This window comes from uncultured Methanobrevibacter sp. (genome assembly GCF_902771435.1).
In the GTDB taxonomy this organism is placed as follows: domain Archaea; phylum Methanobacteriota; class Methanobacteria; order Methanobacteriales; family Methanobacteriaceae; genus Methanocatella.
Genome location: NZ_CACXXB010000003.1, coordinates 1 through 57,671 on the forward strand (window position 1 = coordinate 1; position 57,671 = coordinate 57,671).

58 protein-coding genes, 2 tRNA genes and 1 pseudogene (1 of these 61 running past the window's edge) are annotated in these 57,671 nt (G+C 36.2%); 45 read left to right on the forward strand and 16 right to left on the reverse strand.

The genetic code is table 11. From position 1 onward, the window contains the following. Window positions 1-250: GMC oxidoreductase (locus QZU83_RS01035; protein WP_295609101.1), on the forward strand; the 250-nt coding region annotated here is incomplete at its 5' end. 5 nt (window positions 251-255) lie between these two features. Here the strand turns inward: QZU83_RS01035 and pyrI are convergent. The 5 genes from pyrI to hisA are packed head-to-tail and all read right to left on the reverse strand — an operon-like array spanning window position 256 to window position 3,495. Further along, window positions 256-735 carry an aspartate carbamoyltransferase regulatory subunit gene (gene pyrI, locus QZU83_RS01040; protein ID WP_295609102.1) on the reverse strand — a complete coding sequence of 160 codons (480 nt, stop codon included), beginning with the start codon at window positions 733-735 and terminating at the stop codon, window positions 256-258. Window positions 736-746: 11 nt separating this feature from the next. Next, window positions 747-1,235: a flavodoxin gene (locus QZU83_RS01045; protein ID WP_295609103.1), complete on the reverse strand. Its 489-nt coding sequence runs from the start codon at window positions 1,233-1,235 to the stop codon at window positions 747-749. Window positions 1,236-1,253: 18 nt separating this feature from the next. After that, the gene (gene argC / locus QZU83_RS01050; RefSeq protein ID WP_295609104.1) at window positions 1,254-2,276 is read right to left on the reverse strand and encodes an N-acetyl-gamma-glutamyl-phosphate reductase; all 1,023 of its coding nucleotides are present in this window, start codon (window positions 2,274-2,276) and stop codon (window positions 1,254-1,256) included. Between the two features lie 12 nt (window positions 2,277-2,288). Next, complete coding sequence (locus tag QZU83_RS01055) at window positions 2,289-2,753, reverse strand: FAD synthase (protein WP_295609105.1); 465 nt, start codon at window positions 2,751-2,753, stop codon at window positions 2,289-2,291. 4 nt (window positions 2,754-2,757) lie between these two features. Beyond that, window positions 2,758-3,495, reverse strand: a complete 738-nt coding sequence (hisA, locus tag QZU83_RS01060; protein WP_295609106.1) for a 1-(5-phosphoribosyl)-5-[(5-phosphoribosylamino)methylideneamino]imidazole-4-carboxamide isomerase — start codon at window positions 3,493-3,495, stop codon at window positions 2,758-2,760. A 328-nt stretch (window positions 3,496-3,823) separates the two neighbouring features. Here hisA and QZU83_RS01065 point away from each other — a divergent pair, with 328 nt between their 5' ends. The 5 genes from QZU83_RS01065 to QZU83_RS01085 all read left to right on the forward strand — a co-directional run bounded on the left by QZU83_RS01065 (window position 3,824) and on the right by QZU83_RS01085 (window position 10,939). Beyond that, entirely contained in the window at window positions 3,824-4,441 is a 618-nt protein-coding gene (locus QZU83_RS01065) for an ATP-binding cassette domain-containing protein (RefSeq protein WP_295609107.1), read from the forward strand. Between the two features lie 171 nt (window positions 4,442-4,612). Next, complete coding sequence (locus QZU83_RS01070; protein ID WP_295609108.1) at window positions 4,613-5,317, forward strand: ABC transporter ATP-binding protein; 705 nt, start codon at window positions 4,613-4,615, stop codon at window positions 5,315-5,317. A gap of 4 nt (window positions 5,318-5,321) precedes the next feature. After that, window positions 5,322-7,592, forward strand: a complete 2,271-nt coding sequence (locus QZU83_RS01075) for an ABC transporter permease (protein WP_295609109.1) — start codon at window positions 5,322-5,324, stop codon at window positions 7,590-7,592. A gap of 307 nt (window positions 7,593-7,899) precedes the next feature. Continuing rightward, window positions 7,900-10,158, forward strand: coding sequence for an ABC transporter permease (locus QZU83_RS01080; RefSeq protein WP_295609110.1), 2,259 nt, complete (start codon window positions 7,900-7,902; stop codon window positions 10,156-10,158). A 58-nt stretch (window positions 10,159-10,216) separates the two neighbouring features. Continuing rightward, window positions 10,217-10,939 carry a nitroreductase family protein gene (locus QZU83_RS01085; RefSeq protein ID WP_295609111.1) on the forward strand — a complete coding sequence of 241 codons (723 nt, stop codon included), beginning with the start codon at window positions 10,217-10,219 and terminating at the stop codon, window positions 10,937-10,939. A 107-nt stretch (window positions 10,940-11,046) separates the two neighbouring features. Here QZU83_RS01085 and QZU83_RS01090 read toward each other — a convergent pair whose 3' ends face one another. Further along, window positions 11,047-11,763, reverse strand: a complete 717-nt coding sequence (locus QZU83_RS01090; RefSeq protein ID WP_295609112.1) for a DUF4012 domain-containing protein — start codon at window positions 11,761-11,763, stop codon at window positions 11,047-11,049. Window positions 11,764-11,955: 192 nt separating this feature from the next. Here QZU83_RS01090 and QZU83_RS01095 point away from each other — a divergent pair, with 192 nt between their 5' ends. From QZU83_RS01095 to QZU83_RS01135, 9 genes are all read left to right on the forward strand, one after another. Then, entirely contained in the window at window positions 11,956-12,420 is a 465-nt protein-coding gene (locus QZU83_RS01095) for a DUF2124 domain-containing protein (protein WP_295609113.1), read from the forward strand. A 105-nt stretch (window positions 12,421-12,525) separates the two neighbouring features. Then, complete coding sequence (locus tag QZU83_RS01100; RefSeq protein WP_295609114.1) at window positions 12,526-12,900, forward strand: helix-turn-helix transcriptional regulator; 375 nt, start codon at window positions 12,526-12,528, stop codon at window positions 12,898-12,900. Between the two features lie 18 nt (window positions 12,901-12,918). Beyond that, window positions 12,919-15,435, forward strand: a complete 2,517-nt coding sequence (locus tag QZU83_RS01105; protein WP_295609115.1) for a cation-translocating P-type ATPase — start codon at window positions 12,919-12,921, stop codon at window positions 15,433-15,435. A gap of 242 nt (window positions 15,436-15,677) precedes the next feature. Next, the gene (locus QZU83_RS01110) at window positions 15,678-17,297 is read left to right on the forward strand and encodes an ABC transporter substrate-binding protein (RefSeq protein WP_295609116.1); all 1,620 of its coding nucleotides are present in this window, start codon (window positions 15,678-15,680) and stop codon (window positions 17,295-17,297) included. 70 nt (window positions 17,298-17,367) lie between these two features. Next, complete coding sequence (locus tag QZU83_RS01115; protein ID WP_295609117.1) at window positions 17,368-18,363, forward strand: ABC transporter permease; 996 nt, start codon at window positions 17,368-17,370, stop codon at window positions 18,361-18,363. Continuing rightward, window positions 18,353-19,207, forward strand: coding sequence for an ABC transporter permease (locus QZU83_RS01120; RefSeq protein ID WP_295609118.1), 855 nt, complete (start codon window positions 18,353-18,355; stop codon window positions 19,205-19,207). Before QZU83_RS01115 ends, QZU83_RS01120 begins: the two co-directional genes overlap by 11 nt. Before the next feature lie 12 nt (window positions 19,208-19,219). Then, window positions 19,220-20,167 (forward strand): ABC transporter ATP-binding protein, encoded by a 948-nt coding sequence (locus QZU83_RS01125; protein WP_295609119.1) that lies wholly within the window; start codon window positions 19,220-19,222, stop codon window positions 20,165-20,167. Next, window positions 20,157-20,768, forward strand: a complete 612-nt coding sequence (locus QZU83_RS01130; RefSeq protein WP_295609120.1) for an ABC transporter ATP-binding protein — start codon at window positions 20,157-20,159, stop codon at window positions 20,766-20,768. The genes QZU83_RS01125 and QZU83_RS01130 overlap by 11 nt, the downstream gene beginning before the upstream one ends. 100 nt (window positions 20,769-20,868) lie before the next feature. Then, window positions 20,869-22,239, forward strand: a complete 1,371-nt coding sequence (locus QZU83_RS01135) for an MATE family efflux transporter (protein WP_295609121.1) — start codon at window positions 20,869-20,871, stop codon at window positions 22,237-22,239. Window positions 22,240-22,391: 152 nt separating this feature from the next. Here the strand turns inward: QZU83_RS01135 and QZU83_RS01140 are convergent, their stop codons facing one another. The 3 genes from QZU83_RS01140 to QZU83_RS01150 are packed head-to-tail and all read right to left on the reverse strand — an operon-like array spanning window position 22,392 to window position 24,811. Continuing rightward, window positions 22,392-23,213, reverse strand: coding sequence for a nicotianamine synthase family protein (locus QZU83_RS01140; protein ID WP_295609122.1), 822 nt, complete (start codon window positions 23,211-23,213; stop codon window positions 22,392-22,394). A gap of 34 nt (window positions 23,214-23,247) precedes the next feature. Further along, complete coding sequence (locus QZU83_RS01145; protein WP_295609123.1) at window positions 23,248-23,862, reverse strand: ABC transporter ATP-binding protein; 615 nt, start codon at window positions 23,860-23,862, stop codon at window positions 23,248-23,250. Further along, complete coding sequence (locus QZU83_RS01150; RefSeq protein WP_295609124.1) at window positions 23,852-24,811, reverse strand: ABC transporter ATP-binding protein; 960 nt, start codon at window positions 24,809-24,811, stop codon at window positions 23,852-23,854. Before QZU83_RS01150 ends, QZU83_RS01145 begins: the two co-directional genes overlap by 11 nt. 145 nt (window positions 24,812-24,956) lie before the next feature. On the opposite strand from QZU83_RS01150, the gene QZU83_RS01155 reads away from it, so the two are divergent. Then, entirely contained in the window at window positions 24,957-25,517 is a 561-nt protein-coding gene (locus tag QZU83_RS01155; protein WP_295609125.1) for a GNAT family N-acetyltransferase, read from the forward strand. On the opposite strand, the gene QZU83_RS01160 is transcribed toward QZU83_RS01155, so the two are convergent. Next, on the reverse strand, window positions 25,512-26,204 hold the full coding sequence (locus QZU83_RS01160; protein ID WP_295609126.1) for a 4Fe-4S double cluster binding domain-containing protein: 693 nt from the start codon (window positions 26,202-26,204) through the stop codon (window positions 25,512-25,514). The two genes, QZU83_RS01155 and QZU83_RS01160, sit on opposite strands and share 6 nt — an antisense overlap. A gap of 346 nt (window positions 26,205-26,550) precedes the next feature. Between QZU83_RS01160 and QZU83_RS01165 the strand changes: the two genes are divergently transcribed. From QZU83_RS01165 to QZU83_RS01200, 8 genes are all read left to right on the forward strand, one after another. Further along, a complete protein-coding gene (locus tag QZU83_RS01165) occupies window positions 26,551-28,173 on the forward strand; it encodes an ABC transporter substrate-binding protein (RefSeq protein WP_295609127.1) in 1,623 nt (540 codons plus the stop codon). Between the two features lie 115 nt (window positions 28,174-28,288). Then, on the forward strand, window positions 28,289-29,218 hold the full coding sequence (locus tag QZU83_RS01170) for an ABC transporter permease (RefSeq protein ID WP_295609226.1): 930 nt from the start codon (window positions 28,289-28,291) through the stop codon (window positions 29,216-29,218). Next, window positions 29,214-30,068: an ABC transporter permease gene (locus QZU83_RS01175; protein WP_295609227.1), complete on the forward strand. Its 855-nt coding sequence runs from the start codon at window positions 29,214-29,216 to the stop codon at window positions 30,066-30,068. The genes QZU83_RS01170 and QZU83_RS01175 overlap by 5 nt, the downstream gene beginning before the upstream one ends. Before the next feature lie 58 nt (window positions 30,069-30,126). Then, on the forward strand, window positions 30,127-30,630 hold the full coding sequence (locus tag QZU83_RS01180; protein WP_295609128.1) for a GNAT family N-acetyltransferase: 504 nt from the start codon (window positions 30,127-30,129) through the stop codon (window positions 30,628-30,630). 46 nt (window positions 30,631-30,676) lie between these two features. Further along, window positions 30,677-31,537 (forward strand): tRNA pseudouridine(38-40) synthase TruA, encoded by an 861-nt coding sequence (gene truA / locus QZU83_RS01185; protein ID WP_295609129.1) that lies wholly within the window; start codon window positions 30,677-30,679, stop codon window positions 31,535-31,537. Window positions 31,538-31,664: 127 nt separating this feature from the next. After that, window positions 31,665-32,987, forward strand: coding sequence for a non-hydrolyzing UDP-N-acetylglucosamine 2-epimerase (gene wecB / locus QZU83_RS01190; protein WP_295609130.1), 1,323 nt, complete (start codon window positions 31,665-31,667; stop codon window positions 32,985-32,987). After that, window positions 32,971-34,059: an ATP-grasp domain-containing protein gene (locus QZU83_RS01195; protein ID WP_295609131.1), complete on the forward strand. Its 1,089-nt coding sequence runs from the start codon at window positions 32,971-32,973 to the stop codon at window positions 34,057-34,059. The genes wecB and QZU83_RS01195 overlap by 17 nt, the downstream gene beginning before the upstream one ends. Before the next feature lies 1 nt (window position 34,060). After that, a complete protein-coding gene (locus QZU83_RS01200) occupies window positions 34,061-35,083 on the forward strand; it encodes a hydantoinase/oxoprolinase family protein (protein ID WP_295609132.1) in 1,023 nt (340 codons plus the stop codon). A gap of 39 nt (window positions 35,084-35,122) precedes the next feature. On the opposite strand, the gene QZU83_RS01205 is transcribed toward QZU83_RS01200, so the two are convergent. After that, complete coding sequence (locus QZU83_RS01205) at window positions 35,123-35,683, reverse strand: CDP-2,3-bis-(O-geranylgeranyl)-sn-glycerol synthase (RefSeq protein ID WP_295609133.1); 561 nt, start codon at window positions 35,681-35,683, stop codon at window positions 35,123-35,125. A 150-nt stretch (window positions 35,684-35,833) separates the two neighbouring features. Between QZU83_RS01205 and tes the strand changes: the two genes are divergently transcribed. The 7 genes and pseudogenes from tes to QZU83_RS01240 all read left to right on the forward strand — a co-directional run bounded on the left by tes (window position 35,834) and on the right by QZU83_RS01240 (window position 40,544). Next, on the forward strand, window positions 35,834-37,336 hold the full coding sequence (tes, locus tag QZU83_RS01210) for a tetraether lipid synthase Tes (protein ID WP_295609134.1): 1,503 nt from the start codon (window positions 35,834-35,836) through the stop codon (window positions 37,334-37,336). 98 nt (window positions 37,337-37,434) lie between these two features. After that, window positions 37,435-37,920: a homoaconitase small subunit gene (gene hacB, locus QZU83_RS01215; protein ID WP_295609135.1), complete on the forward strand. Its 486-nt coding sequence runs from the start codon at window positions 37,435-37,437 to the stop codon at window positions 37,918-37,920. Window positions 37,921-37,942: 22 nt separating this feature from the next. Then, the gene (locus QZU83_RS01220) at window positions 37,943-38,563 is read left to right on the forward strand and encodes an HVO_0476 family zinc finger protein (RefSeq protein WP_295609136.1); all 621 of its coding nucleotides are present in this window, start codon (window positions 37,943-37,945) and stop codon (window positions 38,561-38,563) included. 7 nt (window positions 38,564-38,570) lie between these two features. Then, window positions 38,571-39,845 carry a tRNA (N(6)-L-threonylcarbamoyladenosine(37)-C(2))-methylthiotransferase gene (locus QZU83_RS01225; protein WP_295609137.1) on the forward strand — a complete coding sequence of 425 codons (1,275 nt, stop codon included), beginning with the start codon at window positions 38,571-38,573 and terminating at the stop codon, window positions 39,843-39,845. A 205-nt stretch (window positions 39,846-40,050) separates the two neighbouring features. Continuing rightward, window positions 40,051-40,225: pseudogene (locus QZU83_RS01230) on the forward strand (histone family protein). A gap of 171 nt (window positions 40,226-40,396) precedes the next feature. Then, a tRNA-Val gene (locus QZU83_RS01235) sits at window positions 40,397-40,468 on the forward strand. A gap of 3 nt (window positions 40,469-40,471) precedes the next feature. Further along, a tRNA-Phe gene (locus QZU83_RS01240) sits at window positions 40,472-40,544 on the forward strand. Between the two features lie 111 nt (window positions 40,545-40,655). On the opposite strand, the gene deoC is transcribed toward QZU83_RS01240, so the two are convergent. Continuing rightward, complete coding sequence (deoC, locus tag QZU83_RS01245; RefSeq protein ID WP_295609138.1) at window positions 40,656-41,393, reverse strand: deoxyribose-phosphate aldolase; 738 nt, start codon at window positions 41,391-41,393, stop codon at window positions 40,656-40,658. A gap of 53 nt (window positions 41,394-41,446) precedes the next feature. Continuing rightward, window positions 41,447-43,111, reverse strand: coding sequence for a tRNA uridine(34) 5-carboxymethylaminomethyl modification radical SAM/GNAT enzyme Elp3 (locus QZU83_RS01250; protein WP_295609139.1), 1,665 nt, complete (start codon window positions 43,109-43,111; stop codon window positions 41,447-41,449). Between the two features lie 108 nt (window positions 43,112-43,219). On the opposite strand from QZU83_RS01250, the gene QZU83_RS01255 reads away from it, so the two are divergent. Together QZU83_RS01255 and QZU83_RS01260 are read left to right on the forward strand one after the other, a co-directional pair. After that, window positions 43,220-43,492 carry a PRC-barrel domain-containing protein gene (locus tag QZU83_RS01255; RefSeq protein ID WP_295609140.1) on the forward strand — a complete coding sequence of 91 codons (273 nt, stop codon included), beginning with the start codon at window positions 43,220-43,222 and terminating at the stop codon, window positions 43,490-43,492. A 17-nt stretch (window positions 43,493-43,509) separates the two neighbouring features. Next, window positions 43,510-43,809, forward strand: a complete 300-nt coding sequence (locus tag QZU83_RS01260; protein WP_295609141.1) for a DUF2098 domain-containing protein — start codon at window positions 43,510-43,512, stop codon at window positions 43,807-43,809. Window positions 43,810-43,833: 24 nt separating this feature from the next. Here QZU83_RS01260 and QZU83_RS01265 read toward each other — a convergent pair whose 3' ends face one another. Then, on the reverse strand, window positions 43,834-45,912 hold the full coding sequence (locus tag QZU83_RS01265) for a DEAD/DEAH box helicase (RefSeq protein ID WP_295609142.1): 2,079 nt from the start codon (window positions 45,910-45,912) through the stop codon (window positions 43,834-43,836). Window positions 45,913-46,030: 118 nt separating this feature from the next. Between QZU83_RS01265 and QZU83_RS01270 the strand changes: the two genes are divergently transcribed. Further along, complete coding sequence (locus QZU83_RS01270; RefSeq protein WP_295609143.1) at window positions 46,031-46,294, forward strand: thioredoxin family protein; 264 nt, start codon at window positions 46,031-46,033, stop codon at window positions 46,292-46,294. 27 nt (window positions 46,295-46,321) lie between these two features. Further along, window positions 46,322-47,398: a cobalt-precorrin-5B (C(1))-methyltransferase CbiD gene (gene cbiD, locus QZU83_RS01275; RefSeq protein ID WP_295609144.1), complete on the forward strand. Its 1,077-nt coding sequence runs from the start codon at window positions 46,322-46,324 to the stop codon at window positions 47,396-47,398. 34 nt (window positions 47,399-47,432) lie between these two features. On the opposite strand, the gene QZU83_RS01280 is transcribed toward cbiD, so the two are convergent. Beyond that, on the reverse strand, window positions 47,433-48,125 hold the full coding sequence (locus QZU83_RS01280; RefSeq protein WP_295609145.1) for a CPBP family intramembrane glutamic endopeptidase: 693 nt from the start codon (window positions 48,123-48,125) through the stop codon (window positions 47,433-47,435). Between the two features lies 1 nt (window position 48,126). On the opposite strand from QZU83_RS01280, the gene QZU83_RS01285 reads away from it, so the two are divergent. Beyond that, on the forward strand, window positions 48,127-48,258 hold the full coding sequence (locus QZU83_RS01285; RefSeq protein ID WP_295609146.1) for a hypothetical protein: 132 nt from the start codon (window positions 48,127-48,129) through the stop codon (window positions 48,256-48,258). A 31-nt stretch (window positions 48,259-48,289) separates the two neighbouring features. Here the strand turns inward: QZU83_RS01285 and QZU83_RS01290 are convergent, their stop codons facing one another. Continuing rightward, window positions 48,290-48,904 carry a TetR/AcrR family transcriptional regulator gene (locus tag QZU83_RS01290; protein WP_295609147.1) on the reverse strand — a complete coding sequence of 205 codons (615 nt, stop codon included), beginning with the start codon at window positions 48,902-48,904 and terminating at the stop codon, window positions 48,290-48,292. 282 nt (window positions 48,905-49,186) lie between these two features. Between QZU83_RS01290 and QZU83_RS01295 the strand changes: the two genes are divergently transcribed. The 9 genes from QZU83_RS01295 to QZU83_RS01335 all read left to right on the forward strand — a co-directional run. Beyond that, the gene (locus QZU83_RS01295; protein WP_295609148.1) at window positions 49,187-50,266 is read left to right on the forward strand and encodes a glycosyltransferase family 4 protein; all 1,080 of its coding nucleotides are present in this window, start codon (window positions 49,187-49,189) and stop codon (window positions 50,264-50,266) included. A 2-nt stretch (window positions 50,267-50,268) separates the two neighbouring features. Beyond that, a complete protein-coding gene (locus QZU83_RS01300) occupies window positions 50,269-51,135 on the forward strand; it encodes a shikimate kinase (protein WP_295609149.1) in 867 nt (288 codons plus the stop codon). A gap of 131 nt (window positions 51,136-51,266) precedes the next feature. Beyond that, on the forward strand, window positions 51,267-51,590 hold the full coding sequence (locus QZU83_RS01305) for a chorismate mutase (protein ID WP_295609150.1): 324 nt from the start codon (window positions 51,267-51,269) through the stop codon (window positions 51,588-51,590). Continuing rightward, window positions 51,577-51,774: a 30S ribosomal protein S17e gene (locus QZU83_RS01310; RefSeq protein WP_295609151.1), complete on the forward strand. Its 198-nt coding sequence runs from the start codon at window positions 51,577-51,579 to the stop codon at window positions 51,772-51,774. The genes QZU83_RS01305 and QZU83_RS01310 overlap by 14 nt, the downstream gene beginning before the upstream one ends. 214 nt (window positions 51,775-51,988) lie before the next feature. Next, entirely contained in the window at window positions 51,989-53,209 is a 1,221-nt protein-coding gene (locus QZU83_RS01315; RefSeq protein WP_295609152.1) for an aspartate kinase, read from the forward strand. Further along, entirely contained in the window at window positions 53,206-54,099 is an 894-nt protein-coding gene (gene dapA / locus QZU83_RS01320) for a 4-hydroxy-tetrahydrodipicolinate synthase (RefSeq protein WP_295609153.1), read from the forward strand. The genes QZU83_RS01315 and dapA overlap by 4 nt, the downstream gene beginning before the upstream one ends. A 12-nt stretch (window positions 54,100-54,111) precedes the next feature. Further along, complete coding sequence (dapB, locus tag QZU83_RS01325) at window positions 54,112-54,933, forward strand: 4-hydroxy-tetrahydrodipicolinate reductase (RefSeq protein WP_295609154.1); 822 nt, start codon at window positions 54,112-54,114, stop codon at window positions 54,931-54,933. Window positions 54,934-54,942: 9 nt separating this feature from the next. Continuing rightward, entirely contained in the window at window positions 54,943-55,992 is a 1,050-nt protein-coding gene (asd, locus tag QZU83_RS01330) for an aspartate-semialdehyde dehydrogenase (RefSeq protein WP_295609155.1), read from the forward strand. Between the two features lie 230 nt (window positions 55,993-56,222). Next, window positions 56,223-57,671, forward strand: partial view of a hypothetical protein gene (locus QZU83_RS01335; protein ID WP_295609156.1) — the 5' portion only. It continues 276 nt past the right edge of the window; 1,449 of the gene's 1,725 nt are visible here — the first part of the coding sequence; it begins with the start codon at window positions 56,223-56,225; the stop codon falls past the right edge of the window.

Sequence of the window (57,671 nt, forward strand, 5' to 3'; positions counted from 1 at the left end):
GGCAACTGCAGGATTTATTCTAGAAAAAGCAGGAGTTGACCCAAAAACAATAGGTTCAACTGTCTATAGGGGTGCACACCCTGGAGGAACCGCACCTATTGGAAAAGTGGTTGACAGCAACCTGGAAACTGAAATGTCTAATTTATATGTCTGTGATGCAAGCGTATTGCCTATATCTCCCGGAAAACCGCCGATATTAACAATACTTGCATTATCTAAAAGACTTGCAGATTATTTAAAAAATAAGTAAGAAGATTATTCGAATTGTTTTTCGATATCTTCTGTTTTTATTAATTTTTCACAGTAATGGCACCTTACTACAGGAGGGTATCCCTGAATAACATTGAATACTGGTGTTATAGGCTCATTTTCATAATTTGTAATGCACTTTGGATTTGTACATTTGAGAATTGATGTGATCTTTTCAGGAAGTGCAATTTTATACTTTTTGACGGGTTCATAATTCCTGATAATATTGATGGTTGCTTTTGGAGCTATTAAAGCAATCTGATTCAATTCCTGATAGCCCAGTTCCCTATTTTCGATTTTTAAAATATCCTTTCTTCCGATTTCACCTGATGAAACGTTCATAGCTATTGTAACGTTTTTGACATCATCATCCGGAAGGCCTAAAACTTTTAAGATGTGCAGTGATTTGTTTGCAGCAATGTGGTCAATTACAGTGCCGTTTTCAATGGCTTTGATTTTCAATTCGGATTTGTCCTTCATGTTCATTTAATCTACCTTCAATACATTCTCAAATCTTTCATTTCAATAATCACTTCTGTATCTTGCTCCAGTTTTTCAGGACTTTTTCCTTTGGTGGCAATAGTAAAGCTTTCAATGACTCTGGCTCCACGCATTTTAACTTTTTCTTCTAGTCTTTTAATATTTGAATCGCCACGGTTACCATCCATTGTAGCAAAGAGTATCACGTCTTTACCTCTTAAATTGCATCTGTCAATTATTGTCAGAATTGCAGGTGTTGGATTTCCAGACCATGTTGGTGTTCCAAAATAGATTGTATCATAAGGTGTCAAATCAACACTTGCCGGAATAATATCTGTTTTTGTTTCTCTGAATGCATTAATGGAAGATAACAGTTTATTTTTAAATCCTTCACGATTTTTCAAATCATGTATCTTCAGCAGGTCTGCTCTTAATTTTTTGGCCAGGGTTCTGGCTACCAGCTCTGTTGTTCCGCCCTGTGAATAAAAAATTATCAATGTCTTCATTGTTTTTCTCCTTTTTCATTAAGGATGGAGACCGAAGTGTGTTAAACCTAACTTCTCATCAATGCCAAGAATAATGTTCATGTTTTGTATGGCCTGACCGGATGCGCCTTTAACGAGATTGTCAATTGCTGAAAGCATTACCAATCTTCCGGTTTCATCTATTTCGAATCCACCGATGTGTACGAAGTTAGATCCTCTCACTGCACTTAAATGAGGTATTTCTCCATCGTCCATGAGTTTTATAAAGAACTCTTTACCGTATTCCTTTTCGTATAGTTTTCTGATTTCTTCAGGAGTAATATCTATATTTTCTTCATTTAAAAAGCTGTGGCTTGTAGTTTGAATTCCACGATTGACCGGAACCAGATGAGGTGTGAATGAAACTTTAACTCCTTCAAATCCTTTCAGTTCCTGTTGGATTTCGGACATGTGTCTGTGTGAAGATATCTTATATGGATTTACATTGTCTGCAATGTTTGGATAGTGTGTAGTTTTAGATGGATTTACTCCCGCACCGCTGACTCCTGTTTTGGAATCTATAACGATTCTTTCAACCAGGTCATTTTTAACCAGCGGATATGAAGATAGGATTGCACCTGTCGGGAAACACCCAGGGTTTGCCACAAGGTCTGCCTTTTTAATCTCGTCCCTGTACAGTTCAGGAAGTCCGAATGCTCCTTTATTTTCACTGTCGGTGTGTTCCATTCCATACCATTTTTCATACACTGCAGTGTCTCTGTATCTGTAGTCTCCACTTAAATCAACTACTTTTGTACCGGTTTCCAATATTTCCGGAACAATTTTCATTGACGCACCGTGAGGTGTTGCTGTAAATACAACATCCACATCAAGTTCTGACGGACTTTTGTTTTCAAAAACAAGTCCTGAATCTCTTATTTGTGGGTGGATTTTATGTGCTGGTATTCCATCGTACTGTCTTGAGTTGATGTTTGTCACTTCAACTTCAGGATGGTTTGAAAGCATTCTTAAAAGTTCTCCACCGGTATATCCACTTGCTCCTATAATTGCTACTTTAAACATTTCATTGCCTCCTTAATCGTCACAGTTATCTAATATTTTTCCTTCAAAGTTTGTTCTTCTAGCCTTTTTGATAATTTTGCAGCTGCTGTCAAGTTCACAATCGCGATATTTTTCAACTCGTATTGCTTTGGCCTTCAGGCCTCTTTTATCGATAGCAGCCTGTAATTTTGAAATATCATGGTTTTGGTCCGCACCTACGGTGATGATGTCCGGGTCAATTTCATAAACGATTTTAAATACATCACCATTAGGGTCGCCAAGATATGCTTCATCTACGGGTTTTAACATTTTGATTAATTCCAGACGCTGATCCTCTCCAACAATTGGAACTCTTTTTCTTCTCTCAACTGTTGAGTCACGCGCTACAACAACATAAAGTTTAGCATTTTCTCCACCAAGTTTCTTTGACTCTTCAAGATAAACGCCATGTCCTGGGTGGAGTATGTCGAATGTTCCGGTTGCCATTACTTTTTTCATTCAATTACCTCTTTTGGTATTTTAAAGCTTCAGTCAAATCAATTTTATTAGTGTAAAGTGCAGAACCGATTACAATTCCTTCCACACTGCTTTCGTTTAATTTTTTAATGTCATCTATTGTTGTGATTCCGCCTGAATATACAATAGGCAAATCAACAGATTTTTTAAGCTCTTCTACAGGTTCTGTGTAAAAACCGCCAAGAAGGCCTTCAACATCTACATTTGTAAATAAAATACTACCTGCCCCATGATCCTTAAACTCCTGTGAGATTTCAGAGGGGCTTTTGTCAATCTTTTCCTGCCATCCTTTGATTACAACTTTGTTGTCCTTGCTGTCAAGTGAAATCATGATTCTATCTGAGCCGTACTCGTCAGACAGTTCGGTTATGGTTTTTGGATTTTGTATTCCCATGGTCCCGATAATAAGCCTTTCAATGTCCAAATCCAATAATTGGCGTGCATATTCTGTGCTTCTTATTCCGCCTCCGAGCTGGATTGGAACGCTGACTTCTTTTAGAATCTTTTTGATAATATCGAAGCTAGCCACTCCATTTATTGTTCCGTCGAGGTCAATAACATGGATGTTTTTTGCTCCCAAGTCCTCCCAGTGTTTTGCAACAAGCTCAGGATTTTCTATTTCTACCATTTCACTTCCGGGTTCGCCTTGAACAAGTTGAACACACTTTCCATTCTTGATGTCAACAGCAGGCATCACTAACATTTCATCTTTTTTAAATGACATTTATATTTTTCCTGTAATATTTTATTATAATTTAACTATATGTTTTGAAATGTTTTATATGTATTGATTTCAATAGTAAACAGTCATCATAGCCGAACATAAATTATTCTTTTTAAGTGATGTTGTTGACAGGGTCATATTTCTTGAAAATGGCAAAATTACCAGGGAATGGTCCATTGAAGAATTTAAAAACATAGACCATAGAAGTTTCGGATTAAGGCAAATTGATCTTGATAATCTGACTTGCAAAAGAAAAGAATACTATTCCACACATAGTGAATTTTTAGAGCTAAGAAATTTCAAATTTCACTATGGAGATACTCAGGTATTGGACATTGATGATGTCAAAATACCGAAAAATGAAATAATTGCTATCATTGGAAAAAATGGGGCTGGAAAATCAACTTTTGCAAACTGCTTATGCGGTCTTAAAAAATCCTGCAAGGGTGAGCTTATTTTTGATGGAGAGCCGTTAAACAGGAAAGACCGTCTGAAAAAAACATATATGGTAATGCAGGATGTTAATCATCAGCTGTTCACTGAAAGCGTTCTTGATGAGGTGCTGCTGAGTATGGATGAGGAGGATGTTAGTCTGGCTGAAAACATTCTTGAGAATCTTAACCTGATTCATCTAAAGGATGCTCATCCTATGGCATTGTCTGGTGGTGAAAAGCAGAGGGTAGCTATTGCATCTGCCATTGCATCTAAAAAGGAGATATTGATTTTTGATGAGCCAACTAGAGGGCTTGATTTAAAAAACATGATGAGAGTTTCTGAAAACTTGAAATATCTTCAAAATTTAGGGATTACCTCATTCATCATAACTCTTGACTTTGAGTTGATTTGCGAGTCATGTTCTCATATCATACACTTGGATGATGGTAAGATAATAGGCAACTATAATGTTGATGATAAAAAATTAAGGGATTTCTTTTTGAATCAATAATTATTAAGGATATCTTCCATTATTTTTTTTTGCTTTTAATGTTAAAGCAGTTTTACAATACATTGCAATTTGACAAATCAAATGCAATTTCATAAAATTTAGGCAAACCTAAATTTTAAATAGTTTATTAACTATAAATTATAATAAATAAGATATAAGAAGGCAATATTAATGAGTACAATTATTGAATTTAAAAATGTGAATAAGGAATATAAATCTGGGGATCACATTTTAAAAGCTATGGATAATGTCAATTTTACAATTGACGAAGGTGAATTCGTTGTAATTTTAGGTCCGTCAGGTGCGGGTAAATCAACACTCCTGAACCTCCTTGGGGGCCTTGATACAGTTACCTCCGGTGAGATTGTCGTAAATAATTGTCATGTTGAAAACTTTGATGATAATCAGCTTACTTCTTACCGTGCTGAAAATGTAGGTTTTATTTTCCAGTTTTATAACTTGATTCCAAATTTAACAGCTCTGGAGAATGTTGAGCTAATGAAGGATATTGTAGATGTGGATATCAATGGTTTGAATGTTCTGGATTCCGTTGGACTTAAGGATCATGCCAATCAGTTTCCGGCACAATTGTCTGGAGGAGAACAGCAAAGGGTATCCATTGCAAGAGCGGTAGCTAAACAGCCTACAATGCTTTTATGTGATGAGCCGACAGGAGCATTGGACTCAAAAACCGGTGTTTTAATTCTAAATCTGCTTCAGGATATGAGCAATAACAGGGGAACTACTGTTGTTATTGTAACACACAACGCCATTTTGGCCGAAGCTGCAGATAAGGTAATCAGGATTAAAAACGGTCAGATAGAAAGTATTGTCGTCAATGAAAATCCTAAAAAGGTCGCCGAATTAGAATGGTGAGTTTATGCTTGCAAAAAAGATGTTTAGAGACATCCGCAGGCACAAAACCCAATTCATATCTATTTTTTTAATGGCATTTTTAGGGGTATTTGTGTTTGCCGGTGTTGGCGGCGAATCAGTAGGTCTTGAAGTTAATGTGAATGATTTTTATGAAGAAACCAACTTGGCTGATGGATGGATTTATTCGAATTACATCAACGACATGTTTTTAGACCAGGTTGATGTTTTGGGTCCGACCACTCAAATGGAAAGGCAGCTGGTTGTGGATTCGGTTGCGGATTTTGACAATGATCCCGATATCACACTTCACTTTGTGGAAAATAATACCATATCCAAGTTCTATTTAATTGACGGTGAAAAGTTGGATGTCAATGACAGTGATGGAGTATGGCTGGACAAAAGTTTTGCCGATGCCAAGGGCCTTAAAGTTGGAGACAACATCACCTTTGAATTTGGAAGCTATACCCTTGAAAAGGAAATTAAGGGAATAGGATATTCTCCGGAATATGTTTATCATGCATCCGCCTCTTCAGTAATACCTGACTTTAACAAAATAGGTTTTGCATATATGTCCTACAAGGCATTTCCCGAAAGCAACGTTCCATATAATGTTTTGAATGTTAAATTTGATGGGTCTCCTGAAACCTATGGGGATTTATTGTCATATCATATGGACGGTTACTACAATTCATTCGTTCCTCGCTCAGACCATACAAGCGTCAGCCAGTTTTCAGAAGAAATGGACCAGCACAAAATGATGGGGGATATTTTCCCGGTCGTGTTCATTCTGATTGCAATGCTGATTTTGCTTACAACCATGACAAGAATCATTGCACATCAAAGGACTCAAATAGGTATTCTAAAGGCTAGCGGATTTAAAAATTCATCCATAATCTTGCATTATATCTCATATGGTTTCTGGCTGGTTTTGATAGGTTCCATATTGGGTTTGATTTTAGGTCCGATGACATTGCCTCAGCTCTTCTATCCTTCAATGAGTGCAACATACAAGCTGCCGTCATGGGATCCTGCATGGAGCATGAACTTTGTATATGTTGCCGCTTTGATGGTCATAATGTCACTTGCGGTTTCATATTATTCTGTTAAAAGCATTTCCGATGAAAAACCTGCAGATACAATAAGGCCAAAGACACCAAAGATTTCATCTACAGGGTTTATTGAAAGGTTTGGACTCTGGAGGCATCTTTCATTCAATGTTCGCTGGAACTATAGGGATGCAAAAAGAAACAAGTTCCGTGCACTGATGACAATCATTGGAGTTATTGGATGCAGTGCACTGTTGGTTTGTGCATTTGGAATGTATGATGGAATGAATGACTTGAAGGAATGGGAATACAATCAGATTAATCATTATGATTCAAAACTGGTAATAGAGGAAAATGCAACAACCTCCCAAATTGATGATGTGGTTAAGGAGATAAACGGTGACAAACTGATGGAATCTGCCATTGAGATAGAATCGGACAATGTCAAGAAGTCAGGTTCGCTATTGGTTTTAAATGACACTGATTTGGTAACTCCGACAGATTATGATTGGAACAAGGTTGATATCAAGGATAATGAGGTGTCAATATCACAAAAGATGGCTGACATGCTTGATGTTAAAGTGGGCGACACCGTAAAGTGGCATATTATGGGTTCGGATAAATGGGTCAATACAAAAATTGATAAGATTCATGCAGACCCGATATCACAAGGATTCATAATGTCTGCCGATAAGCTCGAGGATTTGGATTTAAATTACACTCCGACAAGCGTTGTAACTGCCGAACATGTTAATAAGAGTTTTGATGGCGTAAAGGCTGCAAACTCAATGAAAGACATGACTTCCAGCTGGGATGAGCTGACAGAATCAATGTGGCTTTTAATCTACATACTGATATTCTTCGCTTCCCTTTTGGCGATAGTGGTATTGTATAACCTGGGATTATTGTCATTTACTGAAATTGAGCGTGAAATAGCTACATTAAAGGTTTTAGGGTTTAAAACAGGGGCTTTAAGAAAACTGCTGTTAACACAAAACCTCTGGTTTACAGCTATCGGATTCATATTGGGTCTGCCTGTCGGTTATATCATATTGAAGGTAATGTGGGAGTCATCCGGTGATTCATTTTACATATTGCCTTCAATAACAATCACAAACTTCCTTTTGACAGCTGTGATAACATTCGCATTATCAATTCTTGTAAATCTGATGTTTTCACGTAAAATCAAGAAATTGGACATGGTGGAATCACTTAAAAGCGGTGAATAATGTTGCAGCTATCAATTGAATAGTGATAAAATCATTAAAAGGGCAACTTCAACTGTTACTTGGTGATTGATGGTTGAAGTTGCTTCTACTTAAAATCAACATTAACGTCAGCTATTGTCCATTTGTTGTCAGATTTGATTCTTGGATATATATCACCATTTTCAATTTACTTCTTTTTTCCTAATCATTAATGTTAATGTTATTCTGCTTCCATATTCTTCAATCCTATTTGAATATTCTCTTTTTGGTGGAGGGTTCATTCAATTAAAAAATAGGTTTTTAATACATTGTTTTCAAATAGTATATTATGTCACTTGCTCGAAAAATGCTGAGGGATATAAAAATCAATAAAACGCAATTCATAGCAATATTCCTAATGGCATTTTTAGGTATCTTTGCTTACTGCGGGATATGTGGAGAGTATTATGGGCTTGTTCAAACTTCAGATGCATATTATGAACAGACAAATATGGCTGATGGTTGGATTTACAATTCTAGTTTTGATAATGTTTCAGTTGATAAGATAACTAAATTTGCAACTGAAACAGACAGGCAGGCTGTTGTTCAATCAGTTTGTGATTTGGAAAATAATCCTGATGTTAAGCTGCACTTTGTTGAGAAGGGAACGATATCTAAATTCTATTCAACGGAAGGTGAAGAATTCAACGCATCTGATGAGGATGGAGTATGGCTTGACTGTCGTTTTGCAGAAAAACGCAATCTTAAAGTGGGTGACAATGTCACTTTTGAATTCAATAATCAGACGATTACAAAGGAAATTAGGGGCCTGGGTTATTCTCCGGAATATGTTTATGAATCCTCGCCCAATTCTATAACTCCTGATTTTTCACAGATGGGATTCGCTTACCTTTCACATAATGTCTATCCGAATAATTTGGATTATGATACGTTACTTGTAAAGTATAACTCATCGGATGGTGATTTTAAAAAGAAACTTGATGATTCATTAAGCTATCTGTCATTCACTAAAAAGGATGACCATCTCAGCGTTTCTAAATTTGCCGATGAAATGACACAGCACAAAATGATGGGTGATGTCTTCCCGATAGTATTTATTTTAGTGACTTTTCTATCGCTTCTCACAACAATGACAAGAATAGTTACACTTCAGAGGACTCAAATCGGAATCCTGAAGGCTGTCGGGTATAGGGACAATACAATTATTCTGCATTACATTTGTTATGGATTTTTCCCGGTTTTGGCAGGGGCATTTCTAGGATTGGTTACAGGACCAGTGATAATTCCAAGGATGTTTTATCCGACAATGGCTGCAACGTATAGTATGCCGGTCTGGAATCCGGGTTTTGATATGAGTTTTATCTATATTGCTGCATTGATGGTCGTATCATCAGTTTTTGTGACATATCTGTCATGTCGAAGAATTTCAAAGGAAAATCCCGCAAACACATTAAGGCCAAAGGCTCCAAATACTTCTTCAAACAGTTTCATAGAAAGGTCAAATCTCTGGAGGCATTTAAGCTTTAATCTACGTTGGAACTGGCGTGATGCAAAAAGAAATAAATTCAGAGCACTGATGGCCATTGTAGGCGTAATGGGATGTGTCGGACTTCTGATTGCTGCATTTGGAATGAATGATTGCATGGGCGAGCTTAAAACATGGGAATATGATGATATCAGTCATTACGAATCAAAACTGCTTCTTTCAAGCAATGCCAATCCCATGGAACTGTATTACATATTGAATGATACCAACGGCAGCTTTATCATGCAGCAATCTATCGAAATCAAGACAAATGACATGGAAGACACGGTAACGCTTCTGGTTTCAAATAACACTGATCTTATATCATATACCAACAGCAATAGAGAACCGATTGAGATTAAGGAAGGAAATGTATCAATGTCAACCAAACTTGCCCAAAAGTTTAATTTAAGCATTGGCGATAGGATTCAGTGGCATATAGTTGGAAGCGATGATTGGGTAACTTCCAAAATAGGTCAAATTCATGCAGAACCCGTTTCACAAGGTCTGATTATGTCTCCTGACACCCTGGAGGATCAGGGATTGAATTTCACGCCAACAAATATTCTGACTCCTGAAAAATTCGGTGAAAAATTTGATTCAATCAAATCCGTTTCCAGCATTGACTCACTTGAAAAGAGTTGGGACCAGATAACAACCTCTGCAATGATGATGGTTTATGTGGTGATAGTGGTAGCGGTTGCACTTGCAGTTTTGGTTTTATATAATTTGGAAATACTGTCATTTACAGAAATGGAAAGGGAAATTGCAACATTGAAGGTTTTAGGCTTTAAAACAAAGGTTTTAAGAAAGCTGCTTTTGACTCAAAACCTGATTTTCACAGCTATTGGTTTTGTTTTGGGCATTCCATTAGGATTTTACTTCATGACCCTTATGATGAATGCGGCCGGAGATTCGCTTTACTATATTCCTAAACTGGCTTGGGGAAATATCCTGCTTTCTGCTTTTATAACCTTTACAATATCCATTGTGGTTAATTTGCTGTTTTCAGATAAGATAAATGATTTGAACATGGTTGAAGCATTAAAGAATGTTGAATAGTGTTGGTATATATTGCAATTAAGCGAAAACGAATACAAATAAATAAAATGTTGATAATATGAATCTTGAAGAGACAATATATAAAAGACGATCAATCAGAAAGTATGATGACAATCCATTAGAACAGGAAACATTGGATGAAATAAGGGAATTCATAGGAGATATTCCGGTTTTAAATCCTGATATCAAATGGAGTTATGAAATTGTCGGACCTAAAAATGTGAAGACTTTAATGAGATGGAAGGCTCCCCATTATCTGCTGATATTTTCCGAACCTAAGCAGAACTATCTCCAAAACATAGGATTCATATTTCAGCAGGTCGATTTGTTTTTGCAAAGTAAGGGAATTGGTGCATGTTGGATTGGTGCGGGAAGCCCTAAAAATTATGAAAATCCAAATCCTGAACATGAATTTGTTATCATGTTGGCGTTCGGCAATCCTGTGGGAGAACTCTACAGAAATAATGATCAGTTCAAAAGGAAAAATTTGGATGAAATCTCAGATATTGCAGATGAAAGGCTGATTCCTGCGCGTCTTGCTCCATCTGCCGCAAACTCACAGACATGGTATTTTAAACATAATGATGATGGCAGTTATGATATTTACAGGAATAGGCGCAGGTTAAATCTGAATAGCAGGATGGTCAACTGGAATAAGATAGATATTGGCATTGCATTGGCTCATCTCTATATCTCAAATAGGGACACTTTTGGATTTACATTGGATAAACCGCATAAAGAGCTAAAAGGTAAAGTTTTTGAAATGAGCTTTGTAATCTGAATCTGTTATTTTGCAAAATTAGAATATTGTCTTAAAATAAGCAGTTATTCATATTAAATTAATAAATAAAAAAAGTTCTTTAAAGAAATAAATTCTTTAAAGACAAGTTATGAAATTTTATCAATTCCTTTAGTAGCAAGTAATTTTGTAAAGGAACCTTGAGGTTGCATTACGATATTTCCTTTGGAATATTCATTTAATGCAGTTTGTACCATTTTGCTCTTCTTATCTGGATCTTTTGTAAGGTTTGCAATTACTTTTGCAAGCTCCATTACCGCATCTCCTCTGGACATGTTTCCTTCAACATTTTCGTTACCAGGATATCCTTGGTATGCATCGTTTTGACGAACCATGTCTACTGCACTGAGGTTGCTTACTTCTCCATTTACGTATATAGGCCTAACACTATCAAGAATGCTGTCTATACCTTCATCATAAAGAAGAACTACTGCATCAGAGTGCATTCCAGTATTTGCTTCAACGATTTCCTGAGCATAGCGCATACCTACATCAACACCGTCCCAAAGACAGTCGTGCATCATCATACGTCCGCCAAGCCCTCCAGGCGCCGGTTGTGTAGGGTGTGACATTCCACCAGGGTATACTGGAGTGTAATTTACCAATGATCCATTTTCTAAATGAATCATAAATGCCATATCTACTCCACCATTGGACTGTTCGTATTTATCTGAAGCTAATACAAGAATATCCTTACTTTCGGAAGTCAAATCCGGAGTCATGAATAAAGCTCCTGCAATAAGAGTCCATATTCCAATAAGAATAACAACAAGGATAGCTATAATTAGTTTCTTTGATCTAGTCATTTTTCAATTCCTATACATTTATTTCAATTAATAAAATTATAGTTATATGGTTATATTTAAAAATTAAATTATATAAAGTTTCTTTATATTTACATAATTTAACCAAATTTTTAATATAATTAAATTACATAATGAATTTTAATGAAATGAGTTGATTTCATAAGATTTGTTATGGAAATTAGGGGTGAAAAAATGGAAGATGCTTATGAATGGAAAGGTTTGAACGGTCAATTGGTAACATTCAAAAAGGAAGTTGGGGATGCTCAAAAAATCACTTATATTGGGTCTCCTGGAGTTTGCACTCCATTTGCAGAGTTTTTGGCTTATTCTGTAAGGGATAAGGAAAATCTTTTCTTTCCTCTGCTGAATGTCGAAGAGTGTCATGAGTTTGAGTCCAAATCATATGCAATGGTTTTGAAGGATGAAGTTTCAGACCCTCATGGCTCTGATGTAGTTGTATTGCTTGGCGGTTTGTCAATGCCGAAATATGATGTGGACACAGAGAAGCTGAATGTACTGGTTAAAGATATTCTAAAAGAAGACGGTCGGATAATTGGAGTGTGCTTCATGGACATGTTTACTAAGGCTGGCTGGCTGGATAAGGTTGATTTCGATTGTGTCATCGATGGAACTTTAATTGGGGTTGTTAAAAAATAATCCCTTATTATTTTTTTACATTAACATATCACAATATCATGATATGACAACATTTAAATAGATTAACATATCATAATATGTAAATATATAATATATGTGATGAATATGGAAAATAATAATCTTGAAAACAAAAATGATGATATGTGTGAAATTTTCGACTCTCATGAGGATGTTGTCAGTCGTGTAAAGAAACGCATACCTAATGAAAATGAATTCTCTGAGTTATCCGAATTCTTTAAGATATTTGGAAACCCGACAAGATTAAAAATTATTTCCCTGCTTTCAATCGAAGACTTGTGTGTTTGCGATATCTGTGAGGCGCTTGACCTGAACCAGACTACTGTTTCAAATCAGTTAAGGATATTGCGTGCAAACAATATTGTCAAATATCAGAAGGAAGGAAAAATGGCAAGATATTCCCTTACAGACCTTCACATAGAAATGATTTACAAAGTAGGTTTTGAACATATATTAGAATAATTTTTAATTGGTGATATAATGGTAGAAAATAGGTGTTATGATTCGGATTGTAATGATGAAAATTGTCGCAATCCAGAACATTACAATTACATCTGTTTAGATCCGAATTGTGATGAAATTCACTGTGAAAATCCAGAACATTATAACAAGCAGTTACTTAGAGATTATCAGGCGAAAACTGATTTCAGCGTACATGATCATAGTGAAAAAATAGATTATGATGAAGATGTTGATTTAAAGATTTGTGGTTGTCCTGATTGTGCAGACGATGATGACCATGACCATGATCACGAGCATCATGACCATGAGCATCATCATAATCATGACCACGATCACGAGCATGAGCATCATGACCATGAGCATCATCATAATCATGACCATGAAGAGGATGTTTGCACTGATGATGATTGTGGTTGTCATGACCACGATCACGAGCATCATGACCATGAGCATGAGCATAATCATGACCATGAAGAGGATGTTTGCACTGATGATGATTGTGGTTGTCATGACCACGATCACGAGCATGAGCATGATGATGACCCTGAGATCCGTCTTTGTGGTTGTCCGGATTGTGCAGATGATGATGACCACGGGCATGATCACGGCCATGACCACGGGCATGGTGATGGAGAATTATTGGCTGAAGGAAAACCATTGTTATCCAATAGGCCAATCCAGATAATCGTTGCTAGTGGTATATTATTCGTTTTAGGACATGTTTTTGAATGGTTGTCATTCAGTCCGACAGTTGTAACCATAACTTATATGGTTGGAGCAGTTATTGCCGGTTATGAAATAGCCATTTCAGCTTATAAATCATTAGTCAAAAGACACACTGTTGGTCCTGCAATGTTATTATCAATTGCATGTATTGCATCATTTATCATTGGACATCCTGAAGAAGGGGCTGCGGTCACTTTCCTGTATTATATTGCAGAATTTTTAGAAGACTATGCCGAACTCAGGGCTGGACGTTCAATTAAAGCTTTGATTGAAATCGCTCCGGATACTGCAAGAGTCAAAGTCGGTGATAATGAAGAAGTTAGAAATGTTGACGATGTTAATATCGGTGATATTGTTATTGTAAAACCGGGGGATAAAGTTCCTTTGGATGGTGAAGTTATTTCAGGTTCATCTTCAGTCAATCAGGCTTCCATTACTGGTGAAAGCGTTCCAGTTTTAAAGCAAGTCGGAGATGATGTATTTTCCGGAACAGTTAATGAAGATGGATATATGGAAATTAGAGTCACAACAGCGGCCAAAGATTCAGTCATCTCAAAAATCGTTACTTTGGTAAAACGCTCACAGCTCAACAGATCAGAAACTGAAACTCTGGTTGAAAGGGTAGCTAAATACTACACTCCTGTAATGATGGTTGGTGCACTTTGCGTTGCATTTATTCCTCCATTGTTGTTTGGCCAGAACCTTACAGATTGGGTTTATAAGGCACTTTCACTGCTGGTAATTTCATGTCCATGCGCATTTTTAATTTCAACACCTGTTGGAATGGTGTCAGCAATCACTTCAGCCACCAGAAACGGAGTCATTATCAAGGGAAGTTCATATGTTGAGGAAATGCGTAACGTTAAAGCTGTAATATTTGATAAGACCGGTACTTTAACAGAGGGAAAACTGATATTGGATGAGGTTAATGTTTTGGATGAAAGTTATTCTGAGGAGGACATTGTCAGAATAGCTTCCGCCATGGAATCCGAATCTTCCCACCCTATCGCTCAGGCAATCGTGGAGTATGCTAATGAAAATAATATAGCTTTTGACACTGTTGATGAGTTTAAGAATGTCCCTGGAAAGGGTATCCTTGCCAACATTAACGGCGAGCAGTTTTATGCGGCAAATGAATCATTGATTGAAGGAAGCTCCTTTGACATTTCAAGGGATGAGATTAATAGGTATACCTCTAAAGGAAATACTATTATATTCATAGGTAATGCTGAAAGGGTCATTGGTTTTATTACAGTATCCGATAAAATCAGAGACAATGCTTCAGAAGTTATAAGTGATTTAAAACAGAGAGGTGTCGAAACCGTAATGCTTACTGGGGATAATAAAATGGCTGCCAATAAGGTTGCTTCAGAAATAGGCATTCAACATGTTTTCTCAAATCTGCTTCCTGAAGATAAGTTGAATATCCTGGATACAATCAGAAACAAATTCGGTGATGTTGCAATGGTCGGTGACGGCATTAATGATGCACCGGCATTGGCACGTGCAAATATTGGTATTGCAATGGGTGCAGCAGGTTCTGATGTAGCTATTGAAACAGCAGATGTGGCATTGATGCAGGACGATATATCAAAACTTCCGTATCTGTTCTCTTTAAGCCATAAAACAATGGGCATTATCAAACAAAACATTACTTTTGCAATCACTATTAAATTATTATGTGCAATACTTGCTATATTGGGTATCATAACCTTGATGATGTCTGTTGGTGTTGGAGACCTTGGATTAACCCTTCTGGTTATTTTAAACTCCTTTAGAATTGGAATGGTGAAAGATCCACTATTCTAATTTTATTTTTTCTCTTTTTTTTAATTTTTTTTTTAGTTTTTGGCATTCTCACAATTATTCCTAAGTAATACTTTTTTCTTATTTAATCGTAATTTTTATATAGTCTTAAATTTATAATATTTAATTGTAATATCTTTATGGAAATAAGTATTACTTATTTCTTAATTTTTTATAATTTAGTAATAACTAAAGCGATATTACTTTTGATTGAATTTAAAATAATTTTTGATGAGGAATAAAAAATGGAAACAAAATATATTATAGCGGCAGTTGTAGCTATTCTTGCAATCGTAGGTATAGGTGCAATTGCTATGGGGGGCGGAAACACTCAACATGCACCTAATGAATTAGTGGCATGTGTTGCTGCTCATGGTGAAGAACCTGAGTTCGGTTTTGACCCTATGCATGGTTGGGGATACCATGATTCCGGAACAGAACCACTTATACAAAGTACAATTCTCAAAAGGGATAAAGACAATAATTTCGTAAATGATTTAGCTACAAATTACACTGTTTCTAGTGATTTCAAAACTTACACAGTTGATATCCGTGATGATGTCAAGTTCACTGACGGTTCAAAATTAACAGCAAAAGATGTAGCATTTTCATATAATAAAGCTAAAGAATTAGGTGAAGGGGCAGATTTAAGTTCCATGAATAATGCAACAGCAGAAGGAAATAAAGTTACATTCACTCTCAACAAATCCGATTCTACATTTATCAACAAATTGACTGATGTCGGAATCGTGCCTGAAGCAAATTACAAAGAAGATTCATACGGACAAAACCCAATCGGTTCAGGTCCTTATAAATTAGCTCAATGGGATAAAGGACAACAATTCATCTTGGAAAAAAATCCTGATTACTATGGAAGGGAACCATACTTTGATAAGATAACTAACTTATTCTTAGATCCTGATGCAGCATTTGCTGCAGTTAAAAACGGTGATGTGGACATTGCTGAAGTACAACTTGCATATGCAAATGAAACAATTGACGGATACCACTTAGAATACTTCGATTCTATTGATGTACGTGGAATTTCATTACCAACACAAATGAATACTGGAAACTTAAGTGAAGACAATGTCACTATCGGTAACAATGTAACCGGAGACCCAGCTATCAGGGAAGCGTTAAACATTGGTATTAACAGACAATCCTTATTAGATGGTGCATTCAACGGATACGGTAATGTTTCATACAATGGTGTTGCAAGTCAATTACCTTGGGCGTTCGGATCCACATTTAACGACAGTCAAGTGGACCAAGCTAAAAAAGTTCTCTCCGATGCAGGTTGGAATGATACTAACGGTGATGGAATTGTAGAGAAAAACGGTACCAAAGCTGAATTTTCAGTATACTATAATTCAAAAGCAACCGAAAGACAAGCAATTGCAGTAGCTGTTGCAGAACAAGCTAAAGAAATTGGTATTCAAATTAATCCTGTAGGTGGAAGCTGGGATGATATCGACCCTAATATATACAGTCAAGGAGTAGTATGGGGATTCGGTTCAGCAGATCCATTTGAAATTGAGCACCAATATGATTCAAGAGTGGCTTGTGTAGGTTATGACAACTCTGAAGGTCTTAATGATTCTGAAGTGGACTCATTAATTGACCAAGCTATGACCCAAGATTTAAACAGTTCATACTCCACTTGGTCTCAAGCAGCTCAAAAAGCTACATCACACTATCCATACTTATGGATTGGTACTGTAGACTACACTTACTTTGTAAGTAATGATTTAGACATTTCCAACAGCACACACCTCATTTACCCACACGGTGGAGACATATGGGGTAACATATACGATTGGAAACGTGTTAATGAAACTTCAAACACAACTGCAAGTAAATAATTAAATAGAAGATGATTTATTTCATATAAATCATTTTTTTATTCTTTTTTTTTAAAAACAAATTTACGAGATGATTAAAATTAACAATAAGAAATTAGCTAAGTTTTTAGGATTAAAAGCTATTAGATTACTAATTTTATTAATTGTTATTGCCGCAATAAGTTTTATAATGATACAATTATCTCCAATTGACCCTGTTAAAGCTTATCTTGGACAAAGAATTGTCAGTCAGGAACAAATAGCAATCATAGGTGAATATTGGGGTACAAATTTATCTTTAGGTGAAAGGGTATTTGGTTGGCTTCAAACTTTGGCATCCGGAAGCATGGGTTTTTCATTGATTTATAGGGTGCCTGTAACTGAAGTTATTGTTCAAAAATTCACAGCTTCATTAACTCTCATGGTGGTTTCATGGGTAATTTCTGCAATTGTCGGTTTTGGTTTAGGCGTAATTGCAGGTGCAAAAGAAGGCAGCTGGGCAGATAAGGCAATTAAAACTTACTGTTACATATTGCAGTCCACACCTACCTTTTGGATAGGATTAGTATTTTTAATGGTTTTCTCAGTGTACTTGGGTTGGTTCCCGATTGGTCTTTCGGTTCCGATTGGACAGTTATCCGACACAGTGACATTTTGGCAATGGTTGTATAGATTGATATTGCCTGCGATAACTTTAAGTATTGTAGGAATTGCTTCTCTTACAATGTATACAAGAGATAAGCTTATCAGTGTAAAAAGAAGCGATTATTTCTTGTTTGCACAAGCTAGAGGTGAAAGTTTCTGGGGCATAATCAAAAATCACGGAATAAGAAATATTTTGCTTCCTGCAATCACAATTCAGTTCCTGTCATTCAATGAGTTATTCGGTGGAACAATTCTTGTCGAACAGGTTTTTGCATATCCTGGTATCGGTCAGGCAACAGTGGCTGCTGGTTTAAGGTCTGATGTCCCATTATTGCTTGGTATTGTTATTATCAGCGCCATTTTCGTATTTATGGGAAACTTTATTGCTGATTTGATTTACCAATATGTCGATCCAAGATTAAGGAGTGAGGATGATGAGTGAACTTCCATGGTATAATAGGGGATTGTTCAGTTCTTTAAACTTAAGGCAAAAAACACTTTTGACTATAGGACTTACAGGATTTGTTTTACTAATTATTTTCATTAGCGGATGGATGATTGATGCTAATTTACCTACTGACTTTACCATAAAAATGAAACCTCCGTCATTTGAACATCCTTTTGGGACTGACTGGATGGGTAGAGACATGTTCATCAGAACATTGAAAGGTTTAAGTTTAAGTATTATGATTGGTTTGGCCGCTTCAGTTCTTTCCAGTATAATAGCTACAATCTTAGCTTTTATTGCAAGTATGAACAAGTTTTGTGATGAATTTGTGTCCTGGTTAATCGATTTGTTTGCATCAATACCTCATATCCTATTGATTATGATGATATCTATCGGATTGGGTAAAGGGGCATTTGGTGTAATGATGGCAGTTGCATTTACCCACTGGGTAAACCTGACAAGGGTGCTCAGAGCTGAAGTATTGCAAATCAATACTTCTGAATATGTTGCATTATCTAAAAGATTTGGTAAAAGCAAATTATGGATTGCCAGACAGCATATTTTGCCTTTGGTGTTGTCTCAGATATTTGTAGGAACATTATTGGTGTTCCCGCATGCGATTATGCACGAGTCAAGTGTAACATTCCTAGGATTTGGTTTATCACCACACGAACCGGCAATTGGTATAATATTGTCTGAATCAATGACCTATCTTGCAATGGGCGCTTGGTGGTTGGCATTCTTCCCAGGTCTTGCATTATTGATAGTTGTACTGTTGTTTGATATCATAGGGGATAATTTAAAACGACTGGTGGATCCTTCACAGGCAAATAACTAGATTGGTGATATTATGGGAAATTTATTAGAAGTAAATAATTTATCTATATCCTTTACGCAATATGTTCAGGGACTGAACAGGCATGATTTAAAGGTAATATCCGATTTGACAATTGATGTTGATGAAGGGGAAATAGTCGCCGTATTGGGTTCCAGCGGTTCTGGTAAAAGTCTTTTGGCTCATTCAATCTTAGGCATTTTACCTTACAATGCTCATGTTACCGGTGAGATTAGATATGAGGGGGAAGTTTTAAATCAGGAGTTGAAGGAAAAATTAAGGGGTAAGGAAATCTGTTTAATACCTCAGTCAGTAAATTTCTTAGACCCCCTTATGAAGGTTTCCGAACAGGCAATCGGTGAATGCAAGGATGAAAAGGAACATGCCGAGAAAAAAATAAAGCAAAGAGAAATTTTCGCCAAATACGGTTTGGATGAAAGTGTTGATGATTTATATCCCTTTGAATTGTCCGGAGGAATGGCCAGAAAAGTATTACTGTCTACCGCATTAATTGGTGATCCAAAGTTATTGATTGCTGATGAACCAACACCAGGTCTTGATAAAAAGAGTGTTGAAGAGACAATCGCTGATATTAAAAACCTAAAGGAAAACGGTAAAGGTGTTCTTTTAATTACTCACGAAATTGATGTGGCATTAAAAACAGCAGATAGGATTGCAATATTTTATTCAGGATACGTAATCGAAATCAATAAAGTAGAAAACTTCAGAAATGCGGATAATCTATTGCATCCATACACTAAAGCCTTAATTAATTCACTTCCAAGAAACGGTTTTCATCTTACTGAAGGTGTTCAGCCACTTGATGAGGTTTCAGGATGTCCTTACTGGGAAAATTGTCCGATTCGCATAGATAAATGCGAGAAAACCAAACCTGAGTTGGTTGAGCATAATGGTGTAATGATTAGATGTTTCAATTTCAAGGAGGTTAATGATGGATCTTAAAGCGAACAATATCTCTTTTTCATATAATAAGAAGAGACAAATATTGAAGGATGTTTCATTATCTCTTAACAGCAATCAAATCATAGGTCTGATTGGAGATAGTGGTAGCGGCAAATCCACTTTATGTAAAATATTATCCGGCCATATCACTCATTATGGTGGAGAGGTGACAATTGATGGTAAAAAAATACCTGATAAGGATTTTTATCCTGTGCAATTAATTTTCCAGCATCCAGAAAAGACAATGAATCCTAAATGGAAGATGAATAAAGTGTTAAATGAATCATGGAATCCTCCTAAAGATTTAAAAGATACTTTCGGTTTAAAAGATTCCTGGTTAACTCGTTGGCCTAATGAACTTTCCGGTGGAGAATTGCAACGTTTCAGTATATTGAGGGCTCTTAATCCAAAAACAAGATTTATCATTGCAGATGAGATTTCCACTATGCTTGATGCCGTAACTCAAGTGCAAATATGGGAGGCTCTCATTAATCATTGTAAATCCAATAATATTGGTATATTGGCTGTTAGCCATGATGAAGAGCTGCTGAATGTATTGTGTGATGATATTTTACTTTTCAATGAAATAAATAATCTCTAAAATTGAATTACTGTCCTGTAATTTAATTTTGAGATATTTTTTCTTTTTTTCTTTTGTTAAATAATTAATTTTATATTTGAAAAAATTTTAATAATTACTTATGTTAAGTGATGATTCAGCTAATAGTGTAGATTTAATGCTTCAAAATCCCAAAAAAGCATTAATAAGAATGTCTATACCTCTGATAATTTCATTGATTATTACTAGCTTTTATAATTTGATAGATGCATTCTGGGTGTCCGGTCTTGGAGCCGATGCACTTGCGGGTGTCGGATTTTTCACACCGATTTTCATGATTCTTGTAGGTTTTGGAAATGGTTTGGGTTCTGGTGCCGCTTTTGCTTTGTCAAAATATCTCGGTGAGGACAACAAACCAAAGGCTGATAATGCTTCTGTCCATTCTATTTTAATTGACATTGTCGTTTCATTAATTATGACTGTGCTGCTTTTGCTTTCATTAAATCCGATTTTAAATGCAATGGGTGCCGGCCAGACCATCGGATATGCAACAGATTATGGTGTAATAATCATTCTTGGTTCTGTTTTCATAATCTTTTCAAATGCTTTATATGGTATATTTAGGGGGGAAGGTGATACTACCCGTCCGATGTATGCAATGATTGCATCCGCTGTTTTAAACATGATTTTGGACCCTATTTTCATTTACACTTTAAACTTCGGAGTTAAGGGAGCGGCCATTGCAACTATAATGTCCTCAATATTTGTTATTTTGATATTGTTATACTGGTTTTATATCAAAAAAGACACTTATTTGAAGCCAAATATGGTCAATTTCAAATTTAAAGGGGATATTTCTAAAGATATTGTTAAAGTAGGAATTCCGGCAAGCATTCAACTTTTAAATAATGCATTTTTTGCAGCGGTTTTCTCAGCGCTCCTGACATATGTCGGCTCAACGGATTCTGTGGCGGTTTATTCGACAGGATGGAGAATAGTGACAATCGGAACAACACCTCTTCTAGCTATTGGAACAGCATTGATCAGCGTTATTGCAGCAAATTATGGTGCTCAGAAATATGGTAATATTCAAATAGCTCACAGGTATGCGATGAAGGTATCGATTGTCATTGCATGTATTGTTGCAGTTCTCACTAATGTTTTTGCGGGAGATATTGCATCTGTATTTGCATCAAGCGGCAGCAGTGTCAGAATTGCTTCAGAGCTCACCAGCTTTCTTTCATGGATTGTAATCTACTATCCTACAATGGCGGTTGGAGTTGCATCAACTTATGTGTTCCAGGGAATCGGAAAAGGAATAACTGCAATGTTTCAGACAATTATGAGGGAAACAGGCTTTACAATATTTTTCGCAGTTTTATTGGGTGTTGTTCTTGGATATGGCGTATGGGGAGCCTGGATGGGAATTGTTTTGGGCGAAGTTGTCTCAAACAACATTACCATGGTTTGGGCCGACCTGCAAATTAAAAGATTGATGAATAACCACAATTGAACAATGTCTTTAATGAAAGATGACTTAAATTATTTTCATGAATCCTATTAGGTTTCCAGTTTGGTGAATGATTATTTAATTTTAATGGCTAGGATTTCATTTTTCAAGTGATTGGTTATTTTTGATGTATAGGTGATGGTATTTAGAGAAAGTTATTCTATTTTTCTGATTAAAACAGAAGTGTTGTTGGTTTTGCCTGATGGCAACATCATGACTTCCTTGTGGAAACCTCTTGTATCCTTATCAAGAACAGGTGAGTATAAAATTGCTCTCATTCCTGTGTAGGTTCTGTAAATTACCGGCGTATTCTCATCAACATATTCCCAGATATTTGCAAAGACCCTATCTTTAGGTTCCGCCAATGCGGCAACCATCAATATGTCATATTCCAAATCTTTGATTGCTGTTTCATCACCGACAACAATTTTGATATCATTTTCAAGACCCAATCTTTTTAAAACTTTCACTGATAGTTCGGCGACATCTGCCTGTTGTTCTATGCCTATACATTTGCAGCCGAATACTTTGTTGAACATTATCAAAGTTAATGGCAATGGTCCTGAGCCCAAAAATACAAAGGTTTTTTCTTCATTGAATTTAGCTAATTTACTTTCATTTTCAACAAGGCCGATATATCTGTCATAAAAATGGAAGGAATCCAAGGTTTCAACGGGATTATCTGATTCTAAAATTTTTAGGGCATTTTCGGTTTCCAGTCTTGCACCGATATAGACATAAAATTTTCTGATTAATTTTAGTGCCTTATTCATTTTTTCATCATCTAAAATATGCTTTGCAGAATCAAAATCAATAGTCTTATCGTGTGCAATTATTTCTACATCATCCAATATTTCAATGATTTCATCTATATTGATGTCATCCAACTTTGAATTTCCGTATTTGTCCAAATCCCCATAGGCAGATAATTTATTTGCGATTTCTTCAAGTTTTCCCCAATATTTATAACAGCTCATATTTTCACCTAACATTAAGGTAATTCAATTATATTTAAATGTTATTGATATCTTTCAGATATATCTTTTCATCACAGATTGTTTCAACTAGAGGCATGTCGTGACTTACGAGAATGAATCCCATTTTTCTTTCTTTCACAATTTTTAACACAGAATCTATGATTTGCACCTGTGTAATTGCATCAAGCATTGTTGTCATTTCGTCAGCTATTAAAAATTTTGTATTTGGGTTTAGCGATCTTACGACAGAAAACCTTTGAAGTTCTCCACCTGATAATTCCTGCGGAAATCTTGTCAGCCATGATTTCTGAATACCGAACTCCTTTAGAATATCATCAGGCACGTCCCATGATTCTTTCAAAACTTGTTCCATTTTCCATTTTGGATTCATTACCTTTTCAGGGTGCTGATAAATTAATTGCACAGGTTTAAATCCTTTTTTGGGAAGAGGTTTTCCATCTAGGGTCACGTTGCCTTCGTATTTTGGAATATATCCGGATAATATTTTACACAGTGTTGATTTTCCGCTTCCACTATCTCCAATCAAACCAATAACCTTATTGCTGTCCAGTTCGAGATTAACGTCTTTTAGCAAATATTTTTTAGCGGAAGGATATTTGAATGTAATGTTTTCTGCTTTAAGTTTCATTTTCTACACCTTCTTCATATTTAAAGCATCTTACTTTTTTCTTTCCAAGGTCAATTAGTTCAGGCCTTTCGTCCTTGCATCTGTCAAATCTCATTTCGCATCTGTCATAATATGGACAGCCCTGTGATATTTCCCCATGCAATGGCTGATGTCCTTTGATTAATTCAAACCCGTTTGCAGGAAGTGCTTTGTACAATGCTTTTGTGTATGGGTGAAGCAAGTTTTCACCATCTCCTGAAAAGTCTTTGTTTTCTGCAATTTCGATTACAAATCCTGAATAGAAAATTCCAATCCTGTCGGCGATTTCCAGTGCTGCATGAATATCGTGTGTGATGAGAAGAACGCCTACTCCGTCTTCTTTCATATGTTTAAAATGATTTAATGTTTCTATTACTGTTTTTTCGTCAAGTCCTGGTGTCGGTTCGTCTGCAACAACAAGTTTGGGATTTGATAGGAGTGCGGTTGAAACAAGTACTCTTCTGGCCATTCCTCCGGATAATTGAAATGGATACATTTCATCCACTTCGGGGCCAAGATTATAATGTTCAAAGATTTCCCTTTGTTTTATTTTCTTTTCTTTTTTTTCTGCATCGTTTTCGGTATTTCCTATGGCTTGGTCTGAGATTTTCATCAACGGATCTAGGAAGTTCACAGATTGTGGAATTAAAGCAATTTCCTTTCCTCTGAGTTCCTCTTTGTCCTCTTGGGATAGTTCTTTTCCTTTGTATTTAATTTTTCCATTTTGCCTTGCATTTTCAGGAAGTATTCCAAAAATCGCATGGGCAAGCAAACTCTTTCCGGAACCACTTGAACCTAAAACTGCTAAAATTTCACCTTCAGATATATCTAAAGTTAAATCAGTGATGACTTTTAAATCCCTTTGATTTAATCCCTTTGTATATTGTATAAATGAAATTGAAACATTTTCTACATCTAATAATTTTTCCATTAAATCACCTTTTGGACTCTGAATGATAACTTTTAAATATTAATTTGTACTTTATTAATATTAAAGTTATTCAAAATGATTAAAAAAGTATTACTAATTACATAAATTTAAGCATAAGTGTAATACTTTTTATTATGGTGTTTTTATGAAGGTCACTATTAGAGAGTTAACCGATGATTCTACAGAGATTATTAATGTTCAAAAGTTTTTATTTTCCATGATAAAACAGGAATTTGGATATGATTATGTTCCTGAGTGGCATCAGGACATTGTAAATATGGATGAATATTATGTTTCTCCAAAAAGGAATAATTTTTTTGTTGCCTATACTGAAACCGGTGAAATCATTGCAACAATTGGAATAAGAGCTTATGATAAGGACTTTCCTGAATTCAGGCATTTGTATTCAAATGATGCCACTTCAAGCATATGGAGGCTGTTTGTTGATAGGAGATGTCGCCGCTGCGGTTTGGCTTCAAAAATGTTCAGCATAGCAGAGAATTTTGCATATGAAGCGGGTTTTGACAATATCTATTTGCATACTCATAAAACACTGCCCGGTGCATTGGAGTATTGGACAAAAATGGGCTTTGTTGTGGCATTGGATTCTAATGATGAACTTGAAACAGTTCATATGGATAAAAAAATAGTTGGTTTAGACATTAACCCATTGGCCAATGATTATTCATATGCGGTAAAATTATAATTTTTTAATATATTTTTGGGTATGGGGGCAGGCAAAGATGCACTTTCCACATACCGTATCCGGTTTTCCCAAATTTTCTTCAGATACCATTAATGCATATTTTTCACATTTTTTATCATCGTAAAAGTCATTTCTTTTTAAGGTATAGTTCCATTCCCTTCCGCTTATTGCTCCTCCAAGGCATGCGTCCCGGCATTCCATACATTTTCCGCATCTTGATTTGAGTATTGGCTTTCCAACTTCAAGGGGAGCATCTGTCAGGACGGATGATAATCTAAGTGCTGATCCGTAATCTTTTGTTGTAAATAATGCTGATTTGCCAATCCATCCTAGGCCTGCACGTGTAGCTATTGTCTTGTGAGGCAGTTCAAATGAATTGAATTCTCCAAAATCAGTTCCCAATCTCTTTTTTGTCTGTGCATAAGCATTATATCCATTATCTATTAAAAATTCCTCACATTTCATTCCAAGAGCATCTAATCGGGTATTTAAACTGACCAATTCATTAACATATTCTTGGGTTGGTGCATTTTCCATGTTTCGTATAATCTCTTTGGGATAGGTTATATAGAATACAACTCCTTTTTTTAATTCGGGTCGTGGTGTGAAATTGGTGATATCGGCATATCCCACTTCCGTTGCACCGTTTTTTAATAGATATTTTTTAAGTTTAAGAGATAGAGCCATGGCAGAATATTTGAATGCAATATTATTTAAATTTAAGGAAAGTATTACTTTTGATTATATTTCTATTTTCTTTTTGTCTAAAATGATGATTTATAATTTTGAGAAATGTAATATTTTTTTATAATGTTATTTTCCAATGTTTATTTTTTAATTTAATTTTTTTTAAAATAGATTCAAATTCAAATAAATTTTAAAAGTAATAAATACATTTTTATACATACATTTTAAAAATAATATTGATATTAAAATAATTTTAAAAAGTATTACTTTATAAGCAATTTTTAACTAAAAAGTATTACTTTTATTTTAATATGCTTAATAATATTTATGGAAATGGTGAAAAGTTATGGAAAAGAAAACAATGATGATTATAGGTGCTGTCGCAGCAATCATTGTTGTTGCTGTTGCCGCTTTTGCATTGATGGGAGGTTCAAATGATAGTGACCCTACCCATTTAACCGTAGCAGCTCACAGTAACATCAAAGAACCTGAATCCGGTTTCAACCCGCTTACCGGTTGGGGATGCGGACACCAAAACTATAATCCGTTGGTACAAAGCTGTTTATTTAAAACAGATAAAAACGGAACAATTGTTCCAGATTTAGCTACTGGTTATTCAATCAGTAGCGATGGTAAAACATGGACTGTAAACTTAAGAAACGATGTTAAATTCTCAGACAATTCAACATTCAATGCTAAAGATGTTGAAACCACATTCAACACTGCTAAAAAAACCGAAACCGACTTGGATTTAACAAATCTCGCAAATGTAACTGCTAAAAATGATACCTGTGTTGAATTTAATTTAGTCGAACCAAGATCAACATTTATTTACGATTTAAGATATGTTGGTATTGTGCCTGAAGAATATGATAACAACACTTATGGCCAAAACCCTATCGGTACCGGACCTTACGTATTGGACCACTGGGACAAAGGTCAACAGGCTATTTTCAAAGTAAATGATAATTACTATGGTGATAAACCATACTTCACTCAAATTACCTTATTATTCCCTGAAGAATCTACCTGGTTAGAACTCGCTAAATCAGGTCAAGTGGATGTAGTGCCTGTTGCAACTTCTGCATTAAACCAATCTGTTGACGGATATCAGTTTGTTGAAAAATCTGCAGGTAGGGCACAAGGTGTATCCTTCCCTTATCTTGAAGATACAGGTAATGTAACCAACCAAAGCGGTTGGAAAATTGGTAACAACGTAACTGCTGATAAGGCTATCAGAGAAGCGTTAAACGTCGGTGTTGACCGTCAAAAAATGTGTGACGAAATATTCTCAGGACATGCTTCTCCGGAATACACCAGTGTAGATACAAGAGACTATGCTAACAATGCTTCCAAAGTTCAAGACGGAAATGTGACCCATGCAAAACAAATCTTAAGTGAAGCTGGTTGGAACGATACTGATGGTGATGGAATCGTAGAGAAAAACGGTACAAAAGCATCATTTGATTTATACTACCCTCCAGACTATCTTGACAGACAATCTTTATCCACCGTATTTGCTGAACAAGCAAAAGAAATTGGAATTGAAGTAAACCTCAAAGGTGCTGATTGGGATACAATTTATGCTAATATGTACAGCTCTGCTGCATTAATGCAACAAACCTCTCCAGACCCATATAAATCCATCTATCAGCAATACCACAGTAAAGATGCTGATGAATTCTATATGAACCCTGGTTTATATAACAATTCTGAATCTGATAAATTGATGGAAGATGCTATGCATTCAACAGATTTAAATGCTTCTGATGCATTATGGGCTCAATCCGCTTTGGTTAACAACGGAGGATGGGGTCCTGCTGGAGATGCTCCATTTGCATGGCTTGTAAACTATGACTACAACTATTTCATCAAAAATGGAATTGACATCGGCGAACAACCTGACGGTTTAGGAAATGATATTTTAATTAACATCTGTGATTGGACAAGAACCAATTCCACAGCATAAATATTCTTTCCTTTTTTATTTTTTTTTTAAAAATTTTTAAAGGGGGTTTACTTCATTGAATAAACAGAAAATAGCTAAATATTTTGGTTTCAAATTAGTACGTTTTATTATATTGATGATTGCTGTTGCAATATTTAGTTTTATTTTATTAGATTTATCCCCTATTGATCCGGTTAGTGCTTATCTAAAAGGTGCTGCGGTATCTGAAGCACAAAGACAAATTTTACAGCAGTATTTCGGCACTAATGTTCCTCTGCCGACAAAAATCTATCACTGGCTATTGGATTTGATTCAGGGCAATCTGGGAACTTCGTTGATATATCGTGCTCCTGTTATTGATGTTATTTTTGAAAAATTCACTGCTTCTGTTGTGTTAATGGCAATTTCATGGATATTGAGTGGTGTTTTAGGTTTTATTTTAGGAGTATTGGCCGGTAAAAATAAAGGGTCATGGATTGATAAAGCGGTTAAGGTTTATTGTTATGCAATTCAATCTGCTCCGTCCTTTTGGGTTGGAATGCTTATTTTAATGGTATTTTCAGTTTATTTAGGATGGTTCCCAATAGGATTTGGTGTTCCTATTGGTGTTAGAAGTACCGATGCAACATTTATGGAGTGGGCAACAAGGCTTGTTCTTCCTACATTAACTTTGAGTTTAGTTGGTCTGGCACCGATTGCAATGTACACACGTAATGAATTGGTTCAGGTTTTATCTTCTGATTATGTGTTGTTTGCAAAATCCAGAGGTGAAAAAGGTTGGGATTTAGTGGTAAATCACGGTATTAGAAATATAATGCTTCCTGCAATTACATTACAGTTCTTATCATTCAGTGAACTGTTCGGTGGTGCAGTACTTGTTGAGCAGGTATTTTCCTATCCGGGTATTGGTCAAACTGCAGTAGCTGCAGGTCTTCAAAATGATGTGCCTCTGTTTTTGGGAATTGTTATTTTCAGTGCAATATTTGTATTTGTAGGTAACCTGCTTGCGGATATTTCATATTACTTCATAGACCCTAGAATCAAGGAGAGTGAGTTCAGTGATTAGAAAACAGAAAGCAGATGATAAAAAACAATGGTTTTTATACTCTGCAAATCTCAGAACAAAAACTCTTGTTATTATTGCAATATCCATAATAGTTATTGTATCAATATTCGTTTCCGGATATTTCATAAGGGATATTCCGTCAAACTTTGCCAGTGCAAATCAGATGCCTTCCCTAGAGCATCTTTTCGGTACCGATTGGATGGGAAGGGACATGTTTCAGCGAACAATCGCAGGACTTGGATTAAGTATTATGGTAGGTTTCATCGCATCTGCAGTAAGTACCTGCATTTCTGTAATTTTAGGATTATTTTCAAGTTTCAACAGGTTTGCAGATGAGTTTGTTGCAGGAATCATTGATTTATTCGGTTCAATTCCTCATATTCTCTTAATCATTCTTGTTTCCATCATGTTCGGTGGTGGAGTATATGGTGTTATTATGGGGGTAGGTTTAACTCACTGGACACCTCTTGCAAGGGTTTTAAGATCTGAAGTAAAGGAAATCAGAACCAAGGAATATATTCATTTGGCAGAAAATCTAGGAAAATCTAAGGTATGGATTGCACTTAAGCACATATTGCCTTTGGTTGTATCCCAAATTATTGTTGGGGTAATTTTAATGTTTCCACATGCAATTATGCACGAAGCGGCAATTACATTTTTAGGATTTGGATTGCCTCCTCATGAGCCTGCAATTGGTGTGATATTGTCAGAATCCATGCACTACTTATCTTCAGGATATTGGTGGCTAGCATTTTACCCTGGTGTATCTTTACTGCTTGTGGTCTTGTTATTTGACCTGATTGGGGAAAATGTTGAAAAATTGCTCAATCCTGAAACTGCTCAGGAATAAGAGAAATTTAAATATTTCTCTTTTTATTTTATTTTTTTTTTTAAATTTTAGTGATATCATGAATATTGAAATTAGAGAAATCAAGAAAGATGAATCTGAAATAAATGCTGTTAAAGATTTTTTATTCAGTCAGATACATAAAGAGTATCATATAGGTCCAACTCCAAAATTTCACTATGATATTTTTGATTTGGAGGATTATTACATTGTACCTGCTAAAAGCAATTTCTTTATAGCTGCTGACGGCGGAAAAATCGTTGCAACTGCTGCTATAAGGCCTTACGATAGGGATTTTGAATTTTTCAGGGGAATTTATACTCCGGAAGATACTGCAAGCATATGGAGATTGATGGTGGATAGGAATTACAGAAGAAATGGTATTGCAGGAGTCCTTGTTGAACTTTTGGAGAATTTTGCCAGAGATGAGGGTTATAGTCGGATATACCTGCATACTCACAGATATCTTGAAGCGGGCCTCCCGTTTTGGAAGTCTGCAGGATTTGAAATAACTGTTGAGGAAGACGACTATGATGAAACAACTCATATGGTGAAATATCTTTGATATTTTCCTAAAAACTTATTTTATATAGAATTAAATATTATAACTGATGAAACGAACAGCACTTAAAATCGGATATATCGGAACTAATTTTCATGGCTTTCAAAGACAGCCTAATCTGAGGACAGTCGAAGAGGAGCTGATTTATCATTTGCGCAAGCTTGACTACATTGACGACTTGAAAAAGTCCAGATTCAGAATTGCCGGCAGAACCGATGCGGGAGTTCACAGCTTGGGCAATGTGATAAGTTTTCAGTCTGAAAAAGAGGTGAGGGTGAATGAAATCAACAATTCCTTGCCTGATGACATTCAGATTCTTGCAAGTGCTCCTGTAAGGTATGCATTCAAACCCAGATATGCTCAAATGAGACAGTACCGATACATGCTATTCGATGATTTGGATATAGACAAACTCAGGGAATGTGCTGAAGTGTTTAAGGGAACACACAACTTCACCAATTTTACAAAGCGCTATCAAAAAACAACCACCAGAACAATTGACGATATTAAAATCACTGAAGTGGATTTGGAGGACTATCATAAAAGGGAGTTTCCTAATCTTCATGATACTCTCTCTCCAATATTTGTGGATATCTATGGGGAGTCCTTTTTATGGAATATGGTTAGGAAAATGATGAGGGTGTTCATTGATGTTGCCAGGGATAAGATGAGCTTGGATGAAGTGGAAAGATTGCTGAATCCTGGTGAAGACGAACCGAGAGCCTACATCAAAGTCACTGAACCGGATTATTTAATTCTGATGGACATACAGTATGACGGCATTAAATTCACATATGATGATTATGCCTGCGAGAGATTCAGACGTGATTTGGTGGCATCTTTGGGAAACCTTCAAAAAAGATACGCCATTCGTGAATCGATGATAAAAAGTTTGGCTGATTTGCATTAACATTAAATATTTGGTTTTGTAATATGTTCATTTTGCATAAGTCATTTTATAACTAGCTAATTTTAATCTTTTTTTCATTAAAATTATTTAAACTATTTAAGTTAATATATTAATTGAGGGAGTATTTATGAAAATAGCAACTATTTTAGGCACAAGGCCGGAGATTATTAAGATGGCCCCCATTATAGCTGAGATTAATAAGAGGGGCATCAATCAGATAGTTTTACATACCGGTCAGCATTATGATAAGGAAATGTCAGATAACTTCTTCAGGGATTTGGAAATTCCTGCTCCCGATTACAATATTCAAGTGGGATCAGGCACCCACGGCAGACAAACAGGTCTTATGATGAAGGGCATTGAAGAGATATTGGTGGAGGAAAAACCTGATATTGTCCTTGTTCAGGGAGATACCAATGCTGTTCTTGCAGGAGCTCTTGTCTGTGCCAAACTGCATATTGCTATAGGTCATGTTGAAGCGGGACTCAGGTCATTTGATGTAACAATGCCTGAAGAAATAAACAGAAGGGTTGCAGATGTCTGCTCATTGATGTATTTCATTCCAACAGAGGAATCTGCAGTCAATCTTTTGGCGGAAGGCTTTTCAAGAAAAAATTTGTTCATAACCGGAAATACTGTTGTAGATGCCTGTTTCAGACACTTGGAAATAGCTGAAAAAAGAGGTTTTGAAGAGGAATCCCTTAAAACATTAGATATTGACAGTATGGATAACATTTTAACTTTAACAATGCACAGGGCAGAAAATGTGGATGTTGAAGAAAGAGTTAGAAATATTATCTCAGCCTTGAAGGAATTGAGCGATATGAACATTATTTTCCCGATCCATCCGAGAACCAAACACACTCTTGAAAACTTTGGACTGTTTGATGAGTTAAACAATCTGGACCATGTTCACATTGTAAGGCCTATCGGTTATCTTGATTTCCTGCTTTTAACCTCAAAATCAACTTTGATATTAACAGACTCCGGAGGTCTTCAGGAAGAGGCAATAACCCTTGATATTCCTGCATTGACATTAAGGTACAATACAGAAAGGCCTGAGACAGTAACTGCCGGAGGAAATATATTGGTTGGAGCCAATAAGGATGCGATTCTGGAAAATGCAAACAGAATATTAAATGACAGTGAATTTGCAGACAGGATGAAAAATGCCGTAAACCCATACGGTCAGGGTGATGCGGCGGTAAAAACTGTTGACGCAATAGAGAAATACTACAGGGAAGGCAATTTAAACATTGCTGCTCCGGAAGATATTATGGACTCATTTTCAAGAAAAATGGCAAAAATAGACATTGACATCACTGTCAGAGAATTCGAAGAGGCTGAAAATGGACTTATTCATATGGTCTTTGACGGCGAAAAAATGAGGTTCCCAACAGACGAATTAAACTTAAAAGGAATGATGATTACTTATGACAAACGAGAATGATTCAATTTTGGTATTTGAATATTTCACCGCTTCAGGTGAAAAGGACAAGTGTATAATTTCAGAAGCCGAAGCATTGATATTTGCACTTTTAGATGATTTGGCAGATTTGAAAAAGGACGTGATTTTAAATAAATCATATGAAAATGCCGTGAAGGATTTCGATAATGTAAATCCTATTCTAATTGAAGGAGATGTTGTTGATTGGCTCAAAGACAATGCTGCACAGTTTAAAAAAGCTATTTTTATATCTGCAGAAAACAATAACAACTTATACAACATCACAAAAATCCTTGAGGAAAATGACGTAAAAACATATACCTCAACAGCTGAGGCATGCTTCAAATCATCCGACAAATCAGAATCTTACGAAGCGCTTTATGATGCGGTTCCACAACCTAGAACATTCAGATTCAAAATAGATCCAAAAGGCTACTGGAAAAGAGCCATTGAACATTTATATGAGAAATGGCAAGCCGAAGATCCTTTAACAAAATTGAAAATCATCATAAAACCGCTGATTGGAGTGGACTGTGAAGACATTGTTGTCATTGAAGACATTGGCGATTTGACACTTGATTTGGATAAGATATTCGTTCCAGGCTCAAGAGTCATTGTCCAGGAATTCATTGAAGGAACCGATGTCAGCGTAAGCCTGATATCTGACGGTAAAACAGCAATACCAATCAGTCTTAATGAACAGTTTGTTGAGCTTAAGGATGATAAAGGAACTTATCTTGGTGGAAAATTACCGTTTGAAAGCAAATACAAAGATGAAGCTTTTGAAATAGCTAAAAAAGCAGTTGAATCAATTGATGGGCTGAAAGGTTTTGTCGGTGTTGACCTAATCATAAATGCGGATGAAAAGGACGTATATTCCGTATATCTTTTGGAAATAAATTCAAGATTCACCACTCCATATGTGGGATTAAAGCAAATCGCCAACTTCAACATTGGAAAAACCATTGTGGACCTGCTTGACGGCGAAATTGCCATTGATGAGATTGATGTGTCTTTGGACGGTGAAGTTGAATTTAAAAAATCCGGAGATAATCTGGAAATAAGGAGAATCTAAGATGAAAGTAGCTGGATTTGATATTGGCGGTGCAAACACTGACCTTGCAGTAATCGACTTTGAAGGAGATAAAATAGAAAACATTGAAGTTGATTTCGCATATCTTCCGATGTGGAGCAATAACGATGATTTATCTGAAGTTCTTGTGGAACTGATTGAAAACATCTGTCCTGTATCCGAAATCGATGCGGTCGGAATTTCAATGACTGCCGAACTTGTCGATGCATACGATACAAAAAAGGATGGGGTTCTGGATGTTGTAAGAAAATGCGAAGAAACTTTTGACTGTCCTACAGCTTATGTTGGAGTGGATGGAATGATTTCAAGGGATGAAATTGAACAGACTCCTCTTAAGGCAGCTGCGGCCAATTGGATTGCAACAGCCCAAATTGCAACATTAATATCAGACAATTGCATTTTCATTGACACAGGAAGTACAACAACTGACATCATACCAATCAAGGACGGTAAGGAATGTGCAATCGGCAAATCTGACTTTGACAGATCCGCTACCGGTGAGTTGGTGTATACCGGAACATTAAGGACAAATCTTGCAAGCTTTCTGGACAAGGTTCAATTGAATGGAAAGGAATATAGGGTTGCATCAGAATTGTTTGCACAGACTGCAGATGTCTACACTGTTTTGGATTTGATAAATCCTGAAGATTATGTCTGCGATACCTTTGACGGCGAAGGAAAATCAAAAACAGATTGTGCAAAAAGAATTGCCCGTGTTGTCTGCGCTGATTTGGAGATGCTGTCCATGGATGACATAGTCGAGATGTCAAGATTCATCCATCAAAAGCAGATTGAACAGATTGCTGATGGCCTAAAACAGGTTGCGGATACTCAGAATCTGGATTTAATCGTCACAACAGGTTTGGGTAAGGACATTTTGGATAAACCGGCAGCAGAGCTTTTAGGACTGCAAGTCAAATCCATGGGAGATATTCTAACAGATGAAGAATGCGTAGTTGCACCTGCCGTTGGAACTGCAGTGATGATGAACAAATACTTAAGTTAAATGGGTGTATCCTACACTCAAAAATATCTTTTTTTTTAGTTAATACCAAACATCTTTCAGGCCAAGTAAATATGCGCCGGTATTTGCCAACAGATGAATGATTAATGTTAGCACAATAGCCATCACGATGAATACCCAATCCAGTTTCACGACAAATGAAACAAGAATCAGTGCAACTATCAAAAAGTCCAGCTGATCTAGGAGTGGAGCAGGTTTTCCCCTTCCGATTCCAAGTCTTCTTTTTAGAAAACTGCCAAGTGCATCGCCTAAAAGCGCACCAAAACCAAGCAGGAATCCAATAAGTATTCCTTCACTGACATTTGTAATTATAGGTGTTGTAATAAATTGTCCAAAATTAGATAGTATATATGGAGCAGCCAATCCTTGGAGGGTTCCAGTAATAATTCCAATAATGGTCCCTCCAATAAGACCTTTCCATGTTACTCCGTCACCAATCCAGCGAACTCCATTTTTGTCTGATTTTCCAAAATCAACAGGCATTCCTCCGCCGAACAGCAATCCTGCACCGTTTGAAAAATATGCCGGCAGGATAAAGTACAGTGTTAAAACACATGTGACCAGAATCATTTGAATATCCATTTAATTTTATGCTCCGTATAGTTGCTTGTTTTAATATATTGTTCAAAGTAGTATATATTAATTAAGTTTAAATATTACATTAAGTTAAATATATAATATTATGTAAGTTTATGCTAATAATATTTTTATTGTTAGTAGTGGGTGATTTGATTGAAATTTAAAGATACTAAAAGTTTATGTCCAGAGTGTGGCAAGACTCTTGATGCTGAGGTTTTCAGTAAAGACGGTAAAGTTTTCATCAAAAAAACTTGTGACGAGCACGGAGAGTTCATAAACACTTACTGGGGAGATGAAGAATTATATAAAAGGGCTGAAAAATTTACTCCATCAATTACATCTGTTGATAACCCTTCCGTTGATGATGTTACAAGTTGTCCGGATAACTGCGGGTTATGTTCAAAACATGAGACTTCAACTGTTTTAGGATTAATTGATGTAACCAACAGATGTAACTTAAGATGTCCAGTTTGCTTTGCCAATGCGGCAGCTGCAGGATATAAATATGAACCTTCACAGGATGAGATAAGGCAAATGCTTAAAAATTTAAGGAATTTAAAACCTCATCCATGTCTTGCTATTCAATATGCCGGTGGAGAGCCTACTGTCAGAAAGGACATTGTTGAACTTGTTGCAATGGCAAAAGAAGAAGGATTTACTCATGTTCAAATAGCAACAAACGGTTTAAGATTGGCCAGAAAGGAAGAATTGGCTAAAGATTTAAAAGAAGCTGGATGTAATACAATTTATTTGGCGTTTGATGGTGTAACTCCAGAACCTTACATTAACAACAGGGGTAAGGATTTGCTTCCATTTAAATTGGATGCGATTGAAAACTGTAGAAAAGCAGGATTGGGCGTTGTATTGGTACCTACATTAATCAAAGGAATCAATGATCACCAAGTCGGCGATATAATCAAATTTGCATTTGACAATAATGACATAATTTATGGGGTTAACTTCCAACCTGTTTCATTTGCTGGAAGAACTCCTGCCGATGAAGTGGAAGAGCAAAGAATCACAATTTCTGATTTCGTCGACATTGTTGAAGAGGTATCCGACGGTCAGGTATCCTCATCTTCATTTTATCCGCCATCATTTGTCGAGCCTATTGCTGAAATCATTTCCCGTCTGGATGGTGAAGAGTCACCTAAAGTTACTCTGAACTGCCACCAGCATTGTGGAATTGCAACTTACGTGTTCAGAGAAAAAACAGAGGGCGACGGTAAGGATAAACTAATCCCAATTACTGATTTCATTGATGTCGAACGCTTGTTCAATAAATTGAGTGAATATAATGAAAAACTTGAGCAGGGCAAATTCGGCTCTCATAAGAGGGTTTTAGCAGGTTTAACTGGAAACCTTCCTAAAATGGTTCACCCTAGCAAAACTCCTGAAGACTTGGACATTGTCAAAGTTTTAGTGAATGTATTTGCTAAGGGAGATTATGACGCATTGGGAGCATTTTCCAAAGATGCAATGCTTATCTCATGTATGCACTTCATGGATCCATTCAACTTTGACGTTGACAGGGTTAAAAAATGTGTTATTCATTATGCAACCCCTGACGGCAGAATCATACCGTTCTGTACCATGAATTCAAAATATCGTCAGGCAGTAGAACAGAAATTTGCAAAACCTTTAAAACAGAAATAATTTAATTTTCAAATCACCAAAAAACTTATTTTCAGTATTTGGGCTTCCCAAATACTCCAATATTTTTTATAATTCAATTATTCTTATTAGTGATATAAATGGATATTATCAAAGGAAAAACATGGACTTTCGGAGAGAATATAGACACTGATGTAATCATTCCCGGAAGATATTTAAGAACATTCAATCCTCAGGATTTAGCGGATCACGTGCTTGAAGGTGAAAGGCCGGATTTCACAAAAAATGTTGAGAAAGGAGACATTATCGTTGCCGATGAAAACTTTGGCTGCGGCTCATCAAGGGAACAGGCACCGGTGGCTATTAAAACTGCAGGTGTTGATGCGATTGTTGCCAAATCATTTGCAAGGATTTTTTACAGAAATGCAATCAACATAGGCCTTCCGGTCATCGTATCTGACATCGAAGCAAAAGACGGGGATGTCCTAAGCATTGATTTGTCTGAAGGGATATTGGTTAATGAAACTACAAACGAATCAAAAACATTCGAACCCTTCAAGGAATTCATGTTGGAAATTTTGGAAGATGAAGGATTGGTAAACCATTATTTAAAGAATAAGGAATAATTTTCATAACTGAGGGATTAAGATGGAATGTCCGATTTGCGGTAGCGATGAAATAGAAATTTTAAACTCAAAACAAAAATCATCAAAGAAGAAATTTATTGAGGAATACCTGTTAAGATGCGAAGAATGCCAACATGTTTTTAAAGATGTTGTCTCCCTTAAAAAGCCTCAACCTTATAGATTAATTATCTCAGAGCAGGATAAGTCTCACAAAACAACCATTGACCTGTCACCAAGTGATGAACTTGAAGTAGGGGATGTTTTACTTTCAGAATTGGGTCAGGTTGAAGTGACAAGCATTGAAGTTGGCGACACCAGAGTCAACAAGGCAAAAATTGAAGATATTGACACCATATGGGCCAATTCTATTGAAATTCCGGCAAGAATAGGATTTTCTGTAGATTTGCATGGTGAAGTTGACTCCTATAAGCTGGACCTTGAAAGGGATTTTGAAATAGCTCCGGGCGATGTCGTAAAAATTGACAAGCACATCGTCAAAGTGCATGTCGTTAAGACTCAGGAAAGAAAGCTCACTTCAGGCTTTGCAAAGGCAAATGTCATTACAAGGGTTTATTCCAAACCGGTCAAATTCAATAATTATGACTATGATTTAACCAAATACATTTTCAAAAAGACAAAATAGTGAAATAATGAAAGTTTATATTGAAACATACGGATGTACCTTTAACAAGGCGGATTCACAAATCATTGCAGGCGTTTTATGCCAAAATGAAATCGATATTGTTGATGATATTGATGATGCGGATGTCATTATAGTGAATACCTGCTATGTTAAGCTTCCTACAGAAAACAAGGTCACCTATAAAATACAGAAAATTCAGGAGAAATATCCGGATAAGAAAATCATTGTCAGCGGATGCATGGTGGAAATCGATCCTGAGAAATTAGACAAGATAGGACCTGACTGTTCCTGGATAGGACCTCACCAGTTGAATAAGGCAGCGGATGTTGTCAATGCCACATACTGTGGTGATGTTGTCCGAGAATGTGGATTTTCAAAGGAAAGCAAAGTGGGTGTTCCAAAATTGTCTGACGGAAGTTTGATTCATATAATTCAAATTTGTGAGGGGTGTTTGGGTGCATGCACATTTTGTTGCACTCGTTTTGCACGTGGCCCTCTAAACAGCTATCCGATTGCAGATATTGTAGCAGAAGCAAGGGAAGCTATTGAAAATGGCGCATGTGAAATTCAGCTCACTGCCCAGGATACTGCAGCATTCGGCCGTGACAGTGGTGAAAAACTGTCTGATTTAATTAAAGAAGTGGCCAATCTGGAGGGAGATTTCCGTATACGTGTTGGAATGATGCATCCTAAAAACATTTTAAATCAAGTCGATGAAATAATCGATGCGATGAAACATCCGAAGGTATATAATTTCATTCATTTGCCTATACAATCAGGCAGTGATAAGGTTTTATCCGAGATGAGAAGGGGTCACACAATCGAACAGTATTTGGATATTGTGGAAAAATTCAAAACCGAAATTCCAGACATGACTCTTGCCGTCGATATTATTGTGGGATATCCGACAGAAACAGATGATGATTTTGACATGACAGTTGAACTCTTGGAAAAAATAAAGCCAAGCCTTATTCACCTGTCAAAATATCAGCACAGAAAAGGTGCAATTTCATCTTCACTTAAAGAGATTTCTCCTGACGTCATGAAGAAAAGATCCAAATATTTATCACAAATCAAATCTGAAATTACTGAAGAGGAAAATAAATTGCTGGTTGGAACCACTCAAAATGTATTGGTTGTTGAAAAAGGTTCTAAAGGAGGATTCATAGCAAAAACGGATTCATATATTCCGGTAATTGTAGATAGTGTTGAGTTAGGATCTTTTGTAAATGTAAAAATTACTGAGGCAACTGCAACATACCTTAAAAGTGAATTGCTATAAATGAAATTTTTTTATTTATTTATGTTCTTATTTTCATATTTTCACCTAATTTTTATCCTTTAATTTTATATAATATTAGTATTTTTCACTGATTTTCAAAAGCATATTAGAACAGTTGATGTACTAAAATATAGGCGATTATTATTGGTTTTTACCGATACCTTTATATAGTATTTTGTACTATCTTTTAATTGGAGGTGTAATAATGAGTGAATTACCAATCGCACCAGTCGGTCGTATCTTAAAAAATGCTGGCGCACAAAGAATTAGTGATGATGCAAAAATTGCATTAGCTGAAGCATTAAAAAGCTGTTAATTTCGCACGCCACGCTGGTAGAAAAACTGTAAAAGCTGAAGATATCAAATTAGCAATCAAATAGATTCGTTAATTAAGTTATTTTCAAAAAAAGCTTTTTAGAATAAAATCTATTGGCCATTTCTTTGGTCAATTTTTTTTATTTTTAAAATTTTATTTTATTGTTTTACCACTTGTTCTATTAATTTAAGAAAAGTTTATATATTACTTGTTTCATATATTAGAATGTTGTATAGGACCGGTGGTCTAGGGGTATGATTCCTCTTTGACGTGGAGGAGATCACGAGTTCGAATCTCGTTCGGTCCATATGCCATGTTAGTTCAGATGGGAGAACGCTAGACTGAAGATCTAGATGTCGCTGGTTCAAGTCCGGCACATGGCATTTCTTTTACTTATTTTCTTGATATTTTTTTAAAATCAGATTATTTTTTCTTTAATTTCAAATGGTGATTTTTTTTTAAAAAAAGAAGTTTGGATTAAATGGATAAACCATCTAATCTTTTTTGGTTAAGGTAATAGGTTTTGGGGTTACTTGAGTGTTTTCTCTTAAGTCCTTATATCTTTTAACGATTTCATAACCTTGGTCGCTTCCAAGCTTGTCTGCTCCTGCAGTTATAATCTGGTTTGCATTTTTATAGTCGTTAATGCCGCCGAAGATTTCAATCTTGATTTTTGGAGCATGTTTTTGGAAGATGTTAATGTCATTCACATTTTCGTAGATGTGGTTAGGTGTCATGAATCCTGTTGATGTTTTTACGTAATCGGCTCCTGCAATCTCTGCGGCCTTGGCTGCATTTGCCTTTTCATAGTCTTCCAGTGCTTTGGTTTCAATAATGACCTTTAGGGTCTTATCGCCGATTGCTTCTTTAATCTGTTTGATTTCATCTTCTATTAATGAGTATTTTTCATCTTTCAGGTGGCTTAGGTTGAGAACCATTTCGATTTCATCGGCTCCGCTTTCTACCAATGCAATCGCTTCAGCCTTTTTGGTTTCGCCATCTTCGAAACCTAATGGAAATCCGACAACGCTTCCGATTTTAATGTCTGTTTCATCCAAAACTTCTTTTGCTAATGAAACGTATGTTGGTGAGACAACTACTGAGTTGAAATTCAATTCTTTTGCTTTTTCAAGAAATTCTCTCATTTCTCCTTCAGTAATCATGTTATTTAAGTTTGTGTAGTTAATGTAACTAGCTAATTCGCTTGAATTTTTAATATTATAACCTACCATATTACCACTCTCTTATTTGTTAGTATGTATACGAACGTATATAAATATTTTTTCTATATTATTTTCTTTTTCATGTAAGGTCCTACTTTTTCATATCCGAACTTGCGGTAGTAGTTTCTGGAGCCTATTCCGCTGATGATGGCCACTTCTTCATATCCCCTGTCAATGGATATGTTTTCGGCTTCTTTTAGAAGTTTTTCACCAAATCCTGTGTGCTGGCCAATTTCAGGATTTTTGTCTCCGATTTTTATCATGTTTCCATAAACGTGCAGCTCACGTACAAGTGAGGTCTTGTCTGTGATTTCGTCTCTGAAATGATTTTTGGATGGGAAACGCAATCTTAAAAATCCTGCAATGCTTTCCTCATTGACATCTTCAATGGATAGGAAATTTTCCTCACCTTCACAGGCAATGTATTTTTCCCTAAAGAGATCATATTCGTCCAGGCCGTATTGCCTTGATGTCTTTTTGTGCCCGATTTCTCTGCATCTTATGCATTGGCAGTCAACATGCTTTTCGGCAAGTTTGTTGTAGACGAGCTCTCCGAGGTTGGATTTTTTAACGCCCGCTTCTATAAGGGTTGCTGGAATGTCCCGTTGGATTCTCATGGTTCTCACCCATTTTGGAAGAATCTCCTTAACCTTTGCAATCAGTTCAACGGCCTGCTCATCAGTGTATGGTGAATATTCTCCCCTTTGCCAAAGGTCATATAATTCACTTCCCTTCGTAACGAGGCAGGGGTAAATCTTAAGCATGTCCGGTTTGAAATTCTCATCGCTGAAAAGCCGTTTAAACATTTTCAAATCCTCCGCTTCATCTACAAAAAGCCCTGGCATCATATGCATTGCCACTTTTATTGCAGAGTCTCTCAGAAGCTGGTTGGCTTCAATGACGTCAGCTATTGTATGGCCCCTTTTTATCCTTTCATACATTTCATCGGATAGGGTTTGAACGCCAAGCTCCACTCTTGTGACTCCAAAGTCAAGCATTCTGTTGATATGTGGCTTTTTACAGTAATCAGGGCGTGTTTCAAATGTCATTCCAACGCATCTTACTTTTGAATTTTCGTTTGCTTTTTGAACATCGCTGATTAAGACATAGTCGTTTGGAGGGTATGTCTTCAAAACGCCGCTTTCAAAGCCCCTTATTTCATCAGAATCAAGGTTGTATTCAAAGTTATCCGGTTTGTTTTCAATAATCAGTCCGAAATCTGTCATTGCCTTCAGGCATTGTGAGACAAACCATTCCTGATAGCATAAATCTCTTGACGGGAATGTGCCTCCCATGATAATCAGCTCCACCTTATCGATAGGGTGTCCGATTTGCTTAAGCTGCTTCAGGCGGTTGAAACATTGGATGTATGGGTGAAATTCATACATTCTTCCTCTAAGTGCAGCCGGCTCTTCACCGGTATAGCTTGGAGGAGCTATTTCACTCTCCGGACAATAGAAACATCTTCCATGAGGACATTTATGAGGATGACACATTACTGCAACGATTGCAACGCCTGACATTGTTCTTGTAGGTTTTTTCTTTAAAATCCCCGAAACGATTTCCTTCTCTTCAGGTGTTGCGAATTTTAAGATATCGGCATTGCTCATGAATTTCGATAATTTTAAATCACGGCAAAGCTGTCTTTTTTCAACTTCAAGATCACGTCGAGTAGATATTTTTCCATCCAATATGTCTTCGATAATTATTCGACATGCTTTTTGCATTTTTTCACCTTTTAATTTCAAATAGTTAATTTTATATAAAGGTTTAATTTAAATACTTAATGCTTTATAATAATTATTATAATACAATTTATTTAGTAGGTGAAAAATATGAAAATTAGAGAATTTTTAGGTTCTACAGTATTAGACAAAAATGCAAATGAAGTAGGAAAAGTTGACAATGTTGAGTTCAACCCAGAAGATGGTAAAATCGAAAAAATTACTTTAACCTTACAAAAAAATATCTTCTCCAAAGATGAACTTGAAATTGACTTTGATGATGTAGCTACTATCGGTGCATATGTCATTTTAAACAAAGAAATTCCTAAACATGAAGAAAAAGTAGAAGCTACTATTGAAATTGAAGAAGACGAAGAAGAATAAACATAAAAGGTAATATTATGGCTTTTGATGCAAGAGATAAAGAAATTGCTCTTGATTCACATGTCAGATATGTTGATACAGGAACCATAGGTAAGGTTCTTGATATTAAAACCACTGATGGTGTCGATTGGGTTAGAATCGACAAAACTGACTTATGGTATCGTGCCAGTCTGGTCGAAGTTCTCGATGATAAGGACTTAAATAAAAGATTCGATGACAGAGGCGATGGCGAGCTCGATATCGAAGCACTCAAAGAAAAGGCAGAAAAACTGGAAAACATGCAAATGGATTCCAGCGTTGCCGAAGGTGGGGGTTAAACCCGCCTTACTTATTTCTTTTTTTTAATTATTTACAAACAACTTAATCTTTTCGGCAAGTTTAGGGCCGATTCCTTCGATATTTTGCAGTTCTTTTTCTGAAACACCACTCAAATCGTCGCCGAAGATTTCAACGACTTTTCTAGCTCTTTTTCTACCCAGCCTTTTAACGCCGACAACCAGAGGTATGATGTCGTCCTTGACTCCGTAATAGAGTCTTGCAGACAGGATGTCAAAGTCCCTTAAATTGGAATAGTTTCCTAAAACTTCGGCGGTGTTTTTGGCAAACCTGACAAGTCTTGACGCCTCATAGGCTGATCTTCTGGTTGAAGCGGAATATACGTTGTATTTGTTTTCTATTTCATATTCGCTTCTCTCACCAATCCATTCAATCAGTGAAACTGTTGTGGCTTCAGGGTTTCCTATATCGACTGCAAACAGTCCGACTTCAGATAATTTGTCCCGTACTGGATCTTTTGATTTTCTTCCCTTAAATGAAATCAGCGGCAAATCAGGAGTTTCTGCCAGGGCATATATGAACTCTTCGGTGTTCATTTCACTCATGGTTGAGATGTATTCCTTGATTTTAACTGCGGTTTCAACACTGTAATTTGACCTTGCAATAAGATTTCCAAAGTCTGTTGTCTTAAGGCCTTCAGGTGTGGCTCTTATTATTCCGTTGTGAAGCAGGAAGCTCAATGCATTTTCAAGCTCATACTTTAAGCTTTCCTCTGCAAAAAATGACATTGAAGGATTGTTGTTCATCTGATAACCGTATAATGTTTTTGAGAAAAAATCGGTCAGGTCATTTAAATCCTTTGAAAGGGTGGAAGCGATTTGCGCTATAATCTGTCTGTAGATTGCATCCTTGTTGTCGACCAGTTTGGAGTTGGTCAGCTCGATTTCACCTTCAACATAGTATTCCTGCAGATTTTGGGCTTCGTCCATTGTTTTGGCAATGAGATATGAATATCCGACATCGTCATACTGCGGCCTTCCTGCCCTTCCTGACATCTGCTCGTAGTCAAAGACAGGAATCGGCTGAGGACCGTTGCTTGTCCAGCGTGTATGGTCTCTGATAACGACAGTTTTTGAAGGCAGATTGACTCCATACATTAAACTTGGTGTTGCAGTTATCATCAGAATGTTTCCTTTTCTGAATTCATCCTCAATGATTTCCTTTTGCTCATTGAACAGTCCCGCATGGTGGAATGCAACTCCCTTTTCGGCCGCTTCAGCCAGCTTGACGCATGTTGAGGTTGGAAGTGATCCCTTCTTTTTCGGAACTTCAAGCAGCTTTTGAGCAACTTCCTTGAATGCTTCCCTTTGCTTTACATTGATTTTCTTGTTGATTTTTCCTGAAACGTAAGTTGCCAGGCTTTCGGTAAATCTTCTGGTTGATACAAATGCAAGGGCCTGGGACTTGTCTTTTATAGCCTTTTCAATTACTTTGACAATAACGTCATTCTTGTTTTTGGTGTTGAACATCTCGGCGTCCAATACTTCCTTGTTGAGAGGAACTGGCCTGTAGTCGTGTTCCACGCATGTGCCCTCAAGCCATCCTTCGATTTCTTCTATATTTCTCAAAGTAGCAGAAAGCGCAATAATTCTCATTGAAGGATTGATTATTTTGGCTCTTGTTATTGCAGCTTCAAGTGTCGGACCTCTTGTGAATTCCCCAATCATGTGGAATTCATCAATTATTAGGGTATCAACATCCCTCAGGTTGTCCCATGAAAATCTTGTAAGGGCGTCAAAGGATTCAAAAACCATGACGGACAGGTCTGCACTGCCGGGGTGTTTTCCAACTCTTATGCCGTGTTCTTCAAATGCCTTGAACTCCTTCACCTTTTCATTTTGTATTGAAAGGAGAGGCGCTGCATAAACTGCCTTTCCACCATTCAATATGGTTTTGAGTGCAGGAAGCACTCCCAAAACAGTTTTTCCACTTGCTGTTGGAATGCAAATGATGTAGTTTGAGTTGTCATCCAGATATCCAGATTCAATCACTGCCTTTTGAGCGGGATTAAACTCTTCAATGTAGGGATAAGCGCTGTTAATTATTGTTTTAATATCATCTGGTAAATTTTCCATTTTAATCAATAGAATTTATTTTTCTTATATATATTAAAAGTTTCCAGAGAGCATTTGAAAAGTATTCGTGGTAACTGTTATATATAACAAATAATAAAATACTTATAAAAATAAAGGAGTTTATAAAATGGCAATTAAAGTAGAAGTATTTTCAACAAACTCTTGTCCACATTGTCCTGCAGCAATTGATGCTGCTCAAGTAGCTAAAGATAAATTAGGTGATGCTATCGATGTAGAAATATTCAAAATCGATGAAAGCATGGAAAACAGACAAAAAGCAATAGATTATCAAATCATGGCTGTCCCTACAATCGTAATCGATGGTGAAGTTACATTTGTTGGAGCACCTATGGCTGATGAACTTATTCAAGAACTGGAATCTAAATTGTAGATTCTCTCTTTTTATTCTTTTTTTAAAATGACTGATGATAATTATACTGGAGTTACAACAGGAACAGTAGCTACAGCCTGTTCTCTTGCGGCTTTGGATGCAATCTTGGAAAGTCCTGATATTGCATGTGTTAAAGTCGAAACTCCCAAAAAGACATTGGATATCATCATTGACGAGTGCAAGCTATTGTCACCAAACAAGGCGCAGGCCACCGCTCACAAAAATCCATACAATGATCCTGACGTTACTGTAAACCTGGATATCATTGCAACTGTGGAGCTTTTTGATGGGACTTCTGAAAAATCCAATATAATCATTACCGGAGGAGTGGGTGTTGGTAAAATCACAAAGCCTGGCCTTCAGATTCCCGTTGGGGAATATGCAATAAATCCGGGTCCCCGCAAAATGATTTTTAAAAATTTATGCGATAAAATTCCAGACGGTAAAACGGCTAAGGTTACAATTTCCATTCCGGAAGGTGTGGAGATTGCCAGAAAAACCATGAATCCCAAATTGGGGATTGTCGGAGGAATATCCGTTCTTGGAACAACAGGGATTGCAAGGTCAATGTCAAGTGATGCCTATAAGAATTCCATAGTCACCCAAATCGATGTTGCCCTAGCTTCAGGAATTGAAGATCTGGTTTTTGTTCCGGGAAACATTGGAGAAAAATTAGCTATAAAAGATTTGGGAATTGGTAAAGAGCAGATTATTCAGACAGGTAATTTTGTAGGATTCATGTTTGAAGAGGCTGAAAAAAGAGGTGTCAAGAAATTCACTTACTTCGGACATATGGGTAAGCTGATAAAAGTTGCCGGAGGAATATTTGACACAAAACATGCCGTTGCCGACGGCAGACGTGAGATTATGGTTACTCATGCGGCTCTTTGCGGTGCAGATAGGAAATCTCTCGAAAGGCTGTTCGATTCAAAAACAACCGATGATATGATGGATATCTTAAACGATATCAATTTGTCTGTGGAAGTTTCAAATAGCATTGCTTCCGCAATTCATGAAAGATGTATGCAGCGTTTTGATTTGGATTTGAATGTGATTCTGGTTGATATGGAAGGAAATTATCTAAACAGTAACATGAAAAAATAAGGTGATGTTAATTAGTTAACATCCGTTTCCAAACTCAATTTAATTTATTTTTTTGCTGATTATTATTGCTGTATTCGAGTAGTCTTCCGACATGGCGTGTTTCAAAGAACATATCCTTTTTAGCCATGATTATAATAATTGTAACCACTGTTATTACTATTGTCTCCAGGCACTTTGTCTCTGGAGTTAACGCTATTTTCTCCTGCATGAAATTGACGAAGAAATGGAATATCATGCAAGCTAATATCGAACGGTCGCTTTCAAGATAGACCCATGTAATGACAAATCCCATAGGGATTCCGCTCACAAAAAAGTTAATCACATAAAGAGGATTCACCATAAGTCCTGCCTGATAGGTTCCTGAAATAAATATTAAAGGAAAATGCCAGAAAGACCATAGCACACCAAAAATCATGGATTCCCAAAACCAGTTCATATAGTTACCGATTGAATCCTCACAGTATCCTTTCCATCCCACCTCTTCAATTATCGAAGCGATTGTAATGGTGATAAATGCTCCTGCTATTCCAACACCAGTAAAGGAAAAGTTTTCAGTCAATGAAAACTGGTCAAGTGACTGTCCAAAGAGAAGCGACAGCAAAATAGAACAGACTATTACAATCGCAAATACAATCACGGCCCAAACTACATTAAGCCATTTTACTTTGTAAAAGCCGATAATCTTATTCTTAAAGTCTTGCTTAAGCGCATCTGATTTTGACGCCATAATGAAAACTGTAGACACAATAGCTGGAGCCATGAGACCTATCAGCATGAGTAATGGACTGATGCTTTCTGGCAAAAAGATTGCCGGAATCCAAAATATCCAGGTAAAAAGATATGCCAGGGCAAAAAATTGAACTGGTTTATATTTGTAGTTTCCGGTATTGCTCACTCGGCTGCCTCCATATCACTTTTATCAATCAGTTCATAAATGAAACTCATTGTTCCATTCTCTGCCCCGAGAAGTTTTTCAGTCATGTCTATGAAGACGGAAATGTCTCGTTCACTAAATGAACCTTCATTAAAGGTACCATCGCTGATGATAAGGAGCATCTTAACACGTTCAGTTATATTGTCGCATTCAAAGATGCCTTCATTTACTCCCTCTTTTATAACTTCAGATAAAAGTGGAGTAATAACAGAAATCAATTTTTTTCTGACTTTGTGGTGCATTAACACGTTTTCCGGCTGGAAAAGGGCATTCTTTATGGGTTGTTCTGCTTCGGTGGGCTTCATCGATGTAATCATCATGACTATTTTTTGAGGTACTGGAATATCCATTGCGATAATCTGCTCTGCCGTTTTGGTCTCACTATCGATCATCATGTCTATGACCTCTTCAAGCATCTGTTCTTTACTTTGGAAATGGTAGTAGTATGTGCCTTTAGCTATTTGCGCCCTTTCTATGATTTCGTCAACGCTGGTATTCTCATATCCCTGTGTGAGAAACATATCATATGCTATCTTTAACAACTCTTTTTTCCTTTTTTCGCCTTTTTTCATAGTTGCCTCCAAAAATAAATCCTCGGTTGGTTTTTATATTATAAATTAACATCATATTCTTGTCATTTATTTTTCGACTATTAGTCGGTTTTTTAGTTTTTAATTCTAATTTGAAAATTATACTATATAAATATTTTCACTAGGATTTAATGGTAGGTGATGATTGGATTATCTCAATTTGTAGATGTGAGGTGGTTCAACATTGATTTTTAGTAATTTTAGGATATTTATTTAAACAATAACTGTATAAAATAGTATTATAATTAGTGGAGAATTTATTTTATGAAAATAGCAATGGTTGGTCAATTTCCGCCTCATGTTGGCGGTGTGGGTGTTCATATACACACTTTATCAAAGGAACTTGTAAAACAGGGTCATGAAGTTTATGTAATCACATATCCTCATAAAAATATTCAGGATATTGATGGTATTCATGTAATAGGAACTAAAGGTCTTAACATTCCAGGTGTAAGAGGTTTGATGTTTAAGAAGAATGCCAAAAAGGCATTGGAAAACCTTTTGGAAAAGGAAGACATTGACATTATACACGGTCATTACCTGTTTCCTGCCGGAGCGGCTGCTGTGGAAGTTGGAAATGACCACAAAATAAAGACATATGTCACTGCACACGGTTCTGACATGTTTGAAGTGTATAAGAAACAACCTATTATGCGTTCCACTTTAAAAAATGTATTGAAAAAGGCTGATGTTGTTCTTGCAGTCAGCAATGCATTAAGACATGAAATCATAGCCACAGGTGTTTCAGGCATTTCTGATAAGACCAGGTTATCCTGGAATTCTGTCGACATCGACAAGTTTTCACCCGACACTAACGACTCCTTCAAAAAGGAATTCCGTCTTGAGGACAAACCTATTGTTCTTTTTGTAGGCAATTTAATCAAAAGGAAAAACGTGGAATCATTGCTTGAAGCTAAAAAAATCGCTTATGGCGATTATTATCTTGTTGTGGTTGGTGATGGGCCGTTATATAAAAAGCTCAAAAAGAAGGTCGAGGAGGAAAATATTCGTGACGTGATTTTCACAGGTTCCAGAACTGATGTTGAAAACATCATTCCGAGCTGTGACGTTTTGGTCCTGCCTTCATTTTCTGAAAGTTTCGGTTTGGTTTTAATTGAAGCTTTGGCCTGCGGCAAGCCTGTAATCGGAAGTAATGTCGGTGGAATAACTGAAATAATAACTGATGATGTTGGTTTGCTGGTAAATCCTGATAAGATTTCATCCATTGCCAGTGCAATCGATAATGTAATCACTGATGATGAATTAAGAAAGTTTTTATCATCTAATGCACGAGAAAGAGCAATAGACTTTTCTAAAGTTAATATTCCTTATGATGAGGTTTAAAAATGAAAAAAACTGTCAAATCTCCAGGTTCAGCAACAATTATAAATGCCATTGCAACAGGTTTCGGCTCCGCATTTGGTATTGGTTTGGATATAAAATGTGAGGCTAAAACAACCAATAATTCTATTTCATGTGCCAATGATGTTGGAGCGGACGATTCCCTCATGAAACTGTGTGTCGAAAAGGTTTTCAGGCATTACAGCATTGATGAAAATGAATTCGGCATTGATTTGAAAACCCACTCCACCCTGCCGATGGCGTCAGGTCTGTCAAGCAGCAGCGCTTCCTCAAATGCAATTGTCAAGGTTGTCTCTTCAATTGTCAGTGAAGAGTTTAATCTAGATCCTTTAAGCGATTTGGAAGTGATTAATATGGCGATTGACGCATCACTGGACGCAGGAGTTACAATCACAGGATCATTTGACGATGCAACTGCTTCATATTTTGGTGGAGTTGTGGTGACTGACAACAGGAATAGGGAATTCATCATACAGGAAAAAATGCAGGATTATCCCATTTTGGTTTACATGCCAAATTTCCATTCAAAATCCGGAGACTCAAATCCTGAGAGAATGAAACTGCTTGCCCCACTGGTAGAAACAGCATTTGGTTTTGCAAGACAGAAAGACTATTTCAAAGCTCTCAATTTAAATGGTCTGATTTATTCTGCAACATTGGGTTTTGATTCGACAATAGCTATCGATGCTCTCGAGGCAGGTGCAATCGCTTCAGGCCTGTCAGGTACTGGTTCTTCATTTGTAGCCATCGTCGGTGAGGATTCGATTGATGATGTTAAGCAGGCATGGCAGAAATATGAGGGAAATGTTCTGGAAACCAGAGTTGACAATGACGGTTGTGTTCTGTTATAGAAAATTTCAACCATATTATTTTTGAATCATTTTTATTTGGAATAAGCATATACTTTATATAGTAGGATAATAATAAATTATATTATTATCATTATTATCAATTTGGTGATTTTTTGACAGGTAATTATGAAATGAAAACTTTTAATAATCAACAGGAAGCTGAAGATCTTCTCAAAAAATCCAGAATTCGCATTGATGAAATTGATAATGAATTATTTGATTTAATTTCTCAAAGGACATCCCTTGCAAATGAAATTGCTCTTGCCAAGGATTATCTTGGAATGCCAATTTTTGATAAATCCAGGGAAGAGGAAGTTCATAGAAAAGTTGATGCGCTTTGTGAAGAATTAGGTCTTGATGTTGATGTTGTTGATCAAATCGTAGACATGCTAACTATATTAAGCAAGAATGAGCAGAAAAAAATTTTAAGGAGGAATGTTAATGGGCAATATTAGAACTTCATTTGTTAAACGTTTAGCAAAAGAACTTATTGAAACTCATCCTGGTGTTTTCACTACTAGTTTTGATGAAAATAAAGTATTAGTACAAGAATACTCAACTGTAAGTACTAAACATTTAAGAAATAAAATTGCTGGATATGTTACAAGGCTTGTAAGGTTACAACAAACCCAAGAATAAGCTTTTTATCATATTTTTTTACTACTTTTTTTATTATACTTTTTATTTTGTTTTGAATTTTTATATTTTTGTATAAATTTTTTAATTTTTACTTTTGAATATATTTAATTTTTTTAGCCATATTTTAGTTAAAAGTTTATTAATATGGTTAGATATAAATATATATTAATATTTTTGTTTATTCGAAAATATAGTTTTGAAATAGGTGAATTTAATGGATTTAATAGTAGCGAAATTTGGAGGAACCTCGGTTGGAGATGGTTCCAGAATAAAAAAAGCGGCGCAGTCCGTAGTAAATGAGTATATGAAAGGTAATCAGGTAGTAGTTGTAGTTTCTGCAGTCAATAAGACTACCGATGAATTAATTGGATTGTCCAATGATGCAATTGGTTCAAGTTTGACTGACAGGCAGAAGGCAGAAATTATGGCTATGGGAGAATTAACCAGTGCTAGGGTATTCTCAGCAACTATTGAATCATTAGGAGTAAAGTCCGAATTCATTGATCCGTATAATGATTTATGGCCGATAATCACTGATTCCAATTCTCTTGAAGCGAAAATTGATTTCAGCTCTACAAACAAAAAAATCAGTGGTATTGAAGACCTTATTAATCAGGGTATTATTCCTGTTATTTGCGGATTTTTAGGAAAAGGACCTAGCGGTGAAATCACAACTTTGGGAAGAGGTGGAAGTGACATCTCAGCATTTTTAATAGGTCATTGCCTTAATGCAAATGAAGTTATTATCGTCACTGATGTTGAAGGGGTAATGTCTACTGACCCTAATAAAATAGAAGAGGCAGAACTGCTTGAAGAGATATCAGTCGAAGAAATGAGGGATTTGGCAACACACGGTGCACAGGTTCTCCATCCTCATGCATTAAAATATAAAGATCCATTAATAAGTGCAAAAATTATCAATTTCGCTCACGGCGATTTAAGTACAAGGGGTACTCGTATCACTGGTCCTTTTGAAGGCGATATTCTGAAATCAGTATCACTTTACAAGGATCCTATTTCACTCATAGTTCTTGTCGGTGAGGCTATGCTTAAAAAGGTAGGACTTCTTGCTGACATAACAGGTTGTCTTGCAAAGAATAACATTAATATTTTCGGAATTTCTGCAGGTCAAAATTCTATTACAATATTCATAAACAAGAAAGATGCAGAACTTGGTTATCATCTTTTACATAATCTGGTAGTGGAAACTGATATATTGAGTTCCCTATCATTAGGCAGGGACACTGGAATGATTACTTTAGTCAGTCCAGACATTATCGAAACCCCAGGAATTATTTCAGGTATTACAGAACCACTCAGAAAAAATAACATTAACATTGTTGAAATCACATCATCTCAAACAGCAGTCGTATTGTTTGTTGATTGGGAAGATGGTGAAAAAGCATGCGATTTAGTTAACGAGGTTTTAAAATGAAATTTGAAGGAACATACGTTGCAATGGTAACTCCTTTCGATAAAAACAAAAATATTGATGAGGAAGGATTCAGATCCAACATCAACTATTTAATCGATCAGGGAGTAGATGGATTAGTTGGAGCAGGAACCACAGGTGAATCCGCTACACTTACTCATGACGAACATAAAAGAGTCATTGAAATTTTAGTGGATGAAGTTGATGGAAGAGTTCAGACAGTCGCTGGAACAGGAAGTAATGCTACTTCTGAAGCAATTTCACTTACTAAGTTTTCTGTTGATGTAGGTGCTGATGCAGCATTATTGATTACTCCATATTACAACAAACCGCAACAACATGCTTTGGTTGACCATTACAGCACTGTTGCTGCAAATTGTGATATTCCAATCATCGCATATAATGTACCATCACGTACAGGAAGCGATATTGCAGTTGAAACTGCAGTCGAGCTTGCAAAAGTCGATGGTGTTGATGCTCTTAAAGAAGCAAGCGGAAGTGTTGATAAAGTGTCTGACATTTACAGGGCACTCTGCAGAGATGGAGTTGAAGATGATTTGGACATTCTTTCCGGTGAGGATTCACTTACATTACCTCTAATGGCCGTAGGTGCAACAGGTGTAATAAGTGCGTCTGCAAACATTGATGCAAAAAGAATGGTTCTAATGGTCAACAGTATTTTAAATGATGATTACACAAGGGCATTCGAGCTTCACTATGAAATGCTTGATGTCATAAGGGCTCTTTTCATTGAAAGTAACCCGGTTCCGGTAAAAACCGCAATGAACCTTATGGGTCTTCCTTCAGGACCACTTAGACAACCTTTATGTGAAATGTTGGATGATGATTTGGAAATTCTTAAAAAAGCATTAAAAGAGTCTAATTTAATTTAAGTTGGTATTATTATGATTAAAGTCGCAGTAACTGGAGCTGCTGGAAGAATGGGCTCCGGTATTATTAGAAAAATTACAGAGCAGGATGATATGGAAGTAGTTGCTGCCATTGAAATGCCTAACACTTCTCTTGCAGGAAAAGATGCAGGTCTTCAGGCTGGAATTGATGAATTAGGCGTTAAAATTGTCGGTGCTGAAAAATTGGAAGAGATTTTAAAAGCATCTGGTGCAGAGGTATTGGTTGATTTCACCATTGCTCCTGCAGCGGTCAATGCAATTAAAGTGGCTACTTCATGTGGAGTGAACGTTGTTGTGGGAACCACTGGGTTTACTGATGAACAAATGGCTGAAAACATTAAAAACGTTAAGGAAAACAATGTTGGTGCTGTAATTTCATCCAACATGGCTATTGGTGTAAATGTTTTCTTCAACACTCTTAAGAAATTGGCTCCACTTTTATATGATTATGACATTGAAATAATTGAAGCACATCACAACCAGAAAAAGGATGCTCCTTCCGGAACTGCCATGACTGCATTTGAAGTTATTGCAAAAGAATTGGACCGTGATCCTGAAGAGGTTGGTGTTTACGGAAGAAAAGGCCTTGTCGGCAAAAGGACTTCTGAAGAAATAGGAGTTCATGCAGTTCGTGGTGGAGACATTGTCGGAGACCACACAGTAATGTTTGTCGGTGATGGTGAAAGATTGGAAGTCAAACACCAGGCACATACAAGAGAAGTATTCATTGCAGGTGTCATCAGAGCTATCAGGTATGTTCCTACTGCTCAAAAAGGTGTTGTCAGCAGTATGAATGATGTTTTAGGATTAGAATAGGTGATTAATATGGTTAATGTAGGAGTACTTGGAGCTACCGGAATGGTAGGTCAAAGATTTATCAAATTACTTGAAAACCACCCGGATTTTGAGGTTACAGCTTTGGCTGCATCTTCACGTTCTGCCGGTAAAAGATATGAGGATGCAACAACTTGGTATTTGGATAGTGAGATGCCTGAATCCGTAAAGGACATTAAAGTTATTGAAACTAATCCTGAAGCAATGGATAATGATGTTGATATTGTATTTTCTTCATTGCCTGCGGATTTTGCATTGACTGTTGAAAAGGAATATGCAAAAGATTATGTTGTCGCAAGTAATGCCAGTGCACACAGGATGAAGAAAAACATTCCATTAGTGATTCCTGAAGTAAATCCTGAGTGCTTAGACATGATCGATGCTCAACAAAAGGAAAATGATTGGGATGGATTCATTGTAACCAATCCTAATTGTTCAACTATTGCTTTGGCTTTAACATTAAAACCTATTGTTGATAATTTTGATGTTGAATCCGTAAGAGTATCAACAATGCAAGCAGTATCTGGTGCAGGTTATAATGGGGTTCCTTCCATGGCTATTGTCGATAATCTTGTTCCTTTCATTGGTAGTGAAGAAGAAAAAATGGAAAGCGAATCACTATATCTGCTGGGTTCATTTGATGGTAATGATGTAGTTAGAGCCAATTTCAAATTAAGCGCATCCTGTCATAGAGTACCTGTTATTGATGGTCATACTGAAGCGGTATTTATTGAGTTGGCTGATGACTTTGACATTGCTGATGTCAGTGACAAAATGGCAAACTTCAAAGGTTTGCCACAAGAACTAAATCTGTTCTCAGCTCCTGAAAATCCAGTAATTGTTAAAGAAGAGGAAGACAGGCCACAACCTAGAATGGACAGAAATGCAAGTAATGGTATGGCTGTTACTGTTGGCAGATTAAGAAAAGACCAAGCATTTGATAACAGTTTCAAATATGTTCTTGTTGGACATAACACCATTCGTGGAGCCGCTGGAGCTTCAATATTAAATGCTGAATTAATTAATGATAAAATACTTTAATTTTATCAATTTTTTTCTTCTATTTTTTTTAATTTTTTTTATTTTTCCCATCTGTTTTCTTATTGTTTTTATTTTCTTTTTTTGGTTTGTTTAAGGGTTTAATTTAAATAGTATAAAATAAATAATTTATAGCAAGGAATTATATTGTACAAAATATCGAAATACTCAAATTCATAAATTTTCAATAATTTGAAATTGATATTGGGATAAAATTTAAACTAAGGGATAGAATGGAAATAGGAATTGATGCTGAAAAGGATACTCTACAATCTTTAATTCGGTCTTGCCTATTGGAGCTTAATAAGTTGAAATTGGAATTAACTCAACTTGAAGTTGAAAAAGCTAATGATAATACTCCATTAAGGATTAAAGAACTCGAAAAAGACATTGTAGAAAAAGAGAAAGAAGTTTCTGTTATTAAGTTCAAAGCGGAAGATGAAATCAATCTTTTGAAAAGACAACTCGAAGAAAAAGACAGTTTAATCAAAAATCAGGAAGACAGGATTTATGAATTAGATTATGTCAATAATTCTCTTGATGAAATAAAAGAATATTTTGCTGAACAATTGAGGGATTATAAGAAAAAAGAGTTGGCTGAAGTTAACGAAAGGTTAAATGAATCCTTTAAGAGTGTTGCTGAAAAGGATGCTCAAATTATTTCTCTTTCAAGAACAATTGATGAGTATAAAATCAAGGTCATAAAACTGGAGAATAACGTAGAGTCCAAAACCCAGATTTTGGAACTTGAAAAGCAGCTTGAACTTAAAAACAATGAACTTGCTATAAAAGACAATGAAATTTCTCAAAAGGACACTCAGCTTGAGGTCTTAGTAGAAAATACAATTCCTAAAGATGATTATATTAATCTTCAGACTAATTTTGAATCCAAGATGAATGAGATGAATACTGAGATTGCAGATTTAAAAGAAAATACTATCCCTAAAAAAGAATATTTCAATCTCCAATCTCAATACGAATCTGAAATTGTTAAGTTGGATCAACAAATTAATACCCTTAAGGAAATTTCCGTTCCTAAAGATGAATATCTCACACTACAAACCAATTTGGAAACAGAATTGGCATCAAAAGATGAGCAAATTGAGTATTTAAAAGAGAAAACTGTTCCTCGTGAAGATTTTGTTGCTCTTCAATCTAAATGTGAATCTGAATTGGCATCAAAAGATGAGCAAATTGAGTATTTGAAAGAGAAAACTGTTCCTCGTGAAGATTTCATTGACCTTCAATCCAAATTTGGATCTGAATTGGCATCAAAAGATGAGCAAATTGAGTATTTGAAAGAGAAAACTGTTCCTCGTGAAGATTTTGTTGCTCTTCAATCTAAGTGTGAATCTGAATTGGCATCAAAAGATGAGCAAATTGAGTATTTGAAAGAGAAAACTGTTCCTCGTGAAGATTTTGTTGCTCTTCAATCTAAGTGTGAATCAGAATTGTCTTCAAAAGATAAAGAAATTTCTTCTAAAGATAAAGAAATCGAGTATTTAAAAGAGAAAACTGTTCCTCGTGAAGATTTCATCCAACTTCAATCTAAATGTGAATCAGAATTGGCATCTAAAAATAATCAAATTGAGTATTTGAAAGAGAAAACTGTTCCTCGTGAAGACTTTGTCACTCTTCAAACCAAATTGGAAGGTCAAATCGCTGCTAAAGAAAATGAGCTT

Bases quoted from the DNA above. Each gene is read 5' to 3' on its own strand.
- wecB (WP_295609130.1), top strand. From the start codon at position 31,665: ATGAAAATAGCAACTATTTTAGGCACAAGGCCGGAGATTATTAAGATG.
- QZU83_RS01300 (WP_295609149.1), top strand. From the start codon at position 50,269: ATGAAAAAAACTGTCAAATCTCCAGGTTCAGCAACAATTATAAATGCC.
- QZU83_RS01270 (WP_295609143.1), top strand. From the start codon at position 46,031: ATGGCAATTAAAGTAGAAGTATTTTCAACAAACTCTTGTCCACATTGT.
- QZU83_RS01070 (WP_295609108.1), top strand. From the start codon at position 4,613: ATGAGTACAATTATTGAATTTAAAAATGTGAATAAGGAATATAAATCT.
- QZU83_RS01220 (WP_295609136.1), top strand. From the start codon at position 37,943: ATGGAATGTCCGATTTGCGGTAGCGATGAAATAGAAATTTTAAACTCA.
- QZU83_RS01145 (WP_295609123.1), bottom strand. From the start codon at position 23,862: ATGAAACTTAAAGCAGAAAACATTACATTCAAATATCCTTCCGCTAAA.
- QZU83_RS01055 (WP_295609105.1), bottom strand. From the start codon at position 2,753: ATGAAAAAAGTAATGGCAACCGGAACATTCGACATACTCCACCCAGGA.
- QZU83_RS01165 (WP_295609127.1), top strand. From the start codon at position 26,551: ATGGAAAAGAAAACAATGATGATTATAGGTGCTGTCGCAGCAATCATT.
- QZU83_RS01295 (WP_295609148.1), top strand. From the start codon at position 49,187: ATGAAAATAGCAATGGTTGGTCAATTTCCGCCTCATGTTGGCGGTGTG.
- QZU83_RS01090 (WP_295609112.1), bottom strand. From the start codon at position 11,763: ATGACTAGATCAAAGAAACTAATTATAGCTATCCTTGTTGTTATTCTT.
- QZU83_RS01120 (WP_295609118.1), top strand. From the start codon at position 18,353: ATGATGAGTGAACTTCCATGGTATAATAGGGGATTGTTCAGTTCTTTA.
- dapA (WP_295609153.1), top strand. From the start codon at position 53,206: ATGAAATTTGAAGGAACATACGTTGCAATGGTAACTCCTTTCGATAAA.
- QZU83_RS01110 (WP_295609116.1), top strand. From the start codon at position 15,678: ATGGAAACAAAATATATTATAGCGGCAGTTGTAGCTATTCTTGCAATC.
- hisA (WP_295609106.1), bottom strand. From the start codon at position 3,495: ATGTCATTTAAAAAAGATGAAATGTTAGTGATGCCTGCTGTTGACATC.
- truA (WP_295609129.1), top strand. From the start codon at position 30,677: ATGAAACGAACAGCACTTAAAATCGGATATATCGGAACTAATTTTCAT.
- QZU83_RS01075 (WP_295609109.1), top strand. From the start codon at position 5,322: ATGCTTGCAAAAAAGATGTTTAGAGACATCCGCAGGCACAAAACCCAA.
- QZU83_RS01170 (WP_295609226.1), top strand. From the start codon at position 28,289: ATGATTGCTGTTGCAATATTTAGTTTTATTTTATTAGATTTATCCCCT.
- hacB (WP_295609135.1), top strand. From the start codon at position 37,435: ATGGATATTATCAAAGGAAAAACATGGACTTTCGGAGAGAATATAGAC.
- QZU83_RS01135 (WP_295609121.1), top strand. From the start codon at position 20,869: ATGTTAAGTGATGATTCAGCTAATAGTGTAGATTTAATGCTTCAAAAT.
- asd (WP_295609155.1), top strand. From the start codon at position 54,943: ATGGTTAATGTAGGAGTACTTGGAGCTACCGGAATGGTAGGTCAAAGA.
- QZU83_RS01255 (WP_295609140.1), top strand. From the start codon at position 43,220: ATGAAAATTAGAGAATTTTTAGGTTCTACAGTATTAGACAAAAATGCA.
- QZU83_RS01100 (WP_295609114.1), top strand. From the start codon at position 12,526: ATGGAAAATAATAATCTTGAAAACAAAAATGATGATATGTGTGAAATT.
- dapB (WP_295609154.1), top strand. From the start codon at position 54,112: ATGATTAAAGTCGCAGTAACTGGAGCTGCTGGAAGAATGGGCTCCGGT.
- QZU83_RS01260 (WP_295609141.1), top strand. From the start codon at position 43,510: ATGGCTTTTGATGCAAGAGATAAAGAAATTGCTCTTGATTCACATGTC.
- QZU83_RS01095 (WP_295609113.1), top strand. From the start codon at position 11,956: ATGGAAGATGCTTATGAATGGAAAGGTTTGAACGGTCAATTGGTAACA.
- QZU83_RS01290 (WP_295609147.1), bottom strand. From the start codon at position 48,904: ATGAAAAAAGGCGAAAAAAGGAAAAAAGAGTTGTTAAAGATAGCATAT.
- QZU83_RS01195 (WP_295609131.1), top strand. From the start codon at position 32,971: ATGACAAACGAGAATGATTCAATTTTGGTATTTGAATATTTCACCGCT.
- QZU83_RS01150 (WP_295609124.1), bottom strand. From the start codon at position 24,811: ATGGAAAAATTATTAGATGTAGAAAATGTTTCAATTTCATTTATACAA.
- QZU83_RS01225 (WP_295609137.1), top strand. From the start codon at position 38,571: ATGAAAGTTTATATTGAAACATACGGATGTACCTTTAACAAGGCGGAT.
- argC (WP_295609104.1), bottom strand. From the start codon at position 2,276: ATGTTTAAAGTAGCAATTATAGGAGCAAGTGGATATACCGGTGGAGAA.
- QZU83_RS01180 (WP_295609128.1), top strand. From the start codon at position 30,127: ATGAATATTGAAATTAGAGAAATCAAGAAAGATGAATCTGAAATAAAT.
- QZU83_RS01085 (WP_295609111.1), top strand. From the start codon at position 10,217: ATGAATCTTGAAGAGACAATATATAAAAGACGATCAATCAGAAAGTAT.
- QZU83_RS01045 (WP_295609103.1), bottom strand. From the start codon at position 1,235: ATGAAGACATTGATAATTTTTTATTCACAGGGCGGAACAACAGAGCTG.
- QZU83_RS01285 (WP_295609146.1), top strand. From the start codon at position 48,127: ATGAAAACTGTAGACACAATAGCTGGAGCCATGAGACCTATCAGCATG.
- cbiD (WP_295609144.1), top strand. From the start codon at position 46,322: ATGACTGATGATAATTATACTGGAGTTACAACAGGAACAGTAGCTACA.
- pyrI (WP_295609102.1), bottom strand. From the start codon at position 735: ATGAACATGAAGGACAAATCCGAATTGAAAATCAAAGCCATTGAAAAC.
- QZU83_RS01140 (WP_295609122.1), bottom strand. From the start codon at position 23,213: ATGAGCTGTTATAAATATTGGGGAAAACTTGAAGAAATCGCAAATAAA.
- QZU83_RS01155 (WP_295609125.1), top strand. From the start codon at position 24,957: ATGAAGGTCACTATTAGAGAGTTAACCGATGATTCTACAGAGATTATT.
- QZU83_RS01250 (WP_295609139.1), bottom strand. From the start codon at position 43,111: ATGCAAAAAGCATGTCGAATAATTATCGAAGACATATTGGATGGAAAA.
- QZU83_RS01200 (WP_295609132.1), top strand. From the start codon at position 34,061: ATGAAAGTAGCTGGATTTGATATTGGCGGTGCAAACACTGACCTTGCA.
- QZU83_RS01305 (WP_295609150.1), top strand. From the start codon at position 51,267: ATGAAAACTTTTAATAATCAACAGGAAGCTGAAGATCTTCTCAAAAAA.
- QZU83_RS01280 (WP_295609145.1), bottom strand. From the start codon at position 48,125: ATGGCGTCAAAATCAGATGCGCTTAAGCAAGACTTTAAGAATAAGATT.
- QZU83_RS01115 (WP_295609117.1), top strand. From the start codon at position 17,368: ATGATTAAAATTAACAATAAGAAATTAGCTAAGTTTTTAGGATTAAAA.
- QZU83_RS01130 (WP_295609120.1), top strand. From the start codon at position 20,157: ATGGATCTTAAAGCGAACAATATCTCTTTTTCATATAATAAGAAGAGA.
- QZU83_RS01205 (WP_295609133.1), bottom strand. From the start codon at position 35,683: ATGGATATTCAAATGATTCTGGTCACATGTGTTTTAACACTGTACTTT.
- QZU83_RS01315 (WP_295609152.1), top strand. From the start codon at position 51,989: ATGGATTTAATAGTAGCGAAATTTGGAGGAACCTCGGTTGGAGATGGT.
- QZU83_RS01080 (WP_295609110.1), top strand. From the start codon at position 7,900: ATGTCACTTGCTCGAAAAATGCTGAGGGATATAAAAATCAATAAAACG.
- QZU83_RS01310 (WP_295609151.1), top strand. From the start codon at position 51,577: ATGGGCAATATTAGAACTTCATTTGTTAAACGTTTAGCAAAAGAACTT.
- QZU83_RS01125 (WP_295609119.1), top strand. From the start codon at position 19,220: ATGGGAAATTTATTAGAAGTAAATAATTTATCTATATCCTTTACGCAA.
- QZU83_RS01105 (WP_295609115.1), top strand. From the start codon at position 12,919: ATGGTAGAAAATAGGTGTTATGATTCGGATTGTAATGATGAAAATTGT.
- QZU83_RS01160 (WP_295609126.1), bottom strand. From the start codon at position 26,204: ATGGCTCTATCTCTTAAACTTAAAAAATATCTATTAAAAAACGGTGCA.
- deoC (WP_295609138.1), bottom strand. From the start codon at position 41,393: ATGGTAGGTTATAATATTAAAAATTCAAGCGAATTAGCTAGTTACATT.